The 46,884-nt window shown below is 69.4% G+C and carries 38 protein-coding genes and 3 pseudogenes; 18 read left to right on the forward strand and 23 right to left on the reverse strand.

Annotation, left to right across the window (positions count from 1 at the left end; translation table 11 throughout):
• A pseudogene (locus tag G6048_RS20495) lies at positions 1–127 on the forward strand (epimerase); the annotation flags it as partial.
• Between the two features lie 29 nt (positions 128–156).
• The gene (locus G6048_RS20500; RefSeq protein WP_165341023.1) at positions 157–1,020 is read left to right on the forward strand and encodes a 3-hydroxybutyryl-CoA dehydrogenase; all 864 of its coding nucleotides are present in this window, start codon (positions 157–159) and stop codon (positions 1,018–1,020) included.
• Positions 1,021–1,213: 193 nt separating this feature from the next.
• On the opposite strand, the gene G6048_RS20505 is transcribed toward G6048_RS20500, so the two are convergent.
• The 5 genes from G6048_RS20505 to G6048_RS20525 all read right to left on the reverse strand — a co-directional run bounded on the left by G6048_RS20505 (position 1,214) and on the right by G6048_RS20525 (position 9,061).
• Positions 1,214–2,743, reverse strand: a complete 1,530-nt coding sequence (locus tag G6048_RS20505; RefSeq protein ID WP_165341024.1) for a GMC family oxidoreductase — start codon at positions 2,741–2,743, stop codon at positions 1,214–1,216.
• A gap of 135 nt (positions 2,744–2,878) precedes the next feature.
• Complete coding sequence (locus G6048_RS20510; RefSeq protein WP_165341025.1) at positions 2,879–4,336, reverse strand: aldehyde dehydrogenase; 1,458 nt, start codon at positions 4,334–4,336, stop codon at positions 2,879–2,881.
• A 474-nt stretch (positions 4,337–4,810) separates the two neighbouring features.
• On the reverse strand, positions 4,811–6,772 hold the full coding sequence (locus tag G6048_RS20515; RefSeq protein ID WP_165341026.1) for an oxidoreductase: 1,962 nt from the start codon (positions 6,770–6,772) through the stop codon (positions 4,811–4,813).
• A 146-nt stretch (positions 6,773–6,918) separates the two neighbouring features.
• A complete protein-coding gene (locus G6048_RS20520) occupies positions 6,919–8,073 on the reverse strand; it encodes an acyl-CoA dehydrogenase family protein (RefSeq protein WP_165341027.1) in 1,155 nt (384 codons plus the stop codon).
• 184 nt (positions 8,074–8,257) lie between these two features.
• Positions 8,258–9,061, reverse strand: a complete 804-nt coding sequence (locus tag G6048_RS20525) for an SDR family NAD(P)-dependent oxidoreductase (protein ID WP_235990101.1) — start codon at positions 9,059–9,061, stop codon at positions 8,258–8,260.
• Between the two features lie 96 nt (positions 9,062–9,157).
• Between G6048_RS20525 and G6048_RS20530 the strand changes: the two genes are divergently transcribed.
• The 10 genes from G6048_RS20530 (at position 9,158) to G6048_RS20575 (ending at position 21,062) form a co-directional block, all read left to right on the forward strand.
• The gene (locus G6048_RS20530) at positions 9,158–10,198 is read left to right on the forward strand and encodes an NAD(P)-dependent alcohol dehydrogenase (protein ID WP_165341028.1); all 1,041 of its coding nucleotides are present in this window, start codon (positions 9,158–9,160) and stop codon (positions 10,196–10,198) included.
• A gap of 36 nt (positions 10,199–10,234) precedes the next feature.
• On the forward strand, positions 10,235–11,596 hold the full coding sequence (locus G6048_RS20535; RefSeq protein WP_165341029.1) for an FAD-dependent oxidoreductase: 1,362 nt from the start codon (positions 10,235–10,237) through the stop codon (positions 11,594–11,596).
• 61 nt (positions 11,597–11,657) lie between these two features.
• Positions 11,658–12,719, forward strand: a complete 1,062-nt coding sequence (locus G6048_RS20540) for an NADP-dependent oxidoreductase (RefSeq protein ID WP_165341053.1) — start codon at positions 11,658–11,660, stop codon at positions 12,717–12,719.
• Between the two features lie 371 nt (positions 12,720–13,090).
• Entirely contained in the window at positions 13,091–14,155 is a 1,065-nt protein-coding gene (locus G6048_RS20545) for an ABC transporter substrate-binding protein (protein WP_165341030.1), read from the forward strand.
• Positions 14,156–14,252: 97 nt separating this feature from the next.
• On the forward strand, positions 14,253–15,419 hold the full coding sequence (locus G6048_RS20550; RefSeq protein ID WP_165341031.1) for an ABC transporter ATP-binding protein: 1,167 nt from the start codon (positions 14,253–14,255) through the stop codon (positions 15,417–15,419).
• Between the two features lie 58 nt (positions 15,420–15,477).
• Positions 15,478–17,163 carry an ABC transporter permease gene (locus G6048_RS20555; RefSeq protein ID WP_165341032.1) on the forward strand — a complete coding sequence of 562 codons (1,686 nt, stop codon included), beginning with the start codon at positions 15,478–15,480 and terminating at the stop codon, positions 17,161–17,163.
• 20 nt (positions 17,164–17,183) lie between these two features.
• Positions 17,184–17,987, forward strand: coding sequence for an SDR family NAD(P)-dependent oxidoreductase (locus G6048_RS20560; protein ID WP_165341033.1), 804 nt, complete (start codon positions 17,184–17,186; stop codon positions 17,985–17,987).
• Positions 17,988–18,025: 38 nt separating this feature from the next.
• Positions 18,026–19,228: an acyl-CoA dehydrogenase family protein gene (locus G6048_RS20565; RefSeq protein WP_165341054.1), complete on the forward strand. Its 1,203-nt coding sequence runs from the start codon at positions 18,026–18,028 to the stop codon at positions 19,226–19,228.
• Positions 19,225–20,277 carry a phosphotransferase family protein gene (locus G6048_RS20570; RefSeq protein ID WP_165341034.1) on the forward strand — a complete coding sequence of 351 codons (1,053 nt, stop codon included), beginning with the start codon at positions 19,225–19,227 and terminating at the stop codon, positions 20,275–20,277. The genes G6048_RS20565 and G6048_RS20570 overlap by 4 nt, the downstream gene beginning before the upstream one ends.
• A gap of 32 nt (positions 20,278–20,309) precedes the next feature.
• Positions 20,310–21,062, forward strand: a complete 753-nt coding sequence (locus tag G6048_RS20575; protein ID WP_165341055.1) for an SDR family NAD(P)-dependent oxidoreductase — start codon at positions 20,310–20,312, stop codon at positions 21,060–21,062.
• A gap of 19 nt (positions 21,063–21,081) precedes the next feature.
• Here G6048_RS20575 and G6048_RS20580 read toward each other — a convergent pair whose 3' ends face one another.
• Positions 21,082–22,383, reverse strand: coding sequence for an MFS transporter (locus tag G6048_RS20580; protein WP_165341035.1), 1,302 nt, complete (start codon positions 22,381–22,383; stop codon positions 21,082–21,084).
• Positions 22,384–22,866: 483 nt separating this feature from the next.
• On the opposite strand from G6048_RS20580, the pseudogene G6048_RS51865 reads away from it, so the two are divergent.
• Positions 22,867–23,454 (forward strand): annotated as a pseudogene (locus tag G6048_RS51865) (alpha/beta hydrolase); the annotation flags it as partial.
• 93 nt (positions 23,455–23,547) lie between these two features.
• Here G6048_RS51865 and G6048_RS51870 read toward each other — a convergent pair.
• The 4 genes from G6048_RS51870 to G6048_RS20605 all read right to left on the reverse strand — a co-directional run bounded on the left by G6048_RS51870 (position 23,548) and on the right by G6048_RS20605 (position 26,516).
• Positions 23,548–23,976 (reverse strand): ester cyclase, encoded by a 429-nt coding sequence (locus tag G6048_RS51870; RefSeq protein WP_165341056.1) that lies wholly within the window; start codon positions 23,974–23,976, stop codon positions 23,548–23,550.
• Positions 23,977–24,734: 758 nt separating this feature from the next.
• Positions 24,735–24,944, reverse strand: coding sequence for a hypothetical protein (locus G6048_RS20595; RefSeq protein WP_206341836.1), 210 nt, complete (start codon positions 24,942–24,944; stop codon positions 24,735–24,737).
• Positions 24,945–25,237: 293 nt separating this feature from the next.
• The gene (locus tag G6048_RS20600; protein WP_165341036.1) at positions 25,238–25,828 is read right to left on the reverse strand and encodes a TetR/AcrR family transcriptional regulator; all 591 of its coding nucleotides are present in this window, start codon (positions 25,826–25,828) and stop codon (positions 25,238–25,240) included.
• Between the two features lie 187 nt (positions 25,829–26,015).
• Positions 26,016–26,516: a PaaI family thioesterase gene (locus G6048_RS20605; protein ID WP_165341037.1), complete on the reverse strand. Its 501-nt coding sequence runs from the start codon at positions 26,514–26,516 to the stop codon at positions 26,016–26,018.
• Between the two features lie 103 nt (positions 26,517–26,619).
• On the opposite strand from G6048_RS20605, the gene G6048_RS20610 reads away from it, so the two are divergent.
• Positions 26,620–27,087: a winged helix-turn-helix transcriptional regulator gene (locus G6048_RS20610; RefSeq protein WP_165341038.1), complete on the forward strand. Its 468-nt coding sequence runs from the start codon at positions 26,620–26,622 to the stop codon at positions 27,085–27,087.
• Between the two features lie 590 nt (positions 27,088–27,677).
• On the opposite strand, the pseudogene G6048_RS51875 reads toward G6048_RS20610, so the two are convergent.
• The 3 genes and pseudogenes from G6048_RS51875 to G6048_RS20620 all read right to left on the reverse strand — a co-directional run.
• Positions 27,678–27,821 (reverse strand): annotated as a pseudogene (locus G6048_RS51875) (hypothetical protein); the annotation flags it as partial.
• Positions 27,758–27,931, reverse strand: a complete 174-nt coding sequence (locus G6048_RS49685; RefSeq protein ID WP_235990106.1) for a hypothetical protein — start codon at positions 27,929–27,931, stop codon at positions 27,758–27,760. The pseudogene G6048_RS51875 and the gene G6048_RS49685, both read right to left, overlap by 64 nt.
• Before the next feature lie 2 nt (positions 27,932–27,933).
• The gene (locus G6048_RS20620) at positions 27,934–28,944 is read right to left on the reverse strand and encodes an enoyl-CoA hydratase/isomerase family protein (protein WP_165341040.1); all 1,011 of its coding nucleotides are present in this window, start codon (positions 28,942–28,944) and stop codon (positions 27,934–27,936) included.
• A 222-nt stretch (positions 28,945–29,166) separates the two neighbouring features.
• Here G6048_RS20620 and G6048_RS20625 point away from each other — a divergent pair, with 222 nt between their 5' ends.
• On the forward strand, positions 29,167–31,056 hold the full coding sequence (locus tag G6048_RS20625; protein WP_165341041.1) for a propionyl-CoA synthetase: 1,890 nt from the start codon (positions 29,167–29,169) through the stop codon (positions 31,054–31,056).
• Between the two features lie 223 nt (positions 31,057–31,279).
• On the opposite strand, the gene G6048_RS20630 is transcribed toward G6048_RS20625, so the two are convergent.
• The 5 genes from G6048_RS20630 to G6048_RS20650 all read right to left on the reverse strand — a co-directional run bounded on the left by G6048_RS20630 (position 31,280) and on the right by G6048_RS20650 (position 37,671).
• The gene (locus tag G6048_RS20630; RefSeq protein ID WP_165341042.1) at positions 31,280–33,310 is read right to left on the reverse strand and encodes a right-handed parallel beta-helix repeat-containing protein; all 2,031 of its coding nucleotides are present in this window, start codon (positions 33,308–33,310) and stop codon (positions 31,280–31,282) included.
• Between the two features lie 40 nt (positions 33,311–33,350).
• Positions 33,351–34,586 (reverse strand): mandelate racemase/muconate lactonizing enzyme family protein, encoded by a 1,236-nt coding sequence (locus G6048_RS20635; RefSeq protein WP_165341043.1) that lies wholly within the window; start codon positions 34,584–34,586, stop codon positions 33,351–33,353.
• Position 34,587: 1 nt separating this feature from the next.
• Positions 34,588–35,415, reverse strand: coding sequence for a carbohydrate ABC transporter permease (locus G6048_RS20640; protein ID WP_165341044.1), 828 nt, complete (start codon positions 35,413–35,415; stop codon positions 34,588–34,590).
• The gene (locus G6048_RS20645) at positions 35,415–36,302 is read right to left on the reverse strand and encodes a carbohydrate ABC transporter permease (protein WP_328826502.1); all 888 of its coding nucleotides are present in this window, start codon (positions 36,300–36,302) and stop codon (positions 35,415–35,417) included. The genes G6048_RS20640 and G6048_RS20645 overlap by 1 nt, the downstream gene beginning before the upstream one ends.
• A gap of 103 nt (positions 36,303–36,405) precedes the next feature.
• Positions 36,406–37,671: an ABC transporter substrate-binding protein gene (locus G6048_RS20650; RefSeq protein ID WP_165341045.1), complete on the reverse strand. Its 1,266-nt coding sequence runs from the start codon at positions 37,669–37,671 to the stop codon at positions 36,406–36,408.
• 145 nt (positions 37,672–37,816) lie between these two features.
• Between G6048_RS20650 and G6048_RS20655 the strand changes: the two genes are divergently transcribed.
• Positions 37,817–38,587: a FadR/GntR family transcriptional regulator gene (locus G6048_RS20655; protein ID WP_165341046.1), complete on the forward strand. Its 771-nt coding sequence runs from the start codon at positions 37,817–37,819 to the stop codon at positions 38,585–38,587.
• A 241-nt stretch (positions 38,588–38,828) separates the two neighbouring features.
• Here G6048_RS20655 and G6048_RS20660 read toward each other — a convergent pair whose 3' ends face one another.
• Positions 38,829–39,251, reverse strand: a complete 423-nt coding sequence (locus G6048_RS20660; protein ID WP_165341047.1) for a secondary thiamine-phosphate synthase enzyme YjbQ — start codon at positions 39,249–39,251, stop codon at positions 38,829–38,831.
• A 134-nt stretch (positions 39,252–39,385) separates the two neighbouring features.
• Here G6048_RS20660 and G6048_RS20665 point away from each other — a divergent pair, with 134 nt between their 5' ends.
• On the forward strand, positions 39,386–40,480 hold the full coding sequence (locus G6048_RS20665; RefSeq protein WP_328826505.1) for an NAD(P)-binding domain-containing protein: 1,095 nt from the start codon (positions 39,386–39,388) through the stop codon (positions 40,478–40,480).
• Positions 40,481–40,498: 18 nt separating this feature from the next.
• On the opposite strand, the gene mltG is transcribed toward G6048_RS20665, so the two are convergent.
• On the reverse strand, positions 40,499–41,332 hold the full coding sequence (gene mltG, locus G6048_RS20670; RefSeq protein WP_165341048.1) for an endolytic transglycosylase MltG: 834 nt from the start codon (positions 41,330–41,332) through the stop codon (positions 40,499–40,501).
• A gap of 43 nt (positions 41,333–41,375) precedes the next feature.
• On the reverse strand, positions 41,376–43,175 hold the full coding sequence (locus tag G6048_RS20675) for an ABC transporter ATP-binding protein (protein WP_165341049.1): 1,800 nt from the start codon (positions 43,173–43,175) through the stop codon (positions 41,376–41,378).
• Positions 43,176–43,269: 94 nt separating this feature from the next.
• Between G6048_RS20675 and G6048_RS20680 the strand changes: the two genes are divergently transcribed.
• Positions 43,270–43,719 carry a MarR family winged helix-turn-helix transcriptional regulator gene (locus G6048_RS20680; RefSeq protein ID WP_165341050.1) on the forward strand — a complete coding sequence of 150 codons (450 nt, stop codon included), beginning with the start codon at positions 43,270–43,272 and terminating at the stop codon, positions 43,717–43,719.
• A 65-nt stretch (positions 43,720–43,784) separates the two neighbouring features.
• Here the strand turns inward: G6048_RS20680 and G6048_RS20685 are convergent, their stop codons facing one another.
• Positions 43,785–45,245 carry a cation:dicarboxylate symporter family transporter gene (locus G6048_RS20685; RefSeq protein WP_328826510.1) on the reverse strand — a complete coding sequence of 487 codons (1,461 nt, stop codon included), beginning with the start codon at positions 45,243–45,245 and terminating at the stop codon, positions 43,785–43,787.
• Between the two features lie 144 nt (positions 45,246–45,389).
• On the reverse strand, positions 45,390–46,884 hold a 1,495-nt coding region (locus G6048_RS20690), incomplete at its 5' end, for a peptide-N4-asparagine amidase (protein WP_165341051.1).

Below are 46,884 nucleotides of genomic sequence, written 5' to 3' on the forward strand. Positions count from 1 at the left end.
TGTCGTGGGGGAGTCGATCGCCGCCGCCGCTCAACCTCCGCGCGTCTGGCTGCAGATGAGTACGGCCACCATCTACGCCCACCGCTTCGACGCACCCCATGACGAGGCGACCGGCGTGTTCGGCGGCCTCAACGACCGCACCCAGGAAGGACCTTTATGTCCGGCATCTCACGTCTCGGCATCGTCGGCTGCGGCCTCATGGGCTCCGGCATCGCCGAGGTCGCCGCACTGCGCGGCCTCGATGTGACCGTGGCCGAATCGACTCCCGAGCTGGCCGCCGCCGGCCGCGGCCGCGTCACCGCCTCCCTCGATCGCGGCCTGCGGCGCGGGAAGCTCACCGAGACCGACCACGACCAGGCCCTGGCCCGGCTCTCCTTCACCCACGACGTGGACGAACTGGCCGACCGGCAGTTCGTCGTCGAGGCCATCGCCGAGAACCGGGAGGTGAAACTTGAGGTCTTCCGTCAGCTGGACAAGGTGGTCACCGACCCTGAGGCCGTCCTCGCCACCAACACCTCCTCGATCCCCGTCGTCGACCTCGCCGTGGCCACCGGCCGGGCCTCCCATGTCGTGGGCCTCCACTTCTTCAATCCCGTACCGGTACAGAAGCTGGTCGAGGTGATCCCCGCGCTCACGACCGGCGCCGACACCCTGGCCCGCGCCCGCGGCTTCGTCGGCGAGCAGCTCGGCAGGACGGTGGTCCAGGCGCCCGACCGCTCGGGCTTCGTGGTCAACGCGCTGCTGGTGCCGTACCTGCTCTCCGCGGTCCGCATGGTCGAGTCCGGAACGGCTCGCGCGGAGGACATCGACAGCGGCATGGAACTCGGCTGCGCCCACCCGATGGGTCCGCTGCGGCTGCTCGACCTGATCGGCCTGGACACGGCTCAGGCTGTCGCCGACTCGATGTACGAGGAGTTCAAGGAGCCGCTGTACGCCGCTCCCCCGCTGCTGCGGCGCATGGTCGCCGCGGGCCACCTGGGTCGCAAGAGCGGCCGCGGCTTCTACGTCTACGGCGCCTGACCGCGTCTCCTCTCATGTGACCGCTTCCTCTCATGCCGGTGAGTCGGCCGCCGGACATCCGGCGGCCGACTCCCTCATACGGTGCGGTCGTACGGGCGTGGCCACGCCGTACGGGCGTGCGGGCGTAGCCGCGGCCTGCGGTCGCACGGGCTGGCCACGCCCTGCGGTTGTGCGGGCGTGGGCATGTCGGCGGTCAGTCGCCGCAGCCCAGTTGGTCCGCCCAGCGCTCCGCCATCATCATGACCGTGGTGTTGGTCGGCGCGGCCGGGATGTCCGGCATGGTGGAGGCGTCGACGACGTACAGTGCGTCGACCCCGTGCACCTTGCCGGCCTGGTCGACCACCGCGGCCGGGGTGCCCTCCCCGCCCATCGCACAGGTGCCCACCGCGTGGCAGTAGGTGTTCTTGCCCTGGAGGACGGCTCGTGCGAGGTCGGCGTCCGTGGTCGCCCCGGGCCCGGGCCACGTCTCGGCACGGACGTACTTCTCCAGTGGTCCCGAGCCCATGATGTCCCGGATCTGCCGGATGCCGGCCACCATGCGCCGCAGGTCGTCGGGGTGGTCGAACAGACCCAACCGGATCCTCGGGTCGGCCTCAGGAGCGCGTGAGGTGATCTCCACGCTGCCCAACGAGTACGGGCGGACCACGGCGAGAGGCACCAGCATCACCCCGGGCTCCATGGTGAACGGCAGCGCGTGCAGGTCGACTTCGCCCTGTCCGGTTGCCCCTGCCGAGGAGAACGCCAGGGCGGTCTGCAACGGCGGCATGAGTTCACCGACCGCCTCCTCGTCCACGGCGTAGGTGAGGTAGACCATGGGGTGGTCACGGAGGTTGCTGCCGACGCCTTCCAGGCACTGGACCGTGGGGATGGACAGCCTGTCGAGCAGCCGCCGCGGGCCGATGCCCGAGCGCATCAGGATCGCCGGGCTGCCGATGGCTCCGGCGGACAGGACGACCAGGTCGGCTTCGAGAACGGTGCCGTCAGCGAGGATCACCGCTCGGGCCGTCCCGTCCTCGGTGAACTCCACCCGGTCAACGGTCTGTTCGCCTAACACGGTCAGGTTCTCTCGGTGGCGGGCCGGGCCGATGTAGGCGATGGCCGAGCTCTGCCGGATGCCGTTCTTGCGGTTGAAGGGGATCGGGCCCGCGCCACGCCTGCGGACGCCGTTGATGTCCTCGTGGACGGGGTGGCCGGCCTGCGCGCAGGCCTCCAGGAACGCGGACATGACCGGGCGCAGCCCGTTGCCTTCGGTGAAGCGCTCGATGTGTACGGGTCCACCGGTGCCGTGCAGTTCTCCGCCGACCGGATCGTCCTCCAGCTTCTTCAGATACGGCAGGACGTGGTCCCAGGACCAGCGGTCATTGCCCAGTCCGGTCCAGCGGGCGAAGTCCTCGGGCGTGGGCCGCAGGGCGTTGGAGCCGTTGACGGACGAGGAGCCGCCGATGACCTTGCCGCGCAGAACGGGCAGGATGCCCTGCTCGACGATCCCGAACATCGGAATGCTGTCGGCATCGGCAACGTGGTCGGCCGACTCATAGCCCCAGTCGTGGGTGGTGAACCCGAACCGGTTGGCGTCGAGCAGCTCGGGGGCGGTCTCCTCCGGGGTGCGGTAGTCGGGGCCGGCCTCGACGAGCGTGACGGTGTTCGCGGGGTCCTCGCTGAGCCGGGCGGCCAGGACACCACCGGCGGAACCTCCGCCGCACACCACTATGCGACGCGCCATGCTTACCTCTTTCTCTTCTTTGAGACCAAGGATTGAACGAAGGGGACGTACGGGACGTGAGACGTGGAGACACAGGAGATGTACGAGATCCAGGACGTGACCGAGACCGAGGAATCGACAGGCGGGCGTCGCGGCTCAGTCGGTCAGCGGCGCGCCCGACAGGGCGATCGCCTTGGGCTCGAGGTAGTCGTCGAGGCCTTCGTGGCCGTTCTCGCGGCCGATGCCGGACTTCTTGCTGCCGCCGAACGGGGCATTGATGTCGAGGGTGTAGCTGTTGATGCTGAAGGTTCCGGTGCGCACGCGGCGAGCGATTCGCAGGGCGGCTTCCTCGTCCTGGGTCCAGACGGTTCCGGAGAGCCCGTACGGGGAGTCGTTGGCCAGCTCGACGGCATGGTCGGGGCCGTCGTGCGGGATGGCGACGACGACCGGGCCGAAGATCTCCTCCTGCGCGATCCGCATGTCGTTGGTGACGTCGGTGAACAGGGTGGGTTCCAGGTACCAGCCGGTGGCCAGGCCCGCAGGGCGGCCGCCGCCGCAGGCGACGGTGGCGCCTTCCTTCCGACCGAGGGCGATGTACTCCTCGACACGCGCCCGGTGCGCTTCGGTGATCATCGGTCCGATCACGGTCGCGGGGTCGGCCGGGTCACCGATGGGCAGGGAGCTCATGTGACGGGCCAAGGCGTCGGTGAACTCTGCGTAGCGAGAGCGCGGCAGCAGGATGCGGGTCTGAGCGGTGCAGATCTCGCCCTGCATGAAGGCGGCGCCGCAGCCCACGAGAGCCGGGACGACGGCGTCGATGTCGGCGTCGTCCAGCACGATCGCCGCCGATTTGCCGCCCAGTTCCAAGGTCACACGGCGGATGTCACGGCCACAGGCCTCGGCGATACGGGAGCCGACGGCGGTGCTTCCCGTGAAGCTGACCTTGTCCACACCCGGGTGGGCGACCACGTACTCGCTCTCCACGGCATCGGCGGCGAACACGCTGATGACGCCCTCGGGAACGGCCGATTCGGCCACGGCCTCGGCGAAGACATGGCAGGCGAGGGGGTCCTGCACCGGCACCTTGACGATGACCGTGCAGCCGGCCATGAGGGCGGCGGCGATCTTCTGGGCGGTCAGCGGGAGCGGGCCGTTCCAGGCGGGAATGGCCACGACGACGCCGACGGGTTCGCGGACGACCAAGGTGCGGGTCGGTCCGTTGACCCGCTCCTCCTCGAAGACGTATCCCTCGGCCAACTCCGCGTAGAAGCGAAAGTAGTTGGAGGGGGCGATGGCGAAGTACCCCTCGGCGAAGCCGCGCGGGCAGCCGGTCTCGGCCATGGCCAGACCGGCGAGTTCGGCCGCGCGCGTGTCGAGGCGGTCTGCCAGGTCGCGCAGGGCCGCGGCGCGCTGTTGAACGCTCCACCTCGGCCAGGGGCCGGCGTCGAACGCCTGCCGGGCCGCGGCCACGGCGGCGTCGATGTCCGCCGTCGAGGCCAGGGGGACGTGGCCGATGACCTCCTCGGTGCTGGGTGAGACGACCTGCGCGACGCGGTCGGTGGAGGGGGCCGTGAGCCGGCCTCCGATGAGGATGCGGTCGTATTGGTGTGCCATGCGGGGAATGCCTCTCTGGGGGAAGCGCGGAAGTACCGCGGAGGAGAAGGTGTGCTCGGCTCGGACGGCACGCAAGGGCACAGGCATCGCCCGGAGCTCATGCGGTGCGGTCAGAAGTGCGGGACATCAGTCGACCGGCCCCGAGGGATGACGTCCGCCTCCGGTGAACGACGTTCGGACTCCGGCAGCCGACGTCCGGACTCCAACACGCGAAGTCCGGCCTCCCGCGGCCAACGTCCGGGCTCAAACATGCGACGTCCGGCCTCCCGCGATCGCCGACCGGTCTCCGTCGCCGGCTCACTCTCGGGTGCGCCCCCACGAGGCCGCGGCCGTCGACGCCGTTGATGCCATCGAGGCGGTCGATGTCATCGAGGCGCATCACGCCGGCCTGGCCGACAGCGCGGGCGCGGACCTCGGGCGAGAGCGCCACCGGCCGCCGGGCCCCCTGACGGATCGCCGCCCACGCGCGGATCGTCACAGCGGCCTCGCGGCGACGGCCTCCGCCGCCGCGCGCCCTTCCGCGACGGCGTGCGCGACACGGCGCGGCACGACGCAATCGCCGATCGCGCGAACGGTCTGGTGGGCGGCAGGGGCGAAGTCGGGACGGCGGGGCCGGCGTTCGCCGACGGTGATCAGGACGTCGACGGCGAGCTGCGTCTCCTGACCGTCCAGGACATGGCGCAGGCGCACACCGTCGGTGGTCGTCGAGGTCACGGTGCTCATCGCGACGACGCGCAGGGGCGCACCGGTGAGCCGGTTCATCAACTGGGTGCGGTTCTCCGGCGACAGGCCCGTCGCGAAACCGGTGCCGGGGGTGATGACGGTGACCTCGCGGGCGCCGGCCGCCAGCGCGCTCTCCACGGCGCTGATGCCCTGCCACCACCCGAAGCCGTCGTCGAGGACGGCGACACCGGACGCTTCCGGTACGACGTCCGGGTACCGGCTCAGGAAGTCCATACTGGTGAGTGTCAGAAGCTCGCCCGGCACGTGGACGGACTCTTCCGCCGCGCCGGTGGCGAGCACGATCTGGGCGTACGCCGCCAGGTCGTCCGGCGCCGGGGAGGTGCCCAGCCGCACCCGCACGCCGAGGTCGGCGAGCTGATCGCGCTGGTAATCGACGAACTTCTGCCAGCCGGAGCGGTGCGGGGCGAGGGAGGCGAGGCGTGCCTGGCCGCCGGCTCGACGAGCCGTGTCGAAGAGCGTCACCTCGGCGCCGGAACGGGCGAGCGCCATCGCGCACTCCATGCCGGCGGGGCCCGCTCCGAGCACGGCGACAGGGCCGCCGCGGGCACCCCGCCGGGTCAGCAGCAGCGGGACGGCCGGGCGGGCGGCTGCTCCCGGCGGGCCGAGTTCGGGGTTCACCGAGCACGATCCGGTGGGCTCGAAGGTACGGCAGCCCTCGTTGCAGCCCGTGCAGGGGCGTACGGATCGCTCGTCGCCCGCGATGACCTTGCGGGCGAAGTCGGGGTCGGCCATGAACGGCCGGGCCATCCCGACCAGATCGGCCCCCGAGTCCAGCGCCCGCTCGATGTCCGCGACCGACCGGAAGCCCTGACTGACCAGGAGCGGCACCGCGACTGCCGAGCGGATACGGGCCACGGACTCCAGCAGCGGCGGGCGGGTGGTGGCCATGCCGGGAACGTAGGTGTTGCGGACGCCGGTGGTGACGTTGACGTACGCGAAGGGCGCGGCGGCGCACAGGCGGGGCAGCAGCTCGATCAGGTCCTCCAGGCCGAGTCCGGAGTCCTCGCCGGGCTCCACCGACACCCGTAAGCCGATGGGGAGTTGACCGATCTCGGTACGGATGGCGTCGATCACCTGGGCCGGCAGGGCGATGCGGTCGCCATACTCGTCGTCCCGGGTGTTGTTGACCCTGGAGAGAAACTGGGCGAGCAGATAGCCGTGGCCGGCGTGCAGTTCCACGCCGTGAAAACCGGCCTGCACACTGTTCGCCGCGGAAATACGGAAGGCGTCGACGACACCACGTACCTCTTCGGTGCTCAGCGGGTGCGGCGTGGTCGCCTCGCGGGGTGAGCGGACGGCCGCGGCCGAGACCGGCGCGTAGAACGTGCCGGCGCCCAGGGTCTCCCGGCCGAGGTGGACGAGCTGCGCGACGGCCACGGCGCCCCCGTCGGTGATGGCCTCTGCGCGACGGCGTACCGCGTCTTTGATCTCGGGGCGCCACGCTTCGGTCAGGTAGCGCTGCGGCAGCGTCGACTCGGGGGCCACGGCGGTGCCTCCGGTGATCACCATGCCGGCGCCGCCCTCGGCCAGCCGCCGCCAGTAGGCCGCGTCGGTCTCGGTGGGGGCGCCGTCGGTGACGGCGGCGGTGGCGTGTGCGGTGGCGACAAGGCGGTTGCGGAGGGTGAGACCGCAGAGCGTGAACGGTGCGGCCAGGGATGGTGCGGCGAGGGCGCGTGGGGTGCGTGGCGTCATGCGGCTCTCTTCGTCTGTGCTCTTCGCCGGTCTTCGTCTGTCCTCTTCGCTGGTCTTCGTCTGTCCTCTTCGCTGGTCGCTGTCTGTCCCCCTCGCCGGTCTCCGTCTGTCCTCTTCGCCGGTATGTGTTCATCCTCTTCGCCTGGTCAGGCGGCCGACCGGGTGGCGAGACCGATGAGTTCGGCGAGCCGGACCCGGTGCCGGTCCGTCGTGCCGAAGAGGACCTCGCCGCTGCGTGCGCGGCGCACGTACAAATGTGCCGGGTGCTCCCAGGTGAAGCCGATTCCGCCGTGCAGTTGTACGTATTCGGCCGTCGCCAGGCGAAAGGTCTTGGAACAGACCACGGCGGCCGCGCAGGCGGCCACCGGCAGCTGCGGCGAGGCGGCGGCGGAGCAGGCAGTCGCGTACGCGGACGCCGAGCGGGCCGCCTCCAGCGCGACCAGCATGTCGGCCAGCCGGTGCTTGACGGCCTGGAAGGAACCGATGGGCCGCCCGAACTGGTGGCGCTGCGCGGCGAATTCGACCGTGGCGTCCAACGCGTGCCCGCTGCCGCCGACCTGTTCGGCCGCCAGCGCGGCCCGCCCGGTGTCGAGCGTCGCCGAGACGGTGGCTTCGGTGCCCTCCGCCGTACCCACGGTGGTGGCAGGGGCCCCTCGGAACTCCACCAGCGCCTGACGGCGCGTCTCGTCCAGGACACGTCGCGGAGTCCGATGGCAGGAGTCCGGTGCGGGCTCACAGGCGAACAGCCGCGGCCCGGCGGGAGTTTGAGCTCGTACCAGGATCAGGTCCGCGCCGGCCCCGTCGAGTACGAAGTCCGCCCGGCCGCGCAGCACCCAGCCCGAGCCTCCCTGCTCGGCGGTGACGTCGATGCTGTCGGGGTCGTCGGCGTCGAACCCGGCCACCGTCGCCGTGAGTGTGCCGTCGGCGATCCGCGGCAGATAGTGCTCGCATGCCGCGCGGTCGCCGCTGTGCAGCAGGGCGGGGACGGCGAGGGCCACCGTGGGCAGCAGCGGCGCGCAGTACAGGGCGCGCCCTGATTCCTCCAGGGCCACGGCCAGTTCGGCGAACGTGAAACCCGCGCCGCCGTACTCCTCGGGAACGGCCAGCCCGTGGACGCCGATCTCGCCCGCGAGCCGCGTCCAGAGCACTTGGTCGTATCCGCGCGGAGTGGCCAGATGCTTGCGGACGTCCTCGGGGCCGCTCACCTCGGTGTAGAAGTCCCGCAGAACGGTGCGCAGTTGCCGTTGTTCTTCGGTTTCGGACAGAAGCTGGGGGTCGATCTCGGGGTGGCGACGGTGCATAGGGTCCCCCTCGTGCTCGTGTGCCGGAGAGTTGAGAGCCGAGAACTCAGAGCCGTAAAAAACAGATCTACAAACTGAACTCAATTCGAGAACCTAGGCATAGACCTGCGCGACAGGCAAGACCCGTGCACGAGTTGATTGGGGCGCCCTCGGCTCCGGCAAGGCCGAGCGGACCGGACCCCATTCAGGCGGTGAACCGGCCGCCGTTGGCGAGCAGCACCGCGCCGACCAGGTTCGCCGCGGCATCGCTCGCGAGGAAGAGAGCGATGTCGGCGATCTCCTCGGGCGTCGCATACGGACGCACCCGCGGGTCGGCGAAACCGGAGCGCAGCGCCTCGGGCGTGCGCGCCGCCATCCCCGTCTCCGTCGGCCCCGGAGCCACCACGTTCACGCGGATCCCGGACGCGATGACCTCCTTGGCCACGGCCTGAGCCAGTGCGTGCACACCCGCTTTGGAGGCGGCGTAGTGGGGATAGCCGACGGGGGTGTCGAAGGCCGACGACGAGCCGATCACCACGATTGCCCCGGCTCCCAAGGGCCGCATGACCCGCACCGCCGCGCGCAGCATGTGGAACGTACCGTCCAGGTTCACCCGCATGACGCGCTGCCAGGACGCGTCGTCGAGGGAATCGGTCAGCTCGACCGGCCGCCCCTCGACCAGCGCGTCCGCGATGCGCTGCTTGGCCTCGGGGTCGTCGACCCCGGCCGCGTGCACCAGGACATCGAGTCGTCCGTGCCGCTGCAGTACGCCCTGGACGGCGGCGTCCACGCCCACCGCATCCGCCACGTCGCATGCGACCGCCTCAGCGGCGGGCGATTCCTTGGCGACGGCCGCGGCACCCTCGCCGTTCACGTCGGCCAGTACGACGGCCTGCGCCCCTTCCGCCGCCAACTGCCGGGCGACCGCCGCACCCATGCCGGAGCCGGCGCCCGTCACCATCGCGACCTTGCCCGCGAACCTCTCTGCCTGGACATCCCTGCGCGTCAAGCCAATCCCTCCTTCGCTGCCTTCCCCGATCTATTGAACTGACTTCACCTCTGTTACCGTGACGGCCGCGGGCTGACAAGACCTGGGACGGTGAAGATGCGGGCACTGCGGCTGACGGCGTGGGGCGAACCCCCGACACAGACCGAGGTCGAGCAACCCGTGCCCCACGGCGCCGAGGTGCTGGTACGCGTCGAGGCCGCCGGGCTGTGCCACTCCGACCTGCACGTCATCGACGCGGCTCCGGGAGCACTCCCCTACCGGCTGCCCTTCACTCTCGGCCACGAGGTCGCCGGGCGGGCCTTGGCCCTTGGGCCCGACGCCGACGGGGTGGCCGTCGGTGACCGCGTGGTGCTGTACGGACCGTGGGGTTGCGGCGCCTGCGACCGTTGCGCCGCCGGCCGGGACAACTACTGCGACCGGCGCGACACTCTCGACTGGCACGGCGCGGGACTGGGCCGGGACGGCGGAATGGCCGAGTGCGTACTCGTCCCGTCCGCCCGCCATCTGGTGCCGATCGGCGACTTGCCGGCCGATCAGGCGGCTCCGCTCTCCGACGCGGGCCTGACGTCCTATCACGCCGTGGCCGGTCTCCGGCACGCGCTCGAAGAGGGCACCACCACCGTCGTGATCGGGGTCGGCGGGCTGGGTCACCTGGCTGTGCAGATCCTTCGGGCGACCACCCCGAGCCGCGTACTGGCGGTCGACGTCCGGGAGGAGGCGCTGGCTCTCGCGGACCGCTCCGGCGCGGACTTCGGCACCCTGATGCAGGCGGACACCGCGGTTGTCCTGCGGAAGCGGAGTGGTGGCACGGGAGCGGACGCCGTGCTCGACTTCGTCGGCACCACGCAGACGCTGGAACTCGCCGCCGGCGTCCTGCGTCCGGGGGGTGAAGTCGCCGTCGTCGGCAGCGGAGGCGGCCGGCTGACGGTTTCCAAGCCGGGCGTTCTCCCGCCGGGCTTCAGGCTCTCACTCCCCTTCTGGGGAACCCGCTCCGAGCTCGCCGAGGTCGTCGCGCTGGCCCAGTCGGGGGCGATCCACGTCGAGACGGAGCAGTTCCCGCTGTCCGCCGCACCGGAGGCAATCGGCCGGCTTCGCCGGGGCCGGGTGCGGGGGCGGGCCGTGCTGGTCCCCGACTGACCACGCAGCGCACGTCAGGAAAGGGGTTGAATGCGCATGCCGGACCACCAGACGGTCGACCTGCTCGTCATCGGGGCGGGAATGGCCGGGCTGACCGCGGGCGCGCGAGCCGTACGCAACGGGTTGTCCGTCGTGGTCGTCGAGATCGGCGATGACGTCGGGGGGTCCGCGCGCTACGCCGGTTACGCCTGGACCGCCCCGAGCCACGAGGAGATGGAGCGGCACAACCCGGGCGGAGACGCCTCGCTCAAGCGCGCCCTCGTGGACCGCTTCCAGGACGGCATCAACTGGATTCGGAGTACGGGCGTCGAGGCCAAGGACGCTCAGCACATCCTCAGCTTCGGCCAGGGGCACCAGTTCGACACCCATCACTACGTCGGCACCTGCCGCCGCATCATCGTCGAGGCGGGTGGCGAGCTGCTGCTGACCACCGACACCGAGCGGCTCCTCGTGGCGAACCGTGCCGTGGCCGGAGCGGAACTCGTCACGAGCGACGGCACGCGACGGCAGGTGCGCGCCACCTCGACACTCCTGGCCACGGGAGGCTTCCAGGGGGACGTGGACCTCCGCAACAAACTCGTCCACCCCCACGCCGACCGCCTGGAACTGCGCTCCAACCCCCACAGCCGCGGGGCCGGCTACCGCCTGGCGACCGCCGCCGGGGCATCGACCGGGCTGCCCGGGGCCGGCTTCTACGGACATCTGATCCCGAGCGGCATCCCGTTCGCGGACCCGTCGGACTTCGTCGACCTGTCGCTGTACTACAGCGAGCACGCCCTGCTGTTCAACCTGCTGGGCGAGCGGTTCACCGACGAGACGCTGGGCGATCACCTGACGACGATGGCACTGATGGAACAGCCCGAGAACCGCGGGCTCCTCATCACCGACGCCCGCGTGTTCCGCGACTGGGTGGTGGGCTCGTACGTAGAAGGGGCGGTCGCCGTCGACAAGTTCGCGCTAGCCGCGAAGCGGGGCGGTCGGGTCGGTTTCGCCGAGGACCTCGACGAGCTCGACTGCCTTCCGGAGGAGTGGGGATACGACGGGCCGGCCGTTCGCGCGGCCGTCGAGCGGTTCAACGCCCAGGCGGCAGCGGGGGAGGAACCGGTGCCGGGCCGCCGGCTCGACCGCCTGCCGCTCGACGAACCGCCCTACTACGTCATCGAGACGGTGCCGGCCATCACCTTCCCGTTCCACGGGATCCGTATCGACGACCAGGCACGCGTTCTGGGAGAGGGCGGCGAGCCCGTGGCAGGGCTCCTCGCAGCCGGTTCGGACACCGGAGGCCTGTCGTACCGGGCCTACGCCGGCGGCATCGCGTCAGCCCTCGTGTTCGGCCTCACGGCGGCCGGCACCGCGACGCTGCGCGCCGCCTCGCATGGGCAGGAGAGCCGCGGCTGACATGGACGACCAGATGCACACCCTGACCGAGTCGGGTCAACCGCCCTGGGAAAACACGGCAATGACCGGCCGTGAGATCTGGCCGGTCGCCTATCCACGCGGCGAGGTCCGCGCGTCGGACTTTCGCGTCGTCGAGGTCGAGGTGCGGCAACCACGGCCGGGCGAGGTGCTGGTCCGGAACACATGGACATCCGTCGACGCCGCCCTCCGACTGCGGCTGAGGGAGACGGCGCCGCCGGGATACTTCCCGGCCTTCCCCCTCGAAGAGCCGATGGACGGGATCATGACCGTCGGGGAAGTCGTCGAGTCCCGCGCCGACGGGTTCGCCCCCGGCGACACGGTGTGGCACGCCTCCGGCTGGCGCGACTACGCCCTCGTCGAGGCGGGGAAGCAGGCCCTCGGCGGCGTCGGCACGCTCACGAAGCTCGACGTAGACGTTGCCCCTCCCCAGGCGCACCTCGGCGCGCTCGGCGCCAATGGACTCACCGCCTACGCCGGCCTCTTCCACGCCGCGGACCTGCGCGACGGCGACGTCGTCTGGGTCTCCGCCGCGGCCGGCGCGGTCGGCAGCCTCGCCGCACAGATGGCGAAGATCCGCGGGCACCGCGTCATCGGCAGCGCCGGTTCCGACGAGAAGGTGCGCTACCTCCTGGAGGAACTCGGCCTGGACGCCGCGTTCAACTACAAGCGCGGCCCTCTCCCCGACCTCTTGCGTGAAGCGGCCCCGGACGGCATAGACGTGTACTTCGACAACGTCGGCGGCGACCATCTCGAGGCCGCCCTGGGGGCGCTGCGGAGGTCGGGCCGCGTCGCGATCTGCGGCATGATCTCGGAGTATGCGGCCAAGGAGCCGCCGCACGGCCCCGCAAACCTCATGCTGGCGGTGACGAAGGGCCTGACGATTCGCGGCTTCCGGGCCAGCGGCCACACCCGCTTACTGTCCGAGATGAGACGGCAAGTGGGCGCATGGGTCCGCGAAGGCCGCCTCCACTGCCGCGAAACGATCGTCGACGGGCTGCCGCAGGCGCCGTTGGCACTGGCGGGACTACTGCGAGGCGACAACACCGGCAAGACGCTTGTGCGGATCGATGGCGGCACGCATCGTGAGAACACCGTCGACTGAGGCCTGCCCGTGGGGCGCCCGGCATACCGAGCCCAGCACCCTGCCGCCTGCCAAACTGAACTGAAGTAAGCGCAATAGCTGCCACCATGGGGCGGCCCGGCCGAACACCCCAGTCACCCCCGCCCAACCCCGCGCGCTGACCGGTCAACGCCCACCCGCTCCTGCGGCAACCGATGCCATGCAAGCCGCGGCACGCGACTCCTTCGAACCTTCCACCAATCCTTCGTCGCGCGGCTGCGCACACTATTGCCTAACCGAGTTCAGTTTGGTAACTTCCACGCAATCTTGGCCATCCGGCCACCGTTCAGCGCAAAGTCCGCTCGGTTCTGCGCCGGTTCGGCCGGGGGCCGGTTCACCTAAGGGAGCCGAGAATGAGATCAGATCCGCGACGGCGCGGGGCTTTGCTCATCGTGCTGTCGATCACCACACTGCTGGTCGCCGCGTGCGGCGGCGGCACCGCCAACAACGCCGAGTCCAAGGTCGTGCCCGCCTCGGCGGGCATCGACGAGCTGGTCGCCGCAGCGAAGAAAGAAGGACAGCTCACTGTCTACTCGGCCCAGGATCTGACCGCCCTCAACAACCTCGCAAAGGCCTTCGAGGCCAAATACCCGGGCATCGACGTCAAGACCGTCCGGGGCGTCGACGGTGACCTCGGGGTGAAGGTCGAGACGGAGTTCAACACCGGCAAGGGCATCGCCGACATGTACGTCAGCGCGAGCCTGTCCTGGGTGAAGCCGCAGGCCGAGGCCAAGCGGTTCCTGGCGCCGACCGGCCCCGAACTCACCGGCAAGGGCGACTACGACGCCAAGCAGTACGTCCACGACGGCAACTACTTCGAGACCAACTCCGCCGTGCTCACGTTCGGCTGGAACACCAAGCTCCACTCCCAAGGGCTGACCGACTACCCGGACCTGCTCGACCCGTCCCTCGCGGGCGGAAAGATCGGCGTCATCGAGCCGACCGCTCCCTCGATCGTCGACTTCTACCTGTGGTTGGAGGAGACGTACGGCGCCGACTTCGTGAAGAAGCTGGCCGCCCAGAAGCCCCGCATCTACCCCAGCGCCCTGCCCATGGGTGAGGCGCTGCAGTCCGGCGAGATAGCCGTCGGAAGCTTCGTGGCGCCGATCACGCTCGACCCCGCCAAGAAGAAGGGGGCGCCCGTCGACTACCGGATCGCGCCGGACGGCGCGTGGGGAGCCCGCTACTACGGCATGGTCCTGGAGAGCGCCCCGCACCCCAACGCCGGCCAGTTGTTCGCCAACTTCATGGTGACCGCCGAGGGGCAGGAGCTGATCACGCCGTCCGCCGGATCGGTGCTACCCAAGGTTCCCGGCACAGTGATCACCAACGACAAGGTACGGGTGCAGGATCCGGCCAAGCTCACGCCGGAGGCCGTGGCCGCGTACCAGAAGAAGTGGAAGTCCCTCTTCCAGTAGGGGCGGTGGGTGCGTCGGCCGGTGCCGGTGCACAGCAGTGTGGGCACCCATACCAACGGTGCCCACTCACTCGATCTTTGGATGTGAGGAGTCCCCCGTGTCCCACGTGCGCATCGAGGGTCTGACGAAAAGGTTCGCCGGCAAGCCGCCGGCTGTCGCGGTGGACGACTTGTCGCTGGAGATCGAACCGGGCGAATTCATCGTTCTGCTTGGCCCGAGCGGCTGCGGAAAAACCACGACTCTGCGCTGTCTGGCCGGTCTGGAGACGCCCGACGAGGGAGCTATCTCGCTGGGCGACCAGACAGTGCTGGATGTACGAGGGAAGGTCAACCTCCCTCCGAACAAGCGCCGGATCGGGATGGTGTTCCAGTCGTACGCGCTGTGGCCGCACATGACAGTGCGCCGCAACATCGGATATCCCCTGAGAACCAGACGGGTGCCTCGTGAGCAGGCGCGCACCCGGATCGAGGAGGCGGCGGAGCTCGTCGACTGCGCCGCCCTGCTCGACCGCTATCCGGCGCAGCTCAGCGGCGGCCAGCAGCAGCGGGTCGCCCTGGCCCGCGGTCTGGCCGCCCAACCCGACCTGGTGCTCTTCGACGAGCCGCTGAGCAACCTCGACGCCCGGCTGCGCGACCAGGTACGCGCGCAGCTACACGAGTTGCATGCACGGCTTGGCTTCACCGCCGTGTTCGTCACCCACGACCAGAGCGAGGCGCTGGCACTCGGCGACCGTCTGGCGATCATGAAGGCGGGGCGGATCGAGCAACTGGACACGCCGGAGCGGGTCTTCGAGGAACCGGCCACCGAGTACGTCGCCGGCTTCATCGGGATGTCGAACCGGCTCCCGCTCCGGCGGCAGGGCGAGGGATGGGCTCTCGCCGGCCAGCCGGGCGCCGACGGCTCAGCGGGCCAGGCGGTGGCCGGCGAACTCCCTGTGCCCCGCTCGCACAGCGAGGTAGCCGCCCGGCTGCGCCCCGAAGACCTTCAGCTCTGTCCGGCCGAGGAGAAACCACCGGCCCACGGCCTCGCCCTCCCGGCGGAGATCGTCGACGCCCAGTTCGGCGGCCGTCACATGGACGTGGTCGTCACCATCGCGGGCAGCCGCCTGCACGCGCGGGCGCCGCTGACCGGCAAACCCTGGGCCCGGAGTCTGTCGCGCGGGCAGCAGGTGACCGCGTGGTTCGCCAGGGACGCGGCCATCTACTACGACGCCGACGGGGTGCGGACAGCCGGGCACGCCCCCGCCGCGGCAGTGGGGGCGTGACGTCGTGGCCGCACCCGCCGTACCCGCTCCCTCCTTTACGACGACACCGCCGCCCCAAGTGCCGCAGCTCCCGACGGCGTTGACCCGTGCGCGGCGCCATCTGCCACGGCTGGGGGCGCTCGCCTTCCTGGGCGTCATCGGCTACCTGGTGATCGCTCCGCTGGTGGGCCTGCAACGGCTGGCCTTCGAGGACGACGCCCGTGGCTACAGCGCCGCCTTCGACAGCCCGGACATGGCCGAGACGCTGCGTACGACGGCCGGTATGGCGCTGGGTTCGCTGGTCATCGCGCTCGTCCTGGGCACGTTCCTTGCCTGGGCGGCGACCCGCCTGCCACCCCGCCTGCGGCTGTTGCGCGTCCTGCCCGTGCTGCCCATCGTGGTGCCGGCCGTGGCCGCGGTGACCGGCTGGGCGTTCCTGTTCTCGCCGCGCCCCGGCTACCTCAACGCGGCGCTGCGCAACCTGCCCTGGTGGAACCATCTCGACGAGGGCCCCGTCGACATCTACACCCTGCCGTGGATCGTCCTCATCACCGGCTTCGGCCTGACCGCCTTCGTCTACCTCTTCGTCAGCGCCGGCTTCGGCAACATCAACGCGGAGTTGATCGAGGCGGCACAGGTCAGCGGATCGTCACCGGCCGGTGTGTTCTTCCGGGTGACACTGCCGCTGCTGCGCCCGGTCCTGGTGTACGGGGGCTTCGTTGCTCTGCTCCTCGGACTCGGCCAGTTCACGGGACCACTGCTGCTCGGCAGGAACAACGGCGTCAACGTGCTCACCACGGACATGTACGTCGCCGTGTCGCAGAGCCCGGTCGACTACGGCAGGGCCGCCGCGATCGGCTCACCCCTGCTGCTCTTCGGCATCGCCGTCGTGCTCTTCCAGAAGGTGATCCTCGGCGACCACAGCCGCTTCGTCACACACGGCGGCAAGGCGTTCCGGTCCGGCGGACGGCCGTCGTGGGTGGCGGTCACCGGCATCCTCCTCTACGGCCTGGTGGCGCTGGCGCTGCCGCTGGGCGCACTCATCGTCGTATCGCTCTCCGCCTTCTGGAGCGGCAGGATCCAACCGAGCGGGTTCACGCTCGACAACTTCAGGCGCGTGTTCCAGGAGTCGGGGATCACCGACGCGATCGCCAACAGCCTCGTCACCTCGGTCATCTCCGTCGCCATCGCGCTGCCGCTGGGCTTCATCGCCGCCTCACTGCTACTCAAGGGGCGCCGGTTCCGCATCATCCGGGCCGCGGTCGACTTCATCGTGGCGATGCCCCTCGGAATCCCCGCAGTGGTCTTCGGCGCCGGCTTCCTGCTGACGTACAGCCGCGAGCCGTTCATCCTGTACGGCACCCGAACGGTGATCGTCCTCGTCTACGTGACCCTGATGCTGCCCTTCGCCACCAGGATGCAGCTGTCCGGAATGGTGGCACTCGGCGACACGTACCTGGAGGCCTCGCGTACCAGCGGCGCGGGCGCGCTGCGGACCAACACCGAGATCGTGCTGCCGCTGCTGCGCCCGACACTCGCGGGTGCCGGAGCCCTGATGTTCGTGCTGCTCACCCATGAGTTCACGGCGTCGCTGCTGGTACGGGCACCCACGACGCAGGTCATGGGCACCATCCTGTTCGACTACTGGGCCAACGGTTCCTATCCGCTGGTAGCCGCGATCGCGCTCGTCATGACGCTGGTGACATCCGTGGGCGTCTTCATCGCCATGTCCGTCGCGGGCTCCGACATCTTCGAGAAGCTGTGAGGAGGGGCAGGGATATGGGCATGGGCTCGCTCGACGGCAAGACGGTCCTCGTGACGGGCGCGGGCCAGGGCATCGGACAGTCGATCGCCGTGGAGATGGCGCGCCAGGGTGCGGCGGCGGTCGCGGTCGCCGACCGGAACGAGGCAACCGCGGCCGAGACGGCCGACCTCGTACGCGCCGCCGGGGCCGAGGCGGAGGCAATCGTCTGCGACCTGCGCGACCGCGACCACATCGAGGCGATGGTGGCCCGCACGGCGGAACGGTTCGGCGGGCTCGACGTCCTCGTCAACAACGCCGGCGTGATCGAGGCCGCGCTCGTGGACCGGCCGGAGGACCGCGCGGTCGACACGCTCCCCGAAGAGGTCTGGGACGCGGTCTACGAAGTCAACCTCAAGGCCGTCTGGCTCACGACGAAGTTCGCCGCGCCCCACCTGCGGCGCTCCACCCGCGGCCCGGCGATCGTCAACACGGCCTCGGTGTCCGGGCTCACCGGTTTCCCCCTGGCCCCGGCGTACGGCACCACCAAAGCGGGTGTCATCCACCTCACCAAGGTCACCGCCGTCGACCTGGCGCCGGTGCGCTGCAACTGCTTCTGCCCCGGCGTCATCGAGACGCCCTTGGCGCGGGACTTCTTCGAGGCGGCCGACGACCGCGACGCCATGGAGCGGGAGTTGACCGCGCCGCAGCTCGTGCGGCGGCTCGGGCGGCCGGAGGAGGTGGCGAAGCTGGCCTGCTTTCTGGCCTCCGACGACGCGGCGTTCATCACCGGCACCTCGTACGTCATCGACGGCGGGGCGCTCGCGTGGCGTGGGGTCAGGGAGTGACCTCGTACACCACCAAGTACAGGATCGAGAGGGGCCGTATGGCCATCGAGTTCGACATCGACCGGGACGTCTCCGACATCGCGCGGCGGACCGCCGACTTCGTCCGGGACACCGTTCTGCCTGCAGAGGAGGACTGCCACGGGGACGTACACGCGGGCCCCGAACCCCTGCGGCGCGGCCTACAGAAGGCGGCCCGCGCAGCGGGGGTGTTCGCTCCCCATGTCCCGCAGCGGTGGGGAGGGCTCGGTCTGGATCTGCGCGGTCAGGCGGTAGTCTTCGAGGCCGCCGGATACTCGCTGCTGGGCCCTCTGGCCCTCAACTGCGCGGCGCCCGACGAGGGCAACATGCATCTGCTCGAAGCGGTCGCCACCGAGGAACAGAAAGCTCATTTTCTCGCTCCCCTGGCGGCCGGTGAGACGCGGTCGTGCTTCGCGATGACCGAGCCCTCCCCCGGCGCCGGCTCCGACCCGCGGGCGCTGGCCACCACGGCGGTCCGCATCCCGGGCGGATGGCGGATCAACGGCCGCAAGTGGTTCATCAGCGGGGCGGACGGGGCGGCGTTCGCCATCTGTATGGCGCGCACCAGCGGTGAGCCCGGTGATCCGGGCGGGGCGACGATGTTTCTGGTCGGCGCCGACAACCCGGGCATGAAAATGGTCAGGAACATCGGCACGCTGGACCGGGGCCTGTTCGCCGGTCACAGCGAACTCGCCTTCGACGACTGCGAGGTGACCGACGACGCGGTGCTCGGCGAGGCCGACAAGGGATTCGAGTACGCACAGGTGCGTCTCGGGCCCGCCCGGCTGACGCACTGCATGCGGTGGCTGGGGGTGGCCCGCCGGGCGCAGGACATCGCCCTGGACCGGGCGGCCACGCGTACGGCCTTCGGCGGTCCACTGGCCGAACTCGGAATGGTGCAGCAGCAGTTGGCCGACTCGGAGATCGACATCGAGACGAGCCGGGCGGTGCTCTGGCGTGCCTGCTGGGAACTCGACCAGGGCAGGCCCGGCGCCCAGCACACCTCCATCGCGAAGACCTTCGTGTCCGAGGCCGTGGGCCGGGTCGTGGACCGCGCGGTCCAGGTCTGCGGAGCGCTCGGCATCTCGGAGGACACGCCGCTGGCCGCCCTCTACCGGGAGGTCCGGCCGTTCCGCGTCTATGACGGGCCGTCGGAGACCCACCGCTGGGCCATCGCCAAGCGCGCGGTCCGCGCCGCACGGGAGCGAGGGGGGGTGCGGTGACGGCGACCGGCGACGCCACCGTGGCCGGGGTGGACCTGCCCGCACTGCAGCGCTTCTTGGAGCGCGAGGTCCCGCAGTGCGCCGGCCCTCTGGACGTCCGCCTGCTGCTCGGTGGGCGCTCCAATCTCACGTACCTCGTGACCGACGGCATCCACCGCTGGGTGCTGCGCAGGCCACCGCTGGGCACGCTCACGCCCACCGCGCACGACATGGACCGCGAGTACCGCGTCATGGCCGCGCTCGCCGCCACGGAGGTCCCGGTGCCGCGGACCGTGCTCTCCTGCGCCGACGAGTCCGTGATCGGCGCGCCGTTCACTGTCGTCTCCTTCGTCGACGGTGCCGTGCTGCGGGACGGTGATCAGGCGGCCGGACTGTCCGCCGACGACGCGAGGCGTTGCTCCGAGGCCCTGGTCGACCAATTGGCCGCCCTCCACGCGCTCGACCCGTACGAGATCGGGCTGGGCGGATTCGGGCGTCCAGCCGGATACCTCGAGCGGCAGGTGCGGCGATGGCGCAGCCAGTGGGACCGGGTCGCCACCCGTGAGCTTCCCGAACTGGACGCGCTGCACGGGAAGTTGGAACGCGGACTGGCCTTGGTGCGGGACGACGGTGCCGCTCCGGCGGTCCTGCACGGGGACTACCGGCTGGACAACGTCATCCTGAGCGCCGACGACCCGGGGTGGATCGCCGCGATCGTCGACTGGGAGATGGCCGCGCTGGGCGATCCCCTCGCCGACCTCGGCCTGCTCCTCGTGTACTGGGACCCCGCGTGCGAGCCGGTCCTCGGCGGACGGCACGTCCCGGCGGCCAACCCGGGCTTCCTCTCCGCCGCCGAGTTGGCGGCACGGTACGCGGCGCGATCCGGCCGCGACGTGTCCGCGCTGCCCTTCCACCGGGCCCTCGGCTACTTCAAGCTGGCGGTCATCGCGGAGGGTATCCACGCCCGTCATCTCGCCGGGCGCACCGTCGGCCCGGGCTTCGACCGGGTCGGCTCGGCGGTGCCGGCGCTGCTGCGTTCCGGTCTGTCGGTCGATATGCCACGTATCTGATGTGTCGCGTACCTGAAGGGGTGTGAGCAGTGGTGAGGGAAGACCGGCTGTCGGGAAGGGTGGCGCTGGTCACCGGCGCCACCGGAGGCATCGGCGAAGCGATCGCGCGACGGCTGGCCGCCGAGGGCGCGACCGTCGTGGTCACCGATCTCGACGAGGACCAGTGCGAGAAGCTCGCAGGGGAACTGCCGGGCGGCGCCCTGGGGTTGCGCCTGGACGTCACCGACGAGACGGCCTGGGAAACGGTCGTCGCCCGGGTGACCGACCGTCTGGGAAGCCTGTCGGTGCTGGTCAACAACGCGGGGATCGCCGCGATGGGCACGGTGGAGACCGAGACCAGGGAGACCTGGGACCGGGTGATCGGGGTGACGCAGACCGGGGTGTGGCTCGGTATGAAGCATGGCGGCCCGGCGATCGAGCGCTCCGGCGGCGGCTCCATCGTCAACATCGCCTCGATCTTCGGTACCGTCGGCGGCTTCGGCGCCCAGTTCTCGTACCACGCGGCCAAGGGCGCCGTACGGCTGATGACCAAGAACGCGGCGCTGCACTGGGGCGGGCGCGGTGTACGGGTCAACTCGCTGCACCCCGGTTTTATCGAGACGCCCCTGTCGCGGGAGCTGTGGCAGGGCACGCCACGGCTCACCGCGATGATTGAGGGCACCCCGCTCGGGCGGCTGGGCACGACCGAGGAGGTGGCGGGCGCCGTGGCGTTCCTCGCCTCGGACGACGCGGGCTTCATGACCGGCTCGGAGCTGTACGTCGACGGAGGCTGGACCGCACGCTGAACCGCTGAAGCGGCCAGCCTCACACATCCTTGCGGACGGTGAGCAGGGCACCGATTCCGATCAGGCAGACCAGCATGACGAAGAACGCCGGGGAGAGCAGGTTCCCGGTCCGCTGGACCAGGAAGGTCGCGATGTACGGAGCCGTACCGCCCGCGAGGACGGTGCCGATGTTGTACCCGATCGCCATCCCGGTGTAGCGGACCCGGCGTTCGAACAGATGCGGCCACAGACTGGCCGCCGGAACCTGCACGAACGCGCTGCTCAACATGAAGAGCAGGTAGGCCAGCCCGGCCAGGGCCAGACTGCCCCGGCCCATGAGCATCATCGCGGGGTAGGCGGTCACGAGGAATCCCAGCATCCCGAACAGCAGGACGCGACGGGAGCCGAATCGGCTGGCGAGCCATCCGGCCGGGACCATGAGCAGCACGGTGACGAGCACGACGCCCGCACTCAGCCAGAGCACCTGCGTGGAGTCGTACCCCAGGTCGTTGGTGAGATAGATGCCGATGTACGTCAGGCCGAGGAAGATGGCGCCGCCCTGCGCCATGGACAGGCCGATGGACTGCAGCAGCGCCGCACGGTGGGTGGACAGGACCTCCCGGATCGGAGCCGCGGGAATGTCCGCGCGCCGTGCGGCCTCCTCGAACTCCGGGGTGTCCTCGATCCGCAGCCGCGCCCACAGGCAGAACAGCGTGAGCGGCACGGCCATCAGGAAGGGCAGCCGCCAGCCCCAGTCGGCCATCTGGTCCTTGGTGGCGAGCGCGGAGATCACCCCGGCCGTGGCAGCGGCGAACATGAACCCGAGGTTGGACCCGATGGGTGTGACGGCACCCAGGAAGGCCCTCCGCTGCGGTGGTGCCGATTCGTAGATGTAGGTGTAGGCGCCGACCGACTCCCCGCCCGTGGAGATGCCCTGCACCAGCCGGGTGAGGAGGAGCAGCACAGCGGCGGCCACACCGATCTGACTGTAGGTCGGCAGCAGTCCGGTGATGCTGCTGGCCACTCCCATGCACAGCACCGAGGAGACCAGCGCCTTGCGGCGCCCCCATCGGTCGCCCAGCCACCCGAAGAACACGCCACCGACCGGCCGCACCACGAGCCCGGTGGCGAACACCGCGAGCGCCGCCAGGAGCGAGGCCGCCGGATCGTCGCTCGGGAAGAACTGCGGAGCGATCACTACGGCGAGATAGCCATAGACACTGAAGTCGTAGTATTCGATCAGGGTGCCCAGGCTCCCGGCGAGCATCGCGCGGCGCACCGTACGCGGTTCGTACGCCGCTGACTCCTCCCCTGATTTGGCGGGCTGCTGAGTGGCACTCATCCTCCGGCTCTCCTTCCCATGGCACGGTCCGGTGCCGTGCCATCGCCGGGGACGCTACAGAACTGAACTCAGTACAGCTAGCCTTCGCGCACGGGTTTTCTCGGGAAGCGGGGACGGAAAGCCGGGGCAGAAGCCATACGCATGGGCAGGGATTGCGAGAGGCGTTACCTGGGCAAGCCATTACCTTTGACGGCTCCGAGATGTCGATACGCCGGGCCACGGTCACCACATCGACACAGTACAACCATCAAGAATTTGAATTGGATTCAGTCCTTTCGGTCCGTGCGGAGGTGTCGGCGAACACCCTCAGGAGGATCTTGTTCACCCCGGGAACCTCAACCGCACATGCCGGTTGGTGTCCCACCGAGGGCGCTCCGCAGAAGGAGGGCGGCAGCGTCAGCGGTTTCGAGGCAGTCACCCGCCTTACTGTTCGTAACGGATGGTGACGACTTCACAGGCGAGGTCGCCGACCTCATCACGGGCATGCCGAGCCGACCTCGGCGAGGGCAGTTCACGGACTTCCTCGAGCGCGCGAACGCGAAGACGGCCATACCCGGCCTCGACCTGGCCATCGTCCGCGACATCGTCGACTCGAACCACAAGGCGGCGACCGAGCCGGAAGGCGTCACCTACGCCGAGGTCGACGCGGGCGGCGTACCCGCGCTGTGGGCCATCCCCGAGGGCGCCGACCCCGACAAGGCGCTGCTCCACTTCCACTTCGGCGGATCCGTCGCCGCCTCGATGCACTCGGACCGCAAGGCCGCCGGCCACATCGCCAAGGCGGCCGGAGCCCGCTCCCTCGTCGTGGACTTCCGCCTCGCGCCCGAGCACCCCTACCCCGCCCAGCTCGACGACGCCGAGACGGCCTACCGATGGCTGCTCTCGCAGGGCTACGAGCCGCGCAACATCGGCAGCACCGGCCACTCCATCGGCGGCGCCCTCGCGGTGATGCTGCCGCTGCGCCTGCTCGCGAAGGGCGAGGCCACCCCGGGCGCGATCGTCAGCGTCTCGCCGTGGACCGACCTCACCATCCAGAACCCGTCGGTGGACGCGAACGAAGACAAGGACAAGATGCTCAGCCGGGTAGCCGCCCAGCGACGCTGCGGCCGGCCCGCCTGCTCCTCCCGAAAGGGTGAAGCAGGCATCAACTCACGTACGACCCTCTCAGGACTGCAGCTGGGCGAAGAGCGTCGCCAGGTCGATGAGGCCCCAGTGGTCGGTGAGTTTCCCGTCGGCCGCCTTGAACATGCGGAGCTCCAGCACCTCGATCGATCGGCCGGTGGCGGGAGTGCCGTTGAAGGACCCGGTGTTCGTGCCGGTGAGGATGAAGCTGATCGCGAACCAATCGTCCTCGGCGACGACACGGACCGGCGTGGCGGCGAAGTCGGGGACCGCGTCGAGGAACGACGCCAGCACCGCGCGGGTCTCCTCGAGGCCGGTGGCGGTGCCGTCGGCGGCGTGGTTGCGGAAGTCCGGCGAGTACAGGGCGAACAGGGCGTCGAGGTCACGCAGGTTGACGAGCTTGACGTACTCGTCGGCAAGCCGGTGCAGGTCGGCGGTGGACGTTCGGGGCTCGACGTTCGAGGAAGACATGCGTTTTCTCCAATGCGGCTGGACGGAGCGGCTCCGCCCCGGTCATGGACAGCGTGGAATCGGGCCGAACAGGCGGGTTGGACGATCAGGCTCTGGCACGCGTTTTGGCCTGCGTGAATGCGACCGCCCCTTCCGGGCCCGGGACCCGTCGAGGATTTTGAATTATGACCGTATGACAATAAGCAGGAGCCAAGCCCGCGGACAAGGTCCTGGCCAGGCTTGGAATTATGACCGTACTCACATGGGTGGCGGAGGAGCAGGCCTGACGCCGAAGCGGGGAGACTCCGCTACCGACCGCTGCACACAGCTGTCCGCGCACAATTCCGCCGACAGCCGCCCGGTCGCGAAGGCGGGCCTGCCCGGGCGGTGCATGGTGATCGGCCAGACCAGGTCGGGTCCGGTCCGGTCCGGTCCGATCCGCAGTGACGGTGTCCCCAGCGACGCCAGAGGCGAAAGCCCTGTCCTGACGCCGCCGCGCCAGGGCTCCGTACGGGCCTCACCTGCTCCCGGGCAGCACCTCGGACTCGGTCACGGCAACCCGGTCCGCCGCCGCTTCGGCGGCATGGTGCTGTGCCAGCCGGATGTGCCGCAGGCCGAACCAGACGACCAGCGCTATCAGCGCTATCAGCGCTATCAGCGCTATCAGCGCGCAGGCTGCCCCGGCGAGGACGAACCTGAGGGCGAACTGCGATTCGGCAGGCAGTGCCGGGAACCGGCGGGGAGGTGTCCGACGCTCTCGGAGTCCGGCACGGCGGTGATCACCGCGCCGCCGATGGCGCTGTCGGCGGAACGGGAGATGGAACCGGCCGGTGGGCGAACATCCGCATGCCGACCAGCGGTTCCGGCACCTTCCGCTCGACCAGCACCCATACGGCTCCCATGGCAGCGGCACCGGCGAAGCAGCCGATCGTACTCAGTGAGGCCCAGCCCCACTCACGCCCCTGGGTGATCGGCAGCAGAAGCAGCACGAGAGTCGCGGCAGCGCACGGAACGCGCGGCTCCCCGCGTTCGGCCAGGGCGAATTGATGCGTACGCGCGGCGGTACGGCCGTCAGCCGCGGCCTCGGCCGGGAGCGCTGCCCGGCGCGAGCCGTGAAGTGCCCGTCGCGGTTCAGGGCGCAGGGATTGGAAAGAGCGTGCAGCCGCCGGCAGCGCAGGAGGTGATCACCGAAGGCGTCGACTGAGTCCCAACTGGAGAGAACCTGCCGGCTCCGGACCGCTCCCCCGAGGGCCACACGGCCTGGGGCCAGGGGTGTGGTGCGTCAGACGCGCTGCCCGGCGTCCAACAGGGCGAGGGCGTTGTCGACCCCCTGATCGAGGAGCTCTTTGGCGAGCCGACTGTCGGTCAAGGCGCGGGAAAGCTGCAGTGTCCCGGCCATCAGACCGAGGAGGCTGAGCGCCTTCACACGTGCGGAGGACGGGTCCTCGGGCGCCATGCGGGCGGCAATGCCCTCGACGAGGACCAGCACGCCGTCGGTGTACGCCTGCCTGGTTGTGTCGGTGCAGCGCCCGATCTCGTCGAGCAGAGCGGCGTTGGGGCAACCGTCGCCAAGGCTGTCACGGTGCTGGGGCGACAGGTACCCCCGCACGATCTGCTCGAGTCCGGCACGGCCAGGAGCAGCCCGCGCGACGACGTCCTCGGCCTGCACCTTCAACTGCTCGGCGATTGCCGTGGTGACGAGGTCGTCCTTGGATTCGAAGTGAGCGTAGAAGGCCCCGTTGGTCAGCCCCGCGTCCTTCATGAGCGTCGAGACTCCAGAGCCGTCGATACCGTCCTGCTTGAGCCGGCGGCCCGCCGTCTCGATGATCCGCCGCCTCGTCTCCGACTTGTGCTCTTTTCCGTACCGCACCACAGCACACGCTCCTTCGCCGACCGGAAGGGTCGCTTGCCTTCACGGACTTCACCAGTCTATGGTATTGCGAACGTAATCCAAAAAATCGACGAGCTCCCAGGGGGCAGCGGGCCGCCGATGAGCGGAATATCGATGCACTCCCTGTTGTCCCGGCTGCCCCCACACGCCGACGACCTGGCCTGCGGAGTCACGGCCGAGGAGCGGGTACCGGGAAGAGCATGCAACTACTGGTGGCGTGGGCGAGCAGCCGGTCCGTCGCGTCGACCAACTGGGCCTGGGCGAGGGCGGTTTGGCGGCCCTTGCTGACCACCGTGCCGATGGCGCGCACCTGGCCCGTGTCCACGGTGATCCGTCGCAGGAACTTCACGGTCAGGTCGAGCGAGGTGTACGCCATGCCCTGCGGGAGGGTGGACTGGACGGCGCAGCCCGCCGCCGAGTCGAGCAGGGTGGCGAAGATGCCGCCGTGCACGCTGCCGATCGGGTTGTAGTGCTCCTCTCCCGGCGTCAGGGAGAAGACCGCCCTGCCGGGCTCCACCTCGTCCAGGGCGAAGTCGACGGTGTAGTTGATGGGCGGCCCCGGCAGCCGTCCCGCCCGCAGCTCACGCAGGAAGTCGATGCCGGCCATGCGCCCGGCGGCCTCCGCCAGGATCGCGGGATCTTCCCAGTTGTACGTACGCGTTCGCCCCACGGCCGGCGCCCTTCCCTCTGACTGTCAGCTGACTTTTTCAAGTGAAGCTAGACTTTCGCTCACCTGGCTGTCAATGGCGAAGTCAGGCTCGTACGATGGCGGAATGGAGTGGCTTGAGGCGAGTACCGAGAACTGCCCCGTCCAGCGCACGCTCGACGTGATCGGGGAGAAATGGACGCTGCTGATCCTGCGTGACGCGGTCAACGGCGTCCGCCGCTTCGACGACTTCCACCGCCACATCGGCCTGTCGGAGGCCGTCCTCAGCGACCGCCTCCGCAAGCTGACCTCGGCCGGCATCCTCAAGACCGTCCCCTACCGGGAGCCGGGCAGCCGCTCCCGCAACGAATACCGCCTGACCCGCAAGGGCTGGGACCTGTGGCCCGTACTGATGGCACTGAGCCAGTGGGGCGAGACGTACGCCCTCGGCCCCGAAGGCCCCGCACTGGACGTCCGTCACACCGACTGCGACGCCCCGGTCCGCGTCGTCGTCGAATGCTCCACGGAACACTCCACCCTCACTCCCCGTGACGTCACCGCCCGGCTGGGAACAGGCGCCCGCCTCCGGGCCTGAAGGTCGTGAGCCATCGGCCTCGCGGTCGCGGGCCAGACGGCGGTGAGACATCAACTGAGTGCCGTGCACTCCGCCGCCGTTGTCCCTCAGTCGACGGGGAGGTTCGCCAGCTGGACTGCGAGCTTGGCGCCGGCCGTCCGCAGCGCTGACGGGCGGAGCGTCGGGTGGGTACGTCCTCGACGGCTGCGGCGACGTCGCTGCCGACCGGACGCGACGGATCCTCGGCCCGGACGGCGACCCGAAAGTCGGCGAGCTCGGTCGCGCGCGGCGGTGCGCGTAGCTGAAGCTGCCGTCGTGGTCGGCCGCCGTCCCGCCCGTCGTCCGCCGGACCGGGACGAGGGCGCGGGCGTCGCGGACCTGCGCGCCACCGCAGGCCATGTCGGCGTCCGTCCACCGTCCCGATCCGGCAGGCGCGCGGATCTTGCGACTGCCGCGCCCGTACCGTTCGGTCAGATCTTCGTCTTCTCCCGGACCCACGCGCCGATCTGCGCGATGGCGGCGTCGACCTCCGGAACCCGGCCGGCACCGTAGACGTACGAGTGCTGGCCTCCCGGGACCACCACGGTCGCCGTGTCGATTCCGGCGTCCTTGACGCGGGCGGCGAACTCCTCGTCCTCGCCTGCCAGGACCTCGTACGTTCCCCAGGAGACGAGGGTCGGGGGCAGACCGCTCAGGTCCGCCCGGTCCAGATTGATCCGGGTGTCCGGGCCGCGATGCCCGTGCCGCCGATCCAGGCCTCCCGGAAGAACTCCAGCAGTTCCTTGCTGAGAATCTTGTCCGTCTCGGCGTTGGTCGCCATGGTCTCGTTGGCGATCTCGAGGTCGCACCAGGGGGAGATGGACATGCTCAGGACGGCAGCGTCCGTCCGCCGAGCGACGCACGTTGCCAGTTGGGAGTGCGGTCCTTGTCGACCAGAGCCGCGCGGACGCCCTCCAGGAAGTCCGGCGTGCGGATGGTCGTGCGCGTGAGGGCGAGTTCGGCGCCGAGGCACTCGCGCAACGCACGCTGCCTGCCCCGGGCCAGCAGGGCGTGAGTGATCTCCAGGCTCTGCGGCGAGGCGGACTCCAGGGCGACCAGCGCGTCTGCGGCCCAGGGGGTGTCGAGGTGGCGCAGGCGTTTCTCGATCTCGCCGAGACTCGGCGCGCCGAACGCCCAGTCCACGTCCCCGCGTACCTCCGCCAGCCTGCTGCCCGCCACCGGGGAACGGCCGGCGAGACGGTTCAGGACCACGTCCACCGGGTCGCCGGGACTGTCGGCCAGGGCATCCCCGACCGCGTCGAGCCCGTCCCTGGGAACGAAGTGCGTGGCCAGCCCCGTATACAGACCGTCGGCCGCGTCGAGCCGGTGCCCGGTCAGTCCCAGGTACATGCCGATCGCGCCGGGCAGCCTCGGCAGGAAGTAGCTGGCCCCGACGTCCGGGAAGAACCCGATCCCGGTCTCGGGCATCGCCAGCACCGCGCCCTCGGTGACGACGCGGAAGCTGCCGTGGACGGACAGACCGAGACCGCCGCCCATGCACAGGCCGTCGATGAGCGACACGACCGGGACGGGATATTCCGCGATCCGGGCGTTGAGCCGGTACTCGGAGGCGAAAAACCGCTCACTGGCCTCGGCATCCCCGGCGAGGCTGTGCTCGCGGATCGTACGGATGTCTCCACCGGCACAGAACGCCTTCGTGCTGGTACTGGCGAGCACCACAGCGGACAGCGGTGTGTCCTCCCACCCGGCGAGCACGCGGTCGATGGCGGCGACCATGTCTGTCGTCAGGGCGTTGAGCGCCTTGGGCCGGTTCAAGAGGATGCGGCCGACGCCCCGGTGGACGTCGGCGAGAATCTCGACCGCAGCGGTATCAGTCATCGGTCGTCATTTCTCCATCCGCGCGGACCTGGCTGTCGTGGCCATCACGTTGCCGTGGGCTTGAGGGGTGGGCACCTCAAGATCCTGACACAGGGCTCGGAGCGCCTCCGCGAGCCTCCGGCATCCTGCTCGACCATGCCGGTCGGCATACGGTACTTGTGTCCGACACGGTTCCGCACGCCGCAACATGCCCGCCCCTTGATGCCACAAAAGGAGTGCGCGATGGGAACGTACGAGGATGTCTTCCGCGCCAGTACTGAGGACCCGGAGAGCTTCTGGCTGAATGCGGCCGAGGGCATCGACTGGAATGTCACTCCGCAACGCGCCCTGGACTCCTCGGGCGCACCGTTCTACCGCTGGTTTCCCGACGGGCAGCTCAACGTCTGTTTCAACGCGCTCGACCGGCACGTCGAAGCCGGCCGCGGCGAACAGCCCGCCCTCATCTACGACTCCCCCGTGACCGACACCCGCCGCACCTACACCTACGCCCAGCTGAGGAGCGAGGTGGCAGCCTTCGCCGGAGGACTCACGCAGCTCGGCGTGGGACACGGCGACCGCGTGGTGATCTACATGCCAATGGTCCCCGAGGCGGCCATCGCGATGCTGGCCTGCGCACGCATCGGCGCGGTCCACTCGGTCGTCTTCGGCGGGTTCGCCCCGCGCGAACTCGCCCTCCGCATCGACGACGCCGCCCCCAAGGTGGTCGTCTCCGCCTCCTGCGGCATCGAGGGCAAGCGGGTCATCGCGTACAAGCCCCTGCTCGACCGGGCCATCGAACTCGCGGTCCACAAGCCGGAGAAGAGCGTGATCCTGCAACGCCCGCAGGAGCAGGCCGCGCTGGGACCCGACGATCTCGACTGGGCCGACCTGGTCGCCGCCGCACCGCCGGCCGACTGCGTTCCCGTCCCCGCCACCGATCCCCTGTACATCCTCTACACGTCCGGAACGACCGGAAAGCCCAAGGGAGTCGTGCGTGACTGCGGCGGCTACGCGGTCGCCCTGCACTGGTCGATGGGCGCCGTGTACGACGTGGGCCCGGGCGAGACGATGTTCACCGGCTCCGACGTCGGCTGGGTCGTCGGGCACTCGTACATCGTCTACGCGCCCCTGCTGGCCGGAGCGACGACGGTCCTGTACGAGGGCAAGCCGATCGGTACCCCGGACGCGGGCCAGTTCTGGCGCGTCGCCGCCGAATACCAGGTCAAGACCATGTTCACGGCACCCACCGCCTTCCGGGCCATTCGCAAGGAGGACCCGAAGGGAGCACTCACCGCCGGCTACGACCTCTCCCACCTGCGCTACCTCTTCCTCGCCGGTGAGCGCCTCGACCCCGAGACCTACCACTGGGCGAGCGCCCTCCTGGACATCCCGGTGATCGACCACTGGTGGCAGACCGAAACCGGCTGGCCCATCGTCGCCAACCCGGTCGGCATCGAAGCCGCTCCCCTCAAGCCCGGCTCCCCCACCCGCCCGCTGCCGGGCTGGGACGTCCGCGTCCTCGACCCCTCGGGCGAGCAGGCGCCCGCGAGCGCCGACGGCGCGATCGTCGTGAAGCTCCCCCTGCCGCCCGGCGCACTCCCCACCCTCTGGAACGACGACGACCGCTACGTCGCCTCCTACCTCTCCGCCTACGCCGGCTACTACCTCACCGGTGACAGCGGACACATCGACGACGACGGCTACGTCTTCGTCATGGGCCGCACCGACGACGTCATCAACGTCGCCGGCCACCGGCTGTCCACGGGCAGCATGGAAGAGGCCCTGGCCGCCCATCCCGACGTCGCCGAATGCGCCGTCATCGGCGTTGCCGACGAACTCAAGGGACAGATCCCCCGCGGCTTCGTCGTCCTCAAGGCCGGCACCGCCCGCGACCCGAGCGAGGTCGAGGCCGAACTCGTCCGGCTCGTACGCGAACGTATCGGCGCCGTCGCCTCCCTCAAGGACGTCACGATCGTCGCCGCTCTGCCCAAAACCCGCTCAGGCAAGATCCTGCGCAAGACCATGCGCGGCATCGCCGACGGCCACGACGAGCCCATTCCCTCCACGGTGGACGACCCCGGCGTCATCGAGGCCCTGCGCCCGGTCCTGCACCGCCCCGGTCACACTCCATGAACGGCCGACAGCGCCCCAGCCGACGGTGGCGAGCGCGCCCAGCGGACTCCGCGCGGCACGGCCCGCCGGCAGGGCGGTGGCGAAGACCCGGCTGCGCCCACTCGTCCCGGTGCGTGCGCGGGTGCGGCGAGAGCGAGAGGACGCGGCCGGGTCTCGTCCGCCTGTGACGGTGACGGTGACCAACAACGGTCAGGTCACCGCGTCGACATGGTCGTCGGCACCGTCACTCCTCGATGCGGCCGCGCTTCGGGTCGGCCGCACCCGCGTTGGACATGATCTCTCTGGCCTCTGCGGGGATGTTGCCGCTGGTGAAGATGGTGTTGTCCCGTACGACGTTGCCGCGCTCGCCATCGACGAGGCCGGTGATGTTGGGGTTGGTCGCGTAGTTTCCGATCAGGGTCTGATCGCCGGTGAGGTTGCTGTTCTGGTTGTTGGCATGCGCCCACTGGCTGGCGGTGTTGAGGAAGACGTTGCGGTTCGCGGTCATGTAGCGGGATCCCTCGTCGAAGTACAGGCCGAGCTGCCCACTCTTCTCGCAGAAGTTCTCCTTGATGGTGCCCTTGGGGTTGGCGGAGAGCGTGTAGATGCAGCCGGCGTCGAACAGCGTGTGTACGACGTCGCTCACGTGGTTGCCCACCACGTGGAGTTCCGTCAGGGTCGTGGGCGTGTCGTAGATCGGCTGGAAGTCGTACAGTCCGCGGGCGATGTACTCAGGGCTGCCGCCCGGGTCGTTGGCACCCCATCCGTAGCCGATCCCGATGCCGGAGTACGGCATGTCGGAAACGTCGTTGTGCTCGATGGTCAGCCGGGTGGCGTAGCTGGCGAAGATGCCGTCCTGGTCGAGGTACTCCAGCGCCGTGGAGAAGATGCGGTTGTTGCCGATCAGGATGTCGCGGTTGGTCATGCGCTCGTCGGACGGGTGGTGCGCGTCGGGACGCACTCCGCCGACCACGATGCCGCCGCCGGCGCTCGCGGTGAACGTGTTGCCGGTGACGGAAATGTTCTGCGCGCCCAATCCGACGCCGGTGGCGTGTGCGTTGGCGTCGTTGCCGATGCCGAGCCCGACCGAGCCGAGGTTGACGAAGCGGTTGTCGGCGAAGGTGATGCCGTCCGCCGCCGATACCTGCACGGCCGCGGGCGCCTGTGCCCAGTTGTTGCGTGCTCCCTCAAATCCCTTGCAGCCGACCGCACATGACGTGAAGGCATCGGCCGGCCGGTGGGGCTGCACGCCGGTGATGAACGCGCCCGTCTGCTGGTTGGCGTATCCGTTGGGCGAGCTGGGGTGCAGCCACGTGGTGCCGGTGAAGGCCATTTTCTGGAACCGGAGGTCATGGGCCGGCTCGTCGTAGGTGCCGCCGACCTCGAGAAGCGTTTCCATGCGCGGGAGCTCGACCTGTGCACTCTCCAGGTCCTGTCCCTCGAGCGGCTTGTAGTACAGCGTGCCGGCCGTCGTGTCCAGGTACCACTCTCCGGGCTCGTCGAGGAAGCTCTTGGAGTTCAGCAGCCAGAACGTCGGCGTCCGGAACGGGGACTGGATGGTGTCGTATCCGTAGGTGTTGTTGTCCCAGGCGGGTTGCTGCATCACGACCCTGGAGCCGGAGATGCTCTCCACGGGCGCGAAGCGGTTGGTGAACGACAGCATTGCCTGGAGTTCGATGCGCTTCTGGTCGGGCAGCGTGGCCAGGTGATCCAGGTCCGGGTTGTCGAAGGTGAAGCCGGTCGGGTTGAGCGAGATGTCGGACCGGTTCAGCGCGAGGCGCGCGCGCTGTGCCGGGACGCCGTCGACGTAGAGCTGACGGGTGTCGAAGCCGGTGCCGACCTGTGCCTTGTAGATGCCCTTGTCCGGGTCGTCGAGTTCCCAGTCGGTGACCGGTTCCGCGCCGCTCACCACGGGCTTCGCTCCGGGCGCGGCCTTCCAGGTCACCGTGTGCCCGTCGCGGCCGGAGTCGGCTGCGCCGAAGCGCAGCGGCGAGGTGAGCCGGTGGGTCCCGCCGAGGAGGTTCACGGTGACGTCGCCTCGGGCAGCGAGGACCCGGGCCCGGCGCTGCGCCTCCGCCAGGGTCTTCAACGGCCGGCTGACCGTGCCCGGCCCGTGGTCGCTGGCGCGTGGAGCGCCGGTGGGAGCGACGACGAGTCTGTACCCCTTGGGAGCGGCGTGTGCGTCGGAGGGCAGGGCTGCGAGCAGTCCGGTGGCCAGGGTCGCGGCGGTCGCCACGACGGACGTTCTCGTGGGCCGTGCGAGGAGCGAGTGCATGGCTATGTCCCTTCTTCGCGGTCGGGGTGGTCTGAGCCGGTCAGGGCCCAGCGGTGCGCGGCACTTCGTTGACGGGATGCGGTACGAGGAACCGGGGAGGATCGGGATGGTGCTGCTGCGTGCCGGCGTGGTGACCGGCCGCTGTGAGCAGTCGTCGTCCTGCGTGATCGGGCCGGATGCCGGGACCTTCGGGTGCGGCCGTGTGCTGTCGCCCTGACGCCGTTATCGCTTCCTCGTCGACCTCGATGCCCAGGCCCGGCGAGTGACCGAGGACGAAGGCACCGTCCTCGACGTGCAGGTCGAGGGAGAGGCCGAGGGGCGGCTGGAGGTTCTGCAGCTCGGCGGCGATGAGGTTGGGCACGGACGTCGCGGCGTGCAGGAGCGCCACAGGAGTATCGCCGATCGGGCTGACGGGCAGGTCGTGGGCGTGAGCCAGGGCGGCGACCCGAAGAAAGTGGGTCACGCCCCAGACCGCCGCCGTCTGGACGATGTCGACCGCGCCCAGGGCCAGCAGCGGCCGGTACTGCTCAAGGCCGCTGAGGTTCTCACCGCTGGCGACCGAAGCCCGGATTCCCCGTCCGACGGCGGCCATTCCTTCGGCGTCCCAGCGCCGGACGGGTTCCTCGACCCAGGTGAGGTCGAGCGTGCGTTCCAGTTCCCCGACGTGACGGACCGCCTGCTTGCGGGTCCAGGTCTCGTTCGCGTCAAGCATCAGGGCCGGCCGCGCCCCCCGTCCGGCCTTGGTCAGGACCTCTCGTACGAGGGCCAGCCGGTCGCGGTCCCGCTCGACGTCCAGGCCGCCCTTGAGCTTGGCCGCCCGCAGGCCGTGCTCGGCGTAGGCCTGGTAGACGTGGGCCAGTTCGTCGTCGCTCAGGGCGATGTCGAGGGCCGATGCGTAGGCGGGGACCCTCCGGTCGCCTCCCCCCAGAAGGCGCCACAGCGGTTCGCCCGCAGCCTTCGCCTTGATGTCCCACAGGGCGGTGTCGAGGGCACCGATGGTCCCGAAGAGGGCTCCGGCGTGGCCGGCCTTGAAGGTGTGCCGCAGCATGCGGTCGTAGAGCGCGGTCACGCACCGCGGGTCCTCGCCGTCGATGGCGGAGAAGACGGCGTCCACTTCTATGTGAGGTCCCAGTCCGACGCCGGTGATGCCCGCGTCGGTGTCCACCAGGATGATCGGCACCGGGGTGACCCCGTCGGCGTAGACGCCGTTGGCGTCACCGATGGGCCGGCCCCATTCGTGGACGGTCGTGAGGGTGCGAAACCCGGTTATCCGCATGTCAGCCCTTCGTGGCACCGGCGGTGATCCCGTCGGCGATCTGGCGCTGGAAGAAGAGGTAGAGCACGAGGACCGGCAGTGCGGCGATCAGCACCCCGGAGGCGAAGGTGGGGATGTCGTCGGAGTACTGCCCGCGCAGTGACGTGACTCCGACCATGAGGGTGCGGTGTTCGGGGGACGGCATCATCAGCAGGGAGATGAGCACGTCGTTCCAGCAGAACAGGGCGTTGAGGATGCCGACCGACAGCAGCGCCGGGCGGCCGATCGGCAGCATGATCCGCCGGTAGACGCCGTACGTCGTGTTTCCGTCGATCCTGGCCGCGTCCATGATCTCGCCCGGGATCCCGGAGTAGTAGCTCGTCATCAGGAAGATCGTGAACGGGAGGAACTGCGCGACGTAGGCGAGGATCAGCCCGGGATAGGTATCCATGAGGCCGCTGTCCGCCATGACCCGCGCAAGCGGGACCATGATCACCTGGAACGGGATGAACAGCGCCGCGAGAAAGCAGAGGAACAGGGCCCGTGAGCCCCGGAACCGCAGGTGGCTCAGCGCGAAGCCGGCCATCGAGCCGATCAGCAGAAGGAGGGCGACCGCGGACGCCACCACGATGACGGAGTTGGCGAAGTACCGCCCCAGGCCGACACTCGTCCATGCCGTGGCGATGTTGTCCCAGAACAGGGAACTCGTCAGGGAGAACCGGTCGAGGATGTAGTCGTGCCGGGTCTTCATGGCGACGTTGGCGGTGAACACCAGAGGGTAGATCGTCGCCACTGCCAGGGCGGCCATCGGGACGGCGACCACCCACACACGCAGGCGCACGCGGCGCATCAGTGCTCCCTCCCCGCGCGGCGGAGCAGCGCGATCTGCGCGAGCCCCACTACGAGCATCAGGAGAAAGAGAACCGTCGAGGCGGCCGAGGCGAGCGCCGGCCGGTTCATCTCCCCCTGCTGGACCCAGATGTAGTACTCGGGCAGATAGGTGGCCCCCTCCGGGCCGCCGCTGGTCATCACGTAGAGCAGGCCGAACATGGACGTCAGCATCCCGATCATGGTGGTGACGAACACGAACTGAAGGGTGCGGGACAGGCCCGGGACGATCACGTGCCAGATGACCTGGGGCAACGACGCGCCGTCGACCCGGGCGGCGTCGAGGAGTGTGGCGTCCAGGGTGGAGAACCCGGCGAGGAAGACCACCAGGGCCATCCCGAACGTCGCCCAGACGTGAACGCCGACCACCGTGAACATGGCGATGTCCGGATCGCCGAGCCAGTCGACGGGATCGATGCCGGTGTTCCCGAGGGCCGCGTTGAGCGGGCCGTCGAAGGCCAGCAGCAGGTTGAAGATCGCGCCGACGAGCACCGGAGAGAGCACGGCAGGAAAGAAGTAGACACTGCGGTGGATCCGGTGCCCGGGCACGCGCAGATAGATGAACGTCGCGAGCAGGCCGGGAATCGCCACCGCCACCGGAAGCAGCAACACGAGCAGTCCGACGTTCTCCAAGGCTGTGCGAAAGAGCGGGTCCCGGAACAGTTCCGCGTAGTTGTCCAGGCCAACCGCGGTGCCGTCGCGCTCGCCGTCGCCGGTGAAGGAGAAGTTGACGCCCATGAGCAGCGGGACCAGGCGGAACGCCACGACGATCGCAATGGCCGGGGCCAACAGGATGTAGGGCGCGAGGCGTTCGGCACGCTGCCCACTGATGCCCCGCGGGGCAGGCACCCCGGGATCCGTACGGCGCGTGCGCTGCCCGGCCTGCGTCTTGTCGGTCCGCCCGCTATCAGCCGGGCGGACCGACGAGGGCGAACCCCGGAGCGGCACGGATTCAGCCCTTCTGGTCGGAGTCGGCCAGCTTCCGCAAAGCGTCGTCGACGCTGGTCGATCCGCTCAGGATCTGCTGGGACAGCCTGCCCATCAGATCCAGCGTCTTCGAGGACAGCGCGACGTGCAGTGCGGGCTTGCCGGTTTTGATCTCCGACACGATCGTGGTGAGGGCCTGGCCGCCGCCCGACACGTCAAGGGTGGTGTCGGATGCGACCGCGCCTGCGTCGGCGTAGAACGCCTTGAGAGCGTCCTTCGAGGTCAGGGAGCGCACCAGGTCTGCGGCCAGTTTCGGCTTCTTCGTCCACTCGGCGACCCCGTAGCCGATACCGCCGTCGTACGGAAGGGCGGGGTCGGCTTCGGAGTTGACGAGCGGAGCCCGCATCACGCCGATGTCGTCCGGGTCCAGGAACTCGCTGAAGTCCTTCCAGTGGCCCACGTCCGACATCAGCCCCACGATGTGGGCGGCCTCACCGGACTGGAAGCGGGCGAAGGCGTCGTTGAACAGCGCGGTCGAGTTGGCCCCGTCGTTGTTCAGGCCGACGTCCTCGGCCTCCTTCCAGAGCTCGAAGATCTGTCGCACATGGGGTGAGTTCCAGTCCCGCTTCCCGGCGATCCAGTCGTCGTACTCCTGCGGTGTGAGGACGCCCGGCCCCAGTCCCGAGAGGAAGAACTGGATGCCGATGCCCTCCTTGTTTCCGAGGGAGAGACAACTGGCCTTGGTCTTCTCGGCGATGGCCTTGCAGTCGTCCAGGAACTCCCGCCACGTCGTCGCCGGCTCTTCGGGGTCGAGACCGGCGTCCTTGTAGAGGGACTTGTTGTAGTAGACGGGATGCCCCTGCAACGTCACCGGCGCGGCATAGACCCTGCCCTGTGCGGTGAAGGCCTCCCAACCCGCCAGCCGTTTCCTGTCCTTGGCCACGTAGTCGTCCAGGGGCAGGAGGGCGTCCGTACGGTCCCGTATCTCACCGCCGCCGTTGAAGAGCATGACGTCGGGGCCCTTGCCGGACTGAATGGCCGTGCCGAGCAACGTGTAGTACTGGTCGAACGGCTGCGCGACGAACTCCACCTTCACATCGGGGTGCTTCTCGGCGAAGTCGGCTTTCGCCTGCTTGATGTAGGAGGCGGCCGACTCCTCGCCGGTCTTCCAGTCCCAGACCACGAGCTTGTCGTCCGCGGAGTCGGAAGAGGAGCCGGATCCCGCGCTGCCGCAGCCGGACAGCGTCATCGCCGCGACCAGGACGGCCGCCCACAGTGCTCGCCGCTTCATGCCGATCACTCTCCGTTGCCTTGCGGGGACCCACCGCCCGCCGATGACCCGGAAACGTAACTCGTATGACGTATGACGTCAATGGCTGTCGCGTATGATGGCGCCTCGAGTCGCCCGCGTGGTCGCGGGACCACCGGAGGAAGCCATGACGGCAACGCAGCCAGCAGCTGAGAGCAGTTCGGCGCCTCCCGCCTGGGCACGACGGCCGACCAACCTTGCGAAGGCGGTCACAGCCGAGTTGGTGGGGCGCATCGTTCGCGGGGAGCACCCGCCGGGGACGCCGCTCCCGCCCGAGCCCGCTCTCTGCGAGGCCTTCGCGGTGAGCCGGACCGTCATCCGGGAAGCCGTGAAGATCCTGCAGGAGAAGGGACTGGTGCAGGTCCGCCAGGGTGCCGGCACCATGGTGACCGCCCCGGCGAAGTGGAACATGCTCGACGAGCACGTCCTGGCGGCGAGCATCGACCAGGACGAGAGTCTGCAGCTCCTCGATGACCTCGTGGTCACACGGCGGCTGTTGGAGTCCGACATGGCGCACGTCGCCGCCCGGCTGGCCACTCAGGACGTCGTTGATCGGCTGCGCACACTGGTGGACCAGATGGACGAACTCGTGGACGACCACGTCACGTATGCGGAGCACGACCGCGCCTTCCACGACGTCATCATGCAGGCGTCGGGAAACCGCATCGCCCGTGGGGTGATACGCGCACTGGAGAGCCAGGTCGTCAACACCGCGCGGTACATGGGCCGACCCGAGCGCGCCATGTGCATCGCGTCCAACCGCGGCCATCGCCGCGTGTACGAGCGCATCGCCGCCCACGACCCAAGCGGTGCGGCCGAGGCGATGTTCACCCACATCACCGAAGCCTGGCTCGTCCGCCGCAGCGCACCGGGCGACCCGGTGCGACTGGACCGTTAGCGGGCGCCGCCGCCGGTGGCGCCCGGCCTCACCCGCGGGCAGGGCGACGCCGATTGTCCTGGCCGTTACACGTCCACAGGATGAGCGCCGATCGGTTCGCGGTGGCCGCCCCGTCCACGTCGAGGCTCAGGAAACGACGGCGACCGAGGCGTACTCACGCCCCGCTTCACCGCGCACACCTCAACCACCGCGCCGTTTGAAGCGGCGGGGCATGAGCCCTGCAGTCGCCACACCCCGGCCCTCAGCCAAGGAACGACAGTCGAACCTGCCTATCTGGATTGTCGCGATTCGTATCGACCAGGCACACCGACTGCCAGGTGCCCAACGCGAGGCGGCCTCCCAGTACCGGCAGCGTGGCGTGCGGGGGTACGAGCGCGGGGAGTACGTGGTCGCGGCCGTGGCCGGGGCTGCCGTGGCGGTGCTGCCAGCGGTCGTCGGCGGGGAGCAGGGTGTGGAGGGCGGCGAGGAGGTCGTCGTCGCTGCCTGCTCCGGTTTCGATGATCGCGACTCCGGCGGTGGCGTGGGGCACGAAGATATTCAGCAGGCCGTCGCGGTCGCCCGCCGCCTCCCTGAGGAAGGCCTCGCATTCGTGGGTGAGGTCGACGATCGCCTCCGAGGAGCCGGTGGCGACGTTCAGTACGCGGGTGGTGAAGGCATCGGACATGGGTCAATCCTGGCGCATCGGCTTTGGGCTCAGTTCCGCGCCGCTGTCACTGCCCATACGTCTCATCTGTCTGGCGTTTGTCGCAAGTGGGAGCTGACGGGAAGATCCGGACCCCCAGCCGAGTTAGTAGAAGCGTGAACGAAATCGGGGTACAAGACACGGCACGAGAAATCGACGTGGTCGTCATCGGCGCTGGGCAGGCCGGGCTGTCCAGCGCCTATCACCTGAGGCGCACCGGCTTCGAGCCGGAGCGGGACTTCGTGGTGCTGGACCATGCGCCGCAGCCCGGCGGCGCATGGCAGTTCCGGTGGCCCTCGCTCACGTACGGCAAGGTGCACGGGATGCACTCGCTGCCCGGCATGGAACTGACGGACGGGGACCCGGCCCGCCCGTCCTCCGAGGTCATCGCGGAGTACTTCGACACTTACGAGCGAACCTTCGACCTGCGCGTTCGGCGGCCCGTCGACGTACGGACCGTACGCGAGGGCGAGGGCGGGCGCCTGCTCGTGGAGACCTCTGCGGGGACCTGGACGACGCGGGCCCTGATCAATGCGACGGGTACCTGGGACCGGCCGTTCTGGCCCCGCTATCCGGGCCAGGAGACCTTCCGGGGGCGGCAGTTGCACACGGCTCAGTACCCCGGTCCCGAGGAGTTCGCCGGTCAGCGGGTCGTCGTCGTGGGCGGCGGCACCTCCGGCACACAGCATCTGATGGAGATGGCACCGTACGCGGCCGAGACCACGTGGGTGACGCGGCGACCGCCGGTCTTCCACGAGGGGCCCTTCGACGAGGGCGCGGGGCGGGCCGCGGTCGCGCTCGTGGAGGAACGCGTTCGGCAGGGGCTTCCGCCCCAGAGCGTCGTGTCGGTCACGGGGCTGCCGCTCAACGACACGATTCGTCAGGCGATCGACGACAGGGTCCTGGACCGCCTGCCGATGTTCGACCGGATCACCGAGGACGGCGTGGAATGGGCTGATGGCCGTCGCGTGGACGCCGACGTCATCCTGTGGGCGACCGGTTTCCGCGCGGCGATCGACCATCTGGCACCCTTGCGGCTGCGGGAGCCGGGCGGCGGCATCCGGGTCGAGGGGACACGTGCGGTCGCCGATCCGCGAATCCATCTGGTCGGGTACGGGCCGTCCGCCAGCACGATCGGCGCCAACCGTGCCGGGCGCTCGGCGGTACGGGACATCCGCCGACTGCTGGCTCAGGTGCCGGTCGCCGCGTGAAGTCCGCTGAGCCGGGGCTCAGCTGGACGCGGACGCGCTCTGGCTGTTCTTGTTGAACTCCGCGACGTTCTTCTGGTGTTCCGCGTAGTCGGCAGTGAAGCGTGTGTCGCCCGGCTTGACCGTGACGAAGTACAGCCAGTCGCCGTGCGCCGGACTGACCGCGGCACGCATCGCGTCCACGCCTGGGTTGGCGATGGGCGTGGGCGGCAGACCCATCCGCTGGTACGTGTTGTACGGGCTGTTGAGCTTCGTGTCGCGCTCGCTGGTGCGGAGCGTGCTGCGGTTCAGCGCGTAGTTGATCGTCGAGTCCATCTGGAGCGGCATACCGCGCGCGAGGCGGTTGTAGATGACGCGCGCCACCTTGCCCATGTCCGCCTTGGTGTCCGCCTCGGCCTGGACCATGCTCGCGACGGTGACCGTCTGATAGACGTTCATCGCGTTCTGCTCGGCCCCGGCCGTGACCGTGCCGCCGCTGAACTTCTTGTTCGCCGTATGGACCATGTACGAGAGCAGGGACGCCGGAGTCGACTTCTCGTCGATCGGATACGTGGCCGGGAAGAGGTAGCCCTCGGGATTGCCGCTCGCGTCCTCGGGGAGCTTGAGACGGGCCTTGTCCAGGGACTTCTTGGTGGTGCCCGCGGGCAGGGCGAAGGCCTTGTCGACGGCCTCGTACACCTGGCGGGCGCGCCAGCCCTCCGGGATCACCACGTGCTGGGGCCCCTCGGCTTCGTCCGTGCTCAGCAGCGACACCGCCACGGCGGTGGCCGCCACGACGGCTCCGGTCGCGATGAGGGCGATCCGGCCTCGACGCGTCAGTCGAATCGTTCTCCGTGGCGGAGTGTGGGTCTGCATGCGGGCACGTTAACCCACATAACGGACCAAACTCGACATATCTTCATCTTGTTGGCTCCAGTTGGGCGTCCCGGCGCACCAGTGCGGCGTAACGGCCCTCGTGCTCCAACAGCTCCGCGTGCGTGCCGCGTTCGACCGCGCGCCCGGCGTCCAGGACCACGATCTGGTCGGCGCCCCGAATGGTGGACAGCCGGTGGGCGATGGTGAGTGTGGTCCGGTTGGCCGAGAGGGCGTCGATGGCCTCCTGCACGGCGCGCTCGGTGCGGGTGTCCAGGGCGCTGGTCGCCTCGTCGAGGATCAGTACGGGCGGGTCGCGCAGGATCGTGCGGGCGATGGCGAGGCGCTGCTTCTCACCGCCGGAGAAGCGGTGTCCGCGTTCGCCCACCATCGTGTCGTACCCCTCCGGCAGAGACGCGATGTGGTCGTGGATCTGGGCGGCCTTCGCGGCGGCGTGCAGTTCGTCGTCGGTGGCGTCCGGCTTGGCGAAGCGCAGGTTGTCGGCGACGGAGGCGTGGAAGAGGTACGTCTCCTGGGAGACGACGCCGACCGCGCGCGCGAGGGTGTCGAAGTCCAGGTCCCGCACGTCGACCCCGTCGAGCGTGACGCGGCCCCCGGTGACGTCGTACAGCCGTGGCACGAGATAGCTGAGCGTGGACTTTCCGGCACCGGTGGCGCCGACGACGGCGAGGCTGTCGCCCGCGGGGACGGTGATGTCGATGCCGTCGAGTATCGGCGCGCTCTTGTCGTCATAGCGGAACTCGACGTCCTCGAAGCGGACTTCGCCCTTGATCTGGTCGAGGTGGACCGGGTGCTCGGGCTCGGTGATGTCGATGGGCAGGTCGAGGTACTCGAAGATGCGCTGGAACAGGGCGAGCGAGGTCTGGATCTGCACACCGGTGGAGAGCAGGCTGACGGTTGGCCGGAACAGGCCCTGCTGGAGCGAGACGAAGGCGACGAGCGTGCCGATGGAGACGGCGGGTCCTCCGAACTGGAGGGCCAGGCCCGCGGTCCAGTAGATGACGGCGGGCATGGCGGCCATGACGATCGAGATGACGGCCATCCGCCAGCGTCCCGCCATGTTCGACCGCACTTCGAGGTCGACGAGGCCCTCGGACTCGTCCGCGAAGGACCGCGTGAGCGAGTCGGACCGGCCCATGGTGCGGCCGAGCAGGATGCCGCCGACGGAGAGTGATTCGGTGACGGTGGCGGCCATCACGGCCATCTGTTTCTGCCGCTGGGTGGTGATCTTCTTGCGTTCGTTGCCGACTCTGCGGCTGATCCAGACGAACAGGGGCAGCAGGAGCAGCGAGACGACCGTCAGCCGCCAGTCCAGGGCGATCATCGCGACGATCGTGGCGATGACGCTGGTGAGGTTGGAGACCAGCGAGGTGGCCGTCGAGGTGACCGTGGCCTGCATGCCGCCGATGTCGTTCGCGATACGCGACTGGACCTCGCCCGTGCGCGTTCTGGTGAAGAAGGCGAGCGACATGCGCTGCAGCCGGTCGTAGACGGCGGTGCGCAGGTCGTGCATGACGCGCTGCCCGACCGTCGTGGAGATGAGGGTCTGCAGCACGCCGAAGACGCTGGTGAGTACGGCGCTGAGGATCATCCCGAGCGCGAGCAGGCTCAGCAGGCCGGTGCGGCCCTGCGGGATCGCGGTGTCGAGGATCTCCTTCAGCAGGAAGGGCGTGGCGACCGAGACCAGCGAAGCGGCGCCGACGAGCAGGCCGACGACGGCGAGCCGGCCGCGGTAGGGATGGAAGAGCTTCAGGATGCGGCGCACCTGCCGCGGCTCTCCGGGCTTGGCGGGTGGCGGTGTCCAGGTGAGAGTGTCGGGAGGCATGGGCTCCTACGGGATGTGGGACGAAGTCGTCTGATGGAGCGTAGCTCATTGTTACCTATACTCACAATGTACAAGGTCCTGATATTGTTCCCGCATGAACACCCCCGACGCCGACGGCGTGCTCGCCGAGCAACTGCTGCGGTTGACCCGTCGTGTGCACCGCATCCAGAAGCGTCATCTGGAGCAGCGCGGGCTCGGAATCACTCCGGCCCAGTCCCGGCTGTTGCGCACCCTCGCGCCCTACGCTTCGCCGCCGCGCATGGCCGATCTGGCCGAGCGTCTGGAGGTGGTGCCCCGGGCCGTGACGACACTGGTCGACGGCCTGGAGGCGAGCGGCAAGGTCCGTCGCGTACCCGACCCGACCAATCGCCGGGTGATACGGATCGAGCTCACGGACGACGGGCGCCGGGCGCTGCGCGAGCTGCGCGGCGCGCGCCGGGCCGCGGCGGAGGACATCCTGGCTCCGCTGACGGACGAGCAGCGCAAGGTACTGGGCGGGTTGCTGGACACACTGGTCGACGGGATGCCCGCGATGGAGGACTGAACAGAGCATGGCCCGGCGTGCGGTGCACGCCGGGCCATGCTCTCTCAACTCACGTAGCCCGCAGGCTACTTGGCCGGTGCCTTGACCTCGGCGCCCTCGGGAGCGGTGCTCTCGACAGCGGCATTCTCGGGAGCCTCGCCTTCAGAAGAGGGCTTCCCCGTCCCCGACGCGCTCTCGGCAGCGAGCGCCTCCTTCTTCGGCCCGTCCTCGTCGGCCTCGTCTTCCTCCACGAAGGCGATCTCACCGTCGAGCATCTTCTTGGCCCGTGCCGTGTCGAGCGCCCCCTCCCACTTCGACACCGCGAATACGGCGACGCAGTTGCCGAGCAGGTTGGTGACGACGCGCATCGAGTCCATGATGCGGTCGACGCCGAGCAGCAGGGCCACGGCCCCGGCGGGGATGGCACCGAGCGACGACGCGGTCGCCGACAGGGCGAGGAAGGCCGAACCGGGGATGCCGGCCATGCCCTTGCTGGTCAGCATGAGGACCAGGACCACGGTGATCTGCTGGCTCAGGCTGAGGTCCACGCCGACGGCCTGCGCGATGAACAGCGTGCCGATGGAGAGGTAGATGGAGGCGCCGTCGAGGTTGAACGAGTAGCCGGTGGGCAGCACCAGGCCCACGGCGTCGTCGCGGGCGCCCGCCTGGCGCAGCTTCTGCATCATGCGCGGCAGGACGGATTCGCTGGAGGCGGTGCCGAGCGCGAGCAGCATCTCCTCGCGCGTATAGCGCACGAACTTCCACAGACTGAGCCCGGTGACCAGCTTCAGCGCAACGCCGAGCAGCACGAGGAAGATCGCGGCAACGGCGTAGCAGAGGATGATGAGCTTGCCGTACGTCTTCATCACCCCGAGGCCGTACTCCCCCACCAGGTGCACCATCGCGCCGAACACGGCGAGCGGTGCCAGCTTCATGACGAAGCCGACGATGGCGAAGATGACCTCTTGGGCCTGCTCGATGGCCGGCAGGATCTTGGGCACTTTGGTGTGGCCGAGGTGGAGCAGGGCGGCGCCGACGAGGCAGGCCAGCACCAGCACCTGGAGCAGCGAGTTCTCGGCGAACGCACCGATCGCGCTCTGCGGCAGCGCCTCCAGGATGAACTCGGTCGTCGACGGCAGTGAACCGCCGGCGGTCTTGTCGTCGACCGCCGAGGTGTCGAGCTGCGACGGGTCGACATTCATGCCGGAGCCGGGGGCGACGACGTTGGCGGCGATCAGGCCGATGAGCAGGGCGGCCGTGGACGCGACCTCGAACCAGATCAGGGCCTTGAGACCGATCCGCCCGAAGGCTTTCAGGTTGCCGGCCTTGGCGATGCCGACGACGACCACGCAGAACACGAGCGGCGAGATCACGGTCTTGATGAGCCGGATGAAACCGTCGCCGAGCGGCTGGAAGGTTGTGGCCGTGTCCGGCCACAACCTTCCGACGACGATTCCGAGCACCAGGGCGACGGCGACCTGGGCGAACAATGAGGTACGCAGTATGCGTGCGACGCGTCGCGTAGGGGACGGTACAGACGGCGGCACGGGGCACTCCTCCGAACGGGACTTCTGGGATGCGGAAAAGTGCTTCCGCGTCGATCACTATCGGGGGAGTTTGCTACCGCCGACAACACCCATGTCACATCCATGTAAATGATGGAGGGTGTGACACGCGACACATGCCGCGTCTCAGCAGCGCTCGCGGTCCTCGGTGAGCGTCCCCTGCACGGTGATCACGCTCCGGTCGTAGCATCCGCCCGGTCGGTACAGCCGGAAACGCTCGCTCGTCGTGCCGACCGCGTGCCGCTGGTCGCGCGGCACATTCGCCGTATACGTCGCGTCGCCCGTGTAGGTGTCGTCGAGCCGGTACCAGTCGGTGCGCCGGCTGCCGCGCGTCTCCACGACGGCGGCCCGGTCCCCCAGCGACATGACGGTCCGCAGCCGGTCGCCCGCGCCGAGAGTCGTGGTGCCGTCCATCGTGTACGTGCGCTGCGTATGGGTCGACTTGGCGGGTCCGCGTCCATCGACGGTGACCGTCTCGTCGTCGGTCCAGGTCGCTTCCAGGGCGTCGCTGTTCTCGCCATCGGTCCACTGATGCACGGATTTGTTGGCCAGCTTGCGGCTGACGGTGGTCGTCACGCGGCCGTGCGAGGTGTCGACGTATCCGGACACGGTCAGCCGGTGGCCGGCCTCCGTGTCCAGCCGGTGCTCCGAACCGGGTGTGTACGTCGAGGAGTTGGCGAGGCCGCCCGCATTGTGTGCGGTCAGCTTTCCGGTCACCTGCCTGCTGTGGGCATCCTGCTGGACGAGGACGTTCACCGGAGCGCTCCAGCCGGCCTGCCCCTCCGGAACGCCGACCACCGAGACCTCGATCCGGTGCGGACGGCCGTCGTTGAGCAGTCCCGCGAAGGGGGTCAGGTCGTACTCGATGGGCTTGATGTCGAAGGCGCGGGGCCCCGGAATCACGTACCAGAGGAAGGGATTGGACCAGCCGCCGGTCCACACGGTCGGGAACGGTGTGGCGATGCCCGCCAGTTGGCCGTCGACCTTGATCTGCACCTCGCGATAGGAGCCGTCGTCCGCCTTGCAGGAGTACGGCGCGGCATCGGGCACCGTCAGATACCAGTACTCCTCGCAGCCGCCGCCGGAACCCGTGGCGTACACCTCGGCGACGATGCGCTCGCTGTTGCGCGGCGTGGTGAGGGTGCCGTCCTGGAGGGTGAGGACGCGGTCGGGGGTGGTGGCCGCGGGCCTGCCCTCGTAGAAGGTCAGCGTCACCTTCACGTCGATGATTCCTGTGTAGGTGTCGTCGACGACGTTCCCGATGAGCATCTCGACGTCCTGGCTCTGCCGGAACGTGTCGCTGTAGCGGGTGACGTCCTTCTCCACAGACCACTCGATGCCGTCCGGTGAGGGTTGCGGGGTGGACGTACGGAAGACCTCGACTCCGCCGATGTGCAGATAGCCGAGCCGGTCGAACTGCCGTCCTTTGACCTTGCCGTCGAGCCGCAGCACGACCTTGCTCCATCGGTCGCCGCAGCCGCGCGGGGGTGCGTACGTGCCCTTGTACGGGGTGAAGTCGCGGAACTGAGCTTCGGCAACGGTGATGTCGCAGGACTTCGCGTCGTCGGGTTGGGTGACGGGCGGGGCGGCGGTCAGGGGGTCGTGCCAGTCGGTGCCGAAC

It is taken from the genome of Streptomyces ureilyticus (genome assembly GCF_011045025.1).
GTDB classification, from domain to species: Bacteria; Actinomycetota; Actinomycetes; order Streptomycetales; family Streptomycetaceae; genus Streptomyces; species Streptomyces ureilyticus.

Excerpts from the sequence above, each read along its gene's own strand:
- G6048_RS20505 (WP_165341024.1), bottom strand. The coding sequence starts at position 2,743 with ATGGCGCGTCGCATAGTGGTGTGCGGCGGAGGTTCCGCCGGTGGTGTC.
- G6048_RS20545 (WP_165341030.1), top strand. The coding sequence starts at position 13,091 with ATGAGATCAGATCCGCGACGGCGCGGGGCTTTGCTCATCGTGCTGTCG.
- G6048_RS20635 (WP_165341043.1), bottom strand. The coding sequence starts at position 34,586 with ATGCGGATAACCGGGTTTCGCACCCTCACGACCGTCCACGAATGGGGC.
- G6048_RS20515 (WP_165341026.1), bottom strand. The coding sequence starts at position 6,772 with ATGACGCCACGCACCCCACGCGCCCTCGCCGCACCATCCCTGGCCGCA.
- G6048_RS20675 (WP_165341049.1), bottom strand. The coding sequence starts at position 43,175 with ATGCCTCCCGACACTCTCACCTGGACACCGCCACCCGCCAAGCCCGGA.
- G6048_RS20540 (WP_165341053.1), top strand. The coding sequence starts at position 11,658 with ATGACCGGCCGTGAGATCTGGCCGGTCGCCTATCCACGCGGCGAGGTC.
- G6048_RS20580 (WP_165341035.1), bottom strand. The coding sequence starts at position 22,383 with ATGAGTGCCACTCAGCAGCCCGCCAAATCAGGGGAGGAGTCAGCGGCG.
- G6048_RS20650 (WP_165341045.1), bottom strand. The coding sequence starts at position 37,671 with ATGAAGCGGCGAGCACTGTGGGCGGCCGTCCTGGTCGCGGCGATGACG.
- G6048_RS20530 (WP_165341028.1), top strand. The coding sequence starts at position 9,158 with ATGCGGGCACTGCGGCTGACGGCGTGGGGCGAACCCCCGACACAGACC.
- G6048_RS20620 (WP_165341040.1), bottom strand. The coding sequence starts at position 28,944 with ATGACTGATACCGCTGCGGTCGAGATTCTCGCCGACGTCCACCGGGGC.
- G6048_RS49685 (WP_235990106.1), bottom strand. The coding sequence starts at position 27,931 with ATGTCCATCTCCCCCTGGTGCGACCTCGAGATCGCCAACGAGACCATG.
- G6048_RS20535 (WP_165341029.1), top strand. The coding sequence starts at position 10,235 with ATGCCGGACCACCAGACGGTCGACCTGCTCGTCATCGGGGCGGGAATG.
- G6048_RS20640 (WP_165341044.1), bottom strand. The coding sequence starts at position 35,415 with ATGCGCCGCGTGCGCCTGCGTGTGTGGGTGGTCGCCGTCCCGATGGCC.
- G6048_RS20510 (WP_165341025.1), bottom strand. The coding sequence starts at position 4,336 with ATGGCACACCAATACGACCGCATCCTCATCGGAGGCCGGCTCACGGCC.
- G6048_RS20500 (WP_165341023.1), top strand. The coding sequence starts at position 157 with ATGTCCGGCATCTCACGTCTCGGCATCGTCGGCTGCGGCCTCATGGGC.
- G6048_RS20660 (WP_165341047.1), bottom strand. The coding sequence starts at position 39,251 with ATGTCCGATGCCTTCACCACCCGCGTACTGAACGTCGCCACCGGCTCC.
- G6048_RS51870 (WP_165341056.1), bottom strand. The coding sequence starts at position 23,976 with ATGTCTTCCTCGAACGTCGAGCCCCGAACGTCCACCGCCGACCTGCAC.
- G6048_RS20520 (WP_165341027.1), bottom strand. The coding sequence starts at position 8,073 with ATGCACCGTCGCCACCCCGAGATCGACCCCCAGCTTCTGTCCGAAACC.
- mltG (WP_165341048.1), bottom strand. The coding sequence starts at position 41,332 with ATGCAGACCCACACTCCGCCACGGAGAACGATTCGACTGACGCGTCGA.
- G6048_RS20610 (WP_165341038.1), top strand. The coding sequence starts at position 26,620 with ATGGAGTGGCTTGAGGCGAGTACCGAGAACTGCCCCGTCCAGCGCACG.
- G6048_RS20625 (WP_165341041.1), top strand. The coding sequence starts at position 29,167 with ATGGGAACGTACGAGGATGTCTTCCGCGCCAGTACTGAGGACCCGGAG.
- G6048_RS20560 (WP_165341033.1), top strand. The coding sequence starts at position 17,184 with ATGGGCTCGCTCGACGGCAAGACGGTCCTCGTGACGGGCGCGGGCCAG.
- G6048_RS20680 (WP_165341050.1), top strand. The coding sequence starts at position 43,270 with ATGAACACCCCCGACGCCGACGGCGTGCTCGCCGAGCAACTGCTGCGG.
- G6048_RS20565 (WP_165341054.1), top strand. The coding sequence starts at position 18,026 with ATGGCCATCGAGTTCGACATCGACCGGGACGTCTCCGACATCGCGCGG.
- G6048_RS20630 (WP_165341042.1), bottom strand. The coding sequence starts at position 33,310 with ATGCACTCGCTCCTCGCACGGCCCACGAGAACGTCCGTCGTGGCGACC.
- G6048_RS20655 (WP_165341046.1), top strand. The coding sequence starts at position 37,817 with ATGACGGCAACGCAGCCAGCAGCTGAGAGCAGTTCGGCGCCTCCCGCC.